General features: G+C 34.6%; 49 protein-coding genes and 3 pseudogenes. 10 read left to right on the top strand and 42 right to left on the bottom strand.

From position 1 onward, the window contains the following. Positions 1 to 108: 108 nt before the first annotated feature. Positions 109 to 1533 (bottom strand): sugar porter family MFS transporter, encoded by a 1425-nt coding sequence (locus tag ACOZIR_RS23865; protein ID WP_421535933.1) that lies wholly within the window; start codon positions 1531 to 1533, stop codon positions 109 to 111. A gap of 177 nt (positions 1534 to 1710) precedes the next feature. Beyond that, a complete protein-coding gene (locus tag ACOZIR_RS23860; protein ID WP_421535932.1) occupies positions 1711 to 2763 on the bottom strand; it encodes a Gfo/Idh/MocA family oxidoreductase in 1053 nt (350 codons plus the stop codon). Between the two features lie 929 nt (positions 2764 to 3692). Between ACOZIR_RS23860 and ACOZIR_RS23855 the strand changes: the two genes are divergently transcribed. The 3 genes from ACOZIR_RS23855 to ACOZIR_RS23845 all read left to right on the top strand — a co-directional run bounded on the left by ACOZIR_RS23855 (position 3693) and on the right by ACOZIR_RS23845 (position 8109). After that, entirely contained in the window at positions 3693 to 3833 is a 141-nt protein-coding gene (locus tag ACOZIR_RS23855) for a hypothetical protein (RefSeq protein ID WP_421535931.1), read from the top strand. 62 nt (positions 3834 to 3895) lie between these two features. Further along, on the top strand, positions 3896 to 4756 hold the full coding sequence (locus tag ACOZIR_RS23850; protein WP_421535930.1) for a hypothetical protein: 861 nt from the start codon (positions 3896 to 3898) through the stop codon (positions 4754 to 4756). Between the two features lie 401 nt (positions 4757 to 5157). Further along, on the top strand, positions 5158 to 8109 hold the full coding sequence (locus ACOZIR_RS23845; protein ID WP_421535929.1) for an SIR2 family protein: 2952 nt from the start codon (positions 5158 to 5160) through the stop codon (positions 8107 to 8109). Positions 8110 to 8271: 162 nt separating this feature from the next. Here the strand turns inward: ACOZIR_RS23845 and ACOZIR_RS23840 are convergent, their stop codons facing one another. The 3 genes from ACOZIR_RS23840 to ACOZIR_RS23830 form a co-directional block, all read right to left on the bottom strand. Further along, a complete protein-coding gene (locus ACOZIR_RS23840; RefSeq protein ID WP_421535928.1) occupies positions 8272 to 8877 on the bottom strand; it encodes a hypothetical protein in 606 nt (201 codons plus the stop codon). Positions 8878 to 9348: 471 nt separating this feature from the next. After that, a complete protein-coding gene (locus ACOZIR_RS23835) occupies positions 9349 to 9522 on the bottom strand; it encodes a hypothetical protein (RefSeq protein ID WP_421535927.1) in 174 nt (57 codons plus the stop codon). 404 nt (positions 9523 to 9926) lie between these two features. Beyond that, on the bottom strand, positions 9927 to 11012 hold the full coding sequence (locus tag ACOZIR_RS23830) for a YHYH domain-containing protein (protein ID WP_421535926.1): 1086 nt from the start codon (positions 11010 to 11012) through the stop codon (positions 9927 to 9929). A gap of 377 nt (positions 11013 to 11389) precedes the next feature. On the opposite strand from ACOZIR_RS23830, the gene ACOZIR_RS23825 reads away from it, so the two are divergent. After that, complete coding sequence (locus ACOZIR_RS23825) at positions 11390 to 12400, top strand: Abi family protein (RefSeq protein WP_421535925.1); 1011 nt, start codon at positions 11390 to 11392, stop codon at positions 12398 to 12400. A gap of 733 nt (positions 12401 to 13133) precedes the next feature. Here ACOZIR_RS23825 and ACOZIR_RS23820 read toward each other — a convergent pair. The 10 genes from ACOZIR_RS23820 to ACOZIR_RS23775 form a co-directional block, all read right to left on the bottom strand. Next, positions 13134 to 13892 carry a DeoR/GlpR family DNA-binding transcription regulator gene (locus tag ACOZIR_RS23820; RefSeq protein WP_421535924.1) on the bottom strand — a complete coding sequence of 253 codons (759 nt, stop codon included), beginning with the start codon at positions 13890 to 13892 and terminating at the stop codon, positions 13134 to 13136. Between the two features lie 440 nt (positions 13893 to 14332). Beyond that, positions 14333 to 15256 (bottom strand): sugar phosphate isomerase/epimerase family protein, encoded by a 924-nt coding sequence (locus ACOZIR_RS23815; RefSeq protein ID WP_421535923.1) that lies wholly within the window; start codon positions 15254 to 15256, stop codon positions 14333 to 14335. A gap of 91 nt (positions 15257 to 15347) precedes the next feature. Continuing rightward, the gene (locus tag ACOZIR_RS23810; RefSeq protein WP_421535922.1) at positions 15348 to 16370 is read right to left on the bottom strand and encodes a Gfo/Idh/MocA family protein; all 1023 of its coding nucleotides are present in this window, start codon (positions 16368 to 16370) and stop codon (positions 15348 to 15350) included. Between the two features lie 120 nt (positions 16371 to 16490). Then, entirely contained in the window at positions 16491 to 17915 is a 1425-nt protein-coding gene (locus ACOZIR_RS23805; protein WP_421535921.1) for a sugar porter family MFS transporter, read from the bottom strand. A 385-nt stretch (positions 17916 to 18300) separates the two neighbouring features. Then, on the bottom strand, positions 18301 to 18477 hold the full coding sequence (locus ACOZIR_RS23800; RefSeq protein ID WP_421535920.1) for an aspartyl-phosphate phosphatase Spo0E family protein: 177 nt from the start codon (positions 18475 to 18477) through the stop codon (positions 18301 to 18303). 231 nt (positions 18478 to 18708) lie between these two features. After that, the gene (locus ACOZIR_RS23795; protein ID WP_421535919.1) at positions 18709 to 19923 is read right to left on the bottom strand and encodes a Gfo/Idh/MocA family protein; all 1215 of its coding nucleotides are present in this window, start codon (positions 19921 to 19923) and stop codon (positions 18709 to 18711) included. Positions 19924 to 20006: 83 nt separating this feature from the next. Next, positions 20007 to 20948 carry a sugar phosphate isomerase/epimerase family protein gene (locus tag ACOZIR_RS23790; protein WP_421535918.1) on the bottom strand — a complete coding sequence of 314 codons (942 nt, stop codon included), beginning with the start codon at positions 20946 to 20948 and terminating at the stop codon, positions 20007 to 20009. A gap of 396 nt (positions 20949 to 21344) precedes the next feature. Next, positions 21345 to 22286, bottom strand: a complete 942-nt coding sequence (locus ACOZIR_RS23785; RefSeq protein ID WP_421535917.1) for an AraC family transcriptional regulator — start codon at positions 22284 to 22286, stop codon at positions 21345 to 21347. Between the two features lie 607 nt (positions 22287 to 22893). Then, positions 22894 to 24195, bottom strand: a complete 1302-nt coding sequence (locus tag ACOZIR_RS23780; RefSeq protein ID WP_421535916.1) for an MFS transporter — start codon at positions 24193 to 24195, stop codon at positions 22894 to 22896. A 224-nt stretch (positions 24196 to 24419) separates the two neighbouring features. Continuing rightward, positions 24420 to 25181, bottom strand: a complete 762-nt coding sequence (locus ACOZIR_RS23775) for an MBL fold metallo-hydrolase (RefSeq protein WP_421535915.1) — start codon at positions 25179 to 25181, stop codon at positions 24420 to 24422. A gap of 117 nt (positions 25182 to 25298) precedes the next feature. Here ACOZIR_RS23775 and ACOZIR_RS23770 point away from each other — a divergent pair, with 117 nt between their 5' ends. Further along, positions 25299 to 25712 (top strand): Lrp/AsnC family transcriptional regulator, encoded by a 414-nt coding sequence (locus ACOZIR_RS23770; RefSeq protein ID WP_421535914.1) that lies wholly within the window; start codon positions 25299 to 25301, stop codon positions 25710 to 25712. 116 nt (positions 25713 to 25828) lie between these two features. Then, positions 25829 to 25930 (top strand): annotated as a pseudogene (locus ACOZIR_RS23765) (IS6 family transposase); the annotation flags it as partial. Positions 25931 to 26129: 199 nt separating this feature from the next. On the opposite strand, the gene ACOZIR_RS23760 reads toward ACOZIR_RS23765, so the two are convergent. Further along, entirely contained in the window at positions 26130 to 28544 is a 2415-nt protein-coding gene (locus ACOZIR_RS23760; protein WP_421535913.1) for a beta-glucosidase family protein, read from the bottom strand. Between the two features lie 388 nt (positions 28545 to 28932). On the opposite strand from ACOZIR_RS23760, the gene ACOZIR_RS23755 reads away from it, so the two are divergent. Next, positions 28933 to 29280 (top strand): YxiJ family protein, encoded by a 348-nt coding sequence (locus tag ACOZIR_RS23755; RefSeq protein WP_421535912.1) that lies wholly within the window; start codon positions 28933 to 28935, stop codon positions 29278 to 29280. A 157-nt stretch (positions 29281 to 29437) separates the two neighbouring features. On the opposite strand, the gene ACOZIR_RS23750 is transcribed toward ACOZIR_RS23755, so the two are convergent. The 8 genes and pseudogenes from ACOZIR_RS23750 to ACOZIR_RS23715 form a co-directional block, all read right to left on the bottom strand. After that, positions 29438 to 29635, bottom strand: a complete 198-nt coding sequence (locus ACOZIR_RS23750; protein WP_421535911.1) for a 2-hydroxymuconate tautomerase — start codon at positions 29633 to 29635, stop codon at positions 29438 to 29440. Between the two features lie 59 nt (positions 29636 to 29694). Continuing rightward, positions 29695 to 30621 carry a DMT family transporter gene (locus tag ACOZIR_RS23745; RefSeq protein WP_421535910.1) on the bottom strand — a complete coding sequence of 309 codons (927 nt, stop codon included), beginning with the start codon at positions 30619 to 30621 and terminating at the stop codon, positions 29695 to 29697. A gap of 104 nt (positions 30622 to 30725) precedes the next feature. Next, on the bottom strand, positions 30726 to 32108 hold the full coding sequence (locus tag ACOZIR_RS23740) for an MFS transporter (RefSeq protein ID WP_421535909.1): 1383 nt from the start codon (positions 32106 to 32108) through the stop codon (positions 30726 to 30728). 381 nt (positions 32109 to 32489) lie between these two features. Then, entirely contained in the window at positions 32490 to 33251 is a 762-nt protein-coding gene (locus ACOZIR_RS23735; RefSeq protein ID WP_421535908.1) for a hypothetical protein, read from the bottom strand. A 313-nt stretch (positions 33252 to 33564) separates the two neighbouring features. After that, positions 33565 to 34410: a hypothetical protein gene (locus ACOZIR_RS23730; RefSeq protein WP_421535907.1), complete on the bottom strand. Its 846-nt coding sequence runs from the start codon at positions 34408 to 34410 to the stop codon at positions 33565 to 33567. A 169-nt stretch (positions 34411 to 34579) separates the two neighbouring features. After that, positions 34580 to 35170 carry a TetR/AcrR family transcriptional regulator gene (locus ACOZIR_RS23725; RefSeq protein WP_421535906.1) on the bottom strand — a complete coding sequence of 197 codons (591 nt, stop codon included), beginning with the start codon at positions 35168 to 35170 and terminating at the stop codon, positions 34580 to 34582. A gap of 121 nt (positions 35171 to 35291) precedes the next feature. After that, positions 35292 to 35483, bottom strand: a pseudogene (locus tag ACOZIR_RS23720) (TetR/AcrR family transcriptional regulator); the annotation flags it as partial. Positions 35484 to 35712: 229 nt separating this feature from the next. Continuing rightward, a complete protein-coding gene (locus ACOZIR_RS23715; protein WP_421535905.1) occupies positions 35713 to 36327 on the bottom strand; it encodes a superoxide dismutase in 615 nt (204 codons plus the stop codon). 354 nt (positions 36328 to 36681) lie between these two features. Between ACOZIR_RS23715 and ACOZIR_RS23710 the strand changes: the two genes are divergently transcribed. The 3 genes from ACOZIR_RS23710 to ACOZIR_RS23700 all read left to right on the top strand — a co-directional run bounded on the left by ACOZIR_RS23710 (position 36682) and on the right by ACOZIR_RS23700 (position 39886). After that, on the top strand, positions 36682 to 37341 hold the full coding sequence (locus tag ACOZIR_RS23710) for a helix-turn-helix transcriptional regulator (protein ID WP_421535904.1): 660 nt from the start codon (positions 36682 to 36684) through the stop codon (positions 37339 to 37341). 377 nt (positions 37342 to 37718) lie between these two features. Beyond that, on the top strand, positions 37719 to 38153 hold the full coding sequence (locus ACOZIR_RS23705; RefSeq protein ID WP_421535903.1) for a hypothetical protein: 435 nt from the start codon (positions 37719 to 37721) through the stop codon (positions 38151 to 38153). A 494-nt stretch (positions 38154 to 38647) separates the two neighbouring features. After that, on the top strand, positions 38648 to 39886 hold the full coding sequence (locus ACOZIR_RS23700; protein ID WP_421535902.1) for an ATP-binding protein: 1239 nt from the start codon (positions 38648 to 38650) through the stop codon (positions 39884 to 39886). 404 nt (positions 39887 to 40290) lie between these two features. Here the strand turns inward: ACOZIR_RS23700 and ACOZIR_RS23695 are convergent, their stop codons facing one another. The 18 genes and pseudogenes from ACOZIR_RS23695 to ACOZIR_RS23610 all read right to left on the bottom strand — a co-directional run bounded on the left by ACOZIR_RS23695 (position 40291) and on the right by ACOZIR_RS23610 (position 57661). Beyond that, entirely contained in the window at positions 40291 to 40563 is a 273-nt protein-coding gene (locus ACOZIR_RS23695; RefSeq protein ID WP_200508656.1) for an AbrB/MazE/SpoVT family DNA-binding domain-containing protein, read from the bottom strand. A gap of 424 nt (positions 40564 to 40987) precedes the next feature. Continuing rightward, complete coding sequence (locus tag ACOZIR_RS23690) at positions 40988 to 42742, bottom strand: reverse transcriptase domain-containing protein (RefSeq protein WP_421535901.1); 1755 nt, start codon at positions 42740 to 42742, stop codon at positions 40988 to 40990. Positions 42743 to 43255: 513 nt separating this feature from the next. After that, positions 43256 to 44392 (bottom strand): DUF6602 domain-containing protein, encoded by a 1137-nt coding sequence (locus tag ACOZIR_RS23685; protein WP_421535900.1) that lies wholly within the window; start codon positions 44390 to 44392, stop codon positions 43256 to 43258. Positions 44393 to 44532: 140 nt separating this feature from the next. Next, positions 44533 to 45093 carry a L,D-transpeptidase gene (locus ACOZIR_RS23680; RefSeq protein ID WP_421535899.1) on the bottom strand — a complete coding sequence of 187 codons (561 nt, stop codon included), beginning with the start codon at positions 45091 to 45093 and terminating at the stop codon, positions 44533 to 44535. A gap of 222 nt (positions 45094 to 45315) precedes the next feature. Continuing rightward, complete coding sequence (locus tag ACOZIR_RS23675; RefSeq protein ID WP_098622461.1) at positions 45316 to 45981, bottom strand: restriction endonuclease; 666 nt, start codon at positions 45979 to 45981, stop codon at positions 45316 to 45318. Continuing rightward, positions 45974 to 46927, bottom strand: a complete 954-nt coding sequence (locus tag ACOZIR_RS23670) for a toprim domain-containing protein (RefSeq protein WP_421535999.1) — start codon at positions 46925 to 46927, stop codon at positions 45974 to 45976. The genes ACOZIR_RS23675 and ACOZIR_RS23670 overlap by 8 nt, the downstream gene beginning before the upstream one ends. Positions 46928 to 47041: 114 nt before the next feature. Further along, on the bottom strand, positions 47042 to 48073 hold the full coding sequence (locus ACOZIR_RS23665; RefSeq protein WP_421535898.1) for a hypothetical protein: 1032 nt from the start codon (positions 48071 to 48073) through the stop codon (positions 47042 to 47044). A gap of 440 nt (positions 48074 to 48513) precedes the next feature. Then, a pseudogene (locus ACOZIR_RS23660) lies at positions 48514 to 49485 on the bottom strand (ArdC-like ssDNA-binding domain-containing protein); the annotation flags it as partial. Next, on the bottom strand, positions 49478 to 49753 hold the full coding sequence (locus ACOZIR_RS23655) for a hypothetical protein (protein ID WP_421535897.1): 276 nt from the start codon (positions 49751 to 49753) through the stop codon (positions 49478 to 49480). The pseudogene ACOZIR_RS23660 and the gene ACOZIR_RS23655, both read right to left, overlap by 8 nt. A gap of 50 nt (positions 49754 to 49803) precedes the next feature. Next, positions 49804 to 50283 (bottom strand): hypothetical protein, encoded by a 480-nt coding sequence (locus ACOZIR_RS23650; RefSeq protein ID WP_098786852.1) that lies wholly within the window; start codon positions 50281 to 50283, stop codon positions 49804 to 49806. Positions 50284 to 50286: 3 nt separating this feature from the next. Beyond that, positions 50287 to 51507, bottom strand: a complete 1221-nt coding sequence (gene mobP2, locus ACOZIR_RS23645) for a MobP2 family relaxase (RefSeq protein WP_421535896.1) — start codon at positions 51505 to 51507, stop codon at positions 50287 to 50289. Between the two features lie 48 nt (positions 51508 to 51555). Continuing rightward, entirely contained in the window at positions 51556 to 51813 is a 258-nt protein-coding gene (locus tag ACOZIR_RS23640) for a hypothetical protein (protein ID WP_098434028.1), read from the bottom strand. Positions 51814 to 52085: 272 nt separating this feature from the next. Then, positions 52086 to 52973, bottom strand: a complete 888-nt coding sequence (locus ACOZIR_RS23635) for a hypothetical protein (RefSeq protein ID WP_421535895.1) — start codon at positions 52971 to 52973, stop codon at positions 52086 to 52088. 10 nt (positions 52974 to 52983) lie between these two features. After that, positions 52984 to 53565 carry a MerR family transcriptional regulator gene (locus ACOZIR_RS23630; protein ID WP_421535894.1) on the bottom strand — a complete coding sequence of 194 codons (582 nt, stop codon included), beginning with the start codon at positions 53563 to 53565 and terminating at the stop codon, positions 52984 to 52986. 14 nt (positions 53566 to 53579) lie between these two features. Beyond that, positions 53580 to 54692: a bifunctional lytic transglycosylase/C40 family peptidase gene (locus ACOZIR_RS23625; RefSeq protein WP_253348061.1), complete on the bottom strand. Its 1113-nt coding sequence runs from the start codon at positions 54690 to 54692 to the stop codon at positions 53580 to 53582. A gap of 3 nt (positions 54693 to 54695) precedes the next feature. After that, positions 54696 to 56627, bottom strand: a complete 1932-nt coding sequence (locus ACOZIR_RS23620) for a VirB4 family type IV secretion system protein (RefSeq protein WP_421535998.1) — start codon at positions 56625 to 56627, stop codon at positions 54696 to 54698. A 20-nt stretch (positions 56628 to 56647) separates the two neighbouring features. After that, positions 56648 to 57355, bottom strand: a complete 708-nt coding sequence (locus tag ACOZIR_RS23615) for a hypothetical protein (RefSeq protein WP_421535893.1) — start codon at positions 57353 to 57355, stop codon at positions 56648 to 56650. A gap of 15 nt (positions 57356 to 57370) precedes the next feature. Beyond that, positions 57371 to 57661 carry a DUF5592 family protein gene (locus tag ACOZIR_RS23610; RefSeq protein WP_099331418.1) on the bottom strand — a complete coding sequence of 97 codons (291 nt, stop codon included), beginning with the start codon at positions 57659 to 57661 and terminating at the stop codon, positions 57371 to 57373. Positions 57662 to 57671 lie beyond the last annotated feature (10 nt).

Genomic DNA, 57671 nt, shown 5'->3' with positions numbered 1-57671 from the left:
CAACTCCCTGCTTTAATAAATAGACAGCTTTGCCTAAAGCAAAGCTGTCTGCCATTACCTGTCCTTCATTTATAATTTTTGTACGTATTAAAAAGTATCTTTAATAAATTATCTTGCCTGTTTGTTCTCTAATTCTTGATCATCATAGGAACGGAAATAGTATTCCAGTTCTTCAAGTGATTTTCCTTTCGTTTCTGGTAAATATCTATTCACGAATGCGATTGCTACTAATCCTAACACACCAAATACTAAAAAGGTGGTAGATAAGCCTATAGTGCTAAGCAACACAGGGAACGACAAACTGATTAAGAAATTAACAATCCACATCCAAAATACACTAAAACCCATACCAAGACCGCGCATTCTTAATGGGAATATTTCCGCCAGTGTTAACCATGTTACAGGTCCTATAGCTCCTTGCATGAAAGCTAAAAAAACAACCGTTAAAGAGAGAACAATGTAGGGAAGTGCCGTGGAACCATTGAGAATAAAAGAGAAAAAACCAATGAGAAAAAGAGACGTAGTAGTACCACATAAGCCCACAATCAACATTGGACGCCTTCTCACTCTACCAAGCAACCAGATTCCAACCAGCATTGCAACTACTGAAATAACACCATTGGCAATGTTTCCAATTAACGCTGCTTTGGTTCCCCATCCTGTATTCTTAAGTATTTCTGTTCCGTAGTACATAATTGCGTTCACACCGTTAATTTGATTAACGATAGCGATTCCAATTCCTAAAAATAAAATGCGGCGCACCCAAGGAATAGACAAATCTTTAAAACTAGACTTTTCTAATTTGGACTCTTCATCAACTGACGATTTAATTTCTTTCAGTTCTATATTTGCCTGATTTTCCTCCCGGATTTGTTTAAGCACTCTCAAGGCATCACCTATTCTGCCTTTTGATGCAAGCCAACGAGGACTCTCTGGAACGATTAACATTCCAAACCATAAAACAACAGCTGGTAATGATGCAATAACTAACATGAACCTCCAAACATGCCCTACATCTCCTAATACATTTCCCAAAATTGCATTGCATGTAAAAGCTAAAAACTGTCCCGTAACGATCATTAATTCATTTTGTGTAACAATCTGTCCTCTTATTTCAGCTGGTGACATTTCAGCTAGAAAAGTGGGAACAGTTACAGATGCACCACCTACAGCAATTCCTAAAATGAACCGGGAAATGACCATTAACGTTGTATTGGGAGCAAATGTGCATCCAAGGGTTGCTATAAAAAATAACAGTGCTAGATATAAGATATTTTTACGACGACCGTTATAATCTGACAAACGTCCGCCAAATAATGCACCAAAAGCTGCACCTAATAAAAGGGAACTAGCGACGAGTCCCTGTGTAAACGGATTTAAATCAAGTTGGTTTGCCTCTGACATATACGGTAATGCCCCATTTATAACGCCAGTATCATATCCAAAGAGCAGACCACCGAATGTGGAGATAAAGGCAATTTTTCTTACCATTCTTTTAGGGTCCTGTTTCTTCCCTTTTGTCTCTATGTACATCCATTTTCCTCCTACTCATATTAAACATAAAAGTAATGTTTACGAGCTTATAAAGTTAGTAGAAAACTAAACCGTTGATAACGTTTACATTATTAAGAAAAACCATTTTCTATTATTTAGAGGGGACTTCGGAAAACACATACCAGTACCCTAATAGGTGATAGCATGGCTATTAAGTCATAAAGATGATGGTACAACTTTGTAAGGAGATTGCACTGAAACCAGTTCTCCTGTTTCAAATGATTCTTTGCAAGCGTAACCTAAAGCAGTGGACAATACACCATCTTCTACTGTGACGTTAGGCTGTCTATTTTCTCTAATACAAGAGATAAACTCTTCAACTTCACTTAAGTATGCCTGCTCAAATCGTTCCAAGAATCCATCTGAACATTCTTTTATCGCTCCATTTTCATCAAATACAGTTACCATATTCTTTTCTGGGGTTGTTCCGATTCTTAAAGTCCCTTTTGTACCGATAATTTCTGTTTCAATATGATATCCGTGTGCACAGTTACGACCTGCAACGAAGATACCCATCGTGTCATTTTCAAATTTCACCAAGGCAGCACCTGTTTCTGCATCATTTAATTCTTTAATTTCAGGATAGCCGTAAGACCCGCCAATAGCCCATACTTGTTTGGCTTCTGAATTTAAGTACCATCTAGCTAAATCCAAATCATGGATAGCCATATCTAAGAATAGACCACCACTATAATTGTTCTTAGCAAATGTCATGAACCCATCAATTGCTTTTGTAGGATCAAGACCATAGCAACGAATCAAAACGGGATCTCCTATTTTTCCTTCTTCAATTTGATTTTTTGCGTATGCATATGATTTGTCATATCTTCGCATAAATCCAACCATAAAAACCTTATCCGTATGTTTGTTAACGACTTCTTGTACCTGTAACGCTTCTTCTAAATACAAACCAAGAGGCTTTTCACTAAAAACATGTAACTTAGCACTTAAGGCTTTTTCAATTTGTTCACAATGAAAACCTGATGGGGAAGCAATAAGAATTGCATCAAGTTCTTTGTTTTGAATCATATCCTCGTAATTAGTGTAGGCGTATTTAATTCCCCATTCCTTTTGTACCTGTTCAGCTTCTTCTCTGATAACGCTGCAAACGGCCAGTAATTCACAATTAGGGATTCGAAATGCTAAATTTTCTGCATGTTTTCTTCCCAATCTCCCTAATCCGACGATTCCAACTTTAACTTTTTTCATTATTAATCACTGCCTTTCGATAATTTAATTAGAATATTCTGAAACAAAAGAATAAAAATAAAAAAGAAAACGTTTTCCTTATGTTTTTTATTATAATTAGCTTCTTGTAACAAAGTCAACATTTTTCGAATTGAAATGTTAAATCCTTATTTAACAGTATAAAGGCACTTTAAATAGGTGATTAACCCTCACTGGATTGGTTCACCTTTAAACTCAGTTAGATTTTCATAAGAAATAAAATAACCGATTTAAGGAAAACCTTTTCCTTAAATCGGTTATGAACAATTCAAAAAGTTGGTTAATGTACCGTTTTGTTATGAAAGAGAAACCTATAAAAAATTTGTTAGACTAACGTTTTAACTTTAAAACGTGTGGTACACATATAGTACAACTAATACTATTATTGGTTGTTGGGAGAAGGTAAATACTTAATCCATGAAGGGACTGATTAGTTTTGAAAGAATTAACAGCGACTTCAACAAACGTATTACCTCAAATTGAAAGTAGATATTCTTATCTTACACAAGGCACTTTGGTTATGAACCGATATACGTAACGAAAGGGCCTCACAAGGGCAAAAGAACAAATTCCTAACAGTATGGGAAGAAGCCTGTATCTCCTTAGATACAGGCTTCTTCTTTTCGAGTTAACATAAGTTTGATTCTAGGAACCGTTTTTTTGATGGTTTTTCAATAGTTATCCCCTATTTCTCAGCCTGTAGCAAAAGAAGCGAAGCAAGAACCTAAAACGATACAGCCAAAAGTTAAAAAAACACCTGTTCGTGAGAAAAAATCTGCACCACAATAAAAACAGCTACCAACTCAGCTAAAAGGGTCACAAGGTGTCGTGAGTTTTGATGAGATTATCGTTCCTGGAGCATTCTTAAAGACACGTCCAACCCCTGTGAAAATAGAAGAAGTCATTGAATTGTGAAGCGTATAGGACACCTCGACAAGCCTTTAACAATTGATAAAAGCTCTAAGTTCTTAAAAGATGGCTATCACAGTTATATTGTGGCCAAAACCGTGAAAATGGACAAAGTTCTTGTTGTTTATGAACACCAAAAATAGGTTAAAGCCTTTGTGTAGGGTATAAATTCCAATTTAGCTTAATCATTTTAGGAGGAGGAAATGTGAAAAAAGATTCCAAAAGAACTAAGAGAAGGATTAAAAGAAGAGCTTTAAGTAATCAAGCTCAAAGGAAAAAAGTTACTTTTCCCACTTTCTTAACAGATGCATCAGTCATTGTCGTAATCTTAACTGGATTTACTTACCTATTGGGGTTCGTTTTCAAAATCCATTATTTGGGCTATTATGGAGTGAATGAGCTAAGGAAAGATACTATTGGAAGCTATTATATTGCAAATACTTTCTATGTTATGTTTATCATAATATTTACTGGTTGTCTTTTATATATATCCCTTAGCATTTTACTAATTCCCTTAAAAGAAGACAAATGGATATATAGTCGTGCGTTTCCAGGATATTTATTAGCTATGTGGATTCTTTTTGTTTTGGATACTTTATTTGATAAAGATATTAATGATCTTACCTATCAAAGTATTTATGGTGGAATTACCTTTCTTATTATTCTTGATTATTCATTCAGCAAAATGTTATGGTACAGAAATTTTGTAAACAGTATTAATCAACGCATTATTTCTTTTGTTACTCTAATCAAAAATCATAAAAACTTTAAGGCTTTTGCATTAGTATTTTTTCTAGGGGGAACATTCTATTTTTTTGAATTATATGGAGAATCATATGCGGCTCATCAAGAATATTACCTAATTATAAAAAATGAACCTAAAGATTTAGTTGTCATAGACCATACTAAAGATAAATTACTGGTAGCTCCAGTAGATACAAATAAGAAAATTATAACTCCTCATTACGAAATTATTGAATCAAAATCCACCAAGAATGAGCCTCTAGTTCTCGAATCGAGGAATTTTAAAGGCGGTTTAAAAGTTAAGGATTTAGAAACTTATTAAGTAAACAGTCAAATATAAATACAATATAAGTTTAATGTCCCTCTGCTTAAATTTTATACAAGGGGTTTTTGGAGGTTTATCAACCATAATTAATTTTAAATGAAGGCTTAGTGGAATATAAGTTCAACTGAAGTAACTTACAATTTCTAATGAAAATTTTTACTAAAAAGCAACCGGTAGTTATATTGGTTGCTTTTTATTTTTTGAACACAATAAAACCTCTACAAAATAAGAACGATAGTAAAATATTAAAGTTATACAATTTTAAAATAGACATACTTATCCTACAAACTTTTTCCTGAAATAGTTACTTTTTGATTTATTTATCTTATATTTGGAAGTGGGTAATATATAGATTATTGCTCTAATTCTATCTAATAGGCAGGGGACGATGTTGAATCATGGATAAAAAGATCTATCAGTATATTCAAGATATAACTAAGGCTGCAAAAAACGAAAATTTAGTATTTTTTATTGGAGCAGGAATTTCAAGGCTTTCTAATTATCCTCAATGGAGTGAATTAGTCAATAAATACTATGTTAATCTTTATGGGCAACAGAAGAAAAACGCTTATTCATCAGACGAATATTTACGAATTCCACAAATTTTTTATGATGTAGAAGGAGAAGAGGCGTACGATAGTATTCTTAAAGAAGTATTTTCAGTGAAGAGAGATACAAACTCAATACATGAAAAAATTTTAGCAATGAATCCAATTCATATTATTACTACTAACTATGATGACCTAATTGAAAAGGCTTGTTGGCAACGCGGGCAGTATTTAAATGTAATTAGTTCAGATGAAGACGTGGCAAAAGCGACCTCTTCTAGATATTTGCTTAAGGTACATGGTGACTTTAGTAAAGGATATAAAGGAAAACATGTAGTACTTAAGGAAAGTGATTATATGAACTACGAACAAAATTTTCCACTAATAAGTAATCTAATGAAGACATTAATGGCTACTCATACTATTGTTTTTATTGGTTATAGCCTAGGTGATTATAATATCAACTCACTTTTGAACTGGGTTAAACAATTGCAGAAAGATGGATATAACAAGCCGTTCTTTATTCGAGGAGATCATAAACCTATTGAAGAAAAAACTGCTGTTTATTATGAAAATAGAGGGCTTCGAATAATAGATACTGCTAAACTAGTGAAGAGTAGTGAATATGAATACATGAAACGGTATGAGACGTTTATGAATACCTTAATCGAATCAAAGGATAACGCTCTTTTATCTACAGATGAGGATGTCATTGAATATATATACCAAAAAATTAATCCCTTATTTTCTCTTCAACGTGTTCGCAAGCTCGATCTCAAGTATGTATTTGAATATGATTATCATTTTGAGGTAAATGGTAAGATTGCACGTAACCAAAATAAGGGCTTTGATTATATGGAAAGATTCTTTAACCTTAAAAAGAAGGACATAGACTATCTAAATAAGGATTTAAAGCAAAAGTTCAAAAAAATTTCTTCTTTCTTTGAACATAATGGTATCGTAGGTATGCTAGATGATGAAGGTACTGAAGTTATTCACAATTCCTTCAAAATTACAAATCTAGCTTATCACAGTAACTATGATGAAATGGAAAAGATAGTTCAAACGTCTTCTAACAATCTTGAGGAGAGCTATCAAAAGGCGTTTTATCTAGCTTACCTTGGAAGATGGGAAGAGGCATACAATATTTATTCAAATCTTCTTCTTAATTCCATAACCGAATCTAATTGGTGGATACATTATCTTTCACAAATTAATAGGTACAGGCTTTATCAGTCAATTACCCAAAAGGCACGACAACTTGAGGGTCAGGGGATTTTAGTATATGGAAAAATATACAGACCATTTTCTGAAGAGTTTTTAGAGCGTATTGAAAGAGAAATGAAAAACTTTAATATAAATGATGTCTTTGGCGGTATGCCTTATGAATTCCAAGCAAAATATCGAATTCTTGAGTTCCTAAGTGATAATAAGTTTTTGTACGACGACACAGTTAAGTTATTTGAACTGACTAACAAAGTTCGCTCTCAAATGAGTAAAGGATCTTATTCGTTTGGGCTGACGGCTGAGTATGATGTACTACTACGTCTTAATGAGAACCTTAGTTTTCTATACGATAACTCCTTATGGTCAGCTACTTTCTATGAGTTTAACCAATATATCAAAAATTCTCTAATGCTGCTTTTTGAAAAGGCGGATTATGACCAGACTAGAGATATTGATGAACTTGGAGTTTTTATGGGGTTAGAACAATCAAGCATTTATTTTGATTACTATGATTTTATTAACGTAGCAAAATCATTTAGTATTGACGATATAAAGTATATAGAACGAAGCTGTGATATAAGTCGTTTCGAATTTCGTGATCTAGGAAATATTGAAAAATATTTAATACGCATTGCAGATGAGCTAATCAAACATTTTTCTAACAATGGTATGAATGTTGTGTTCTACCATCAATTCATTCCTGAAGCAAAAAAAGCATTCTATTTTGCAAAGTACATAAAACTTTCTGAAGAAAGTTTTATAAAAATAATTAGAACAATACTATGTTACTTCCCTAAGTTAGATGCAAACATAGGAGATCGTTATTTATGGATTGATCGGCTGACGTGGAGTAGTGGACTTCCAAAGGCAGCAATTCTAGTTATTGAGGAATTCTTAAGTACTCAAGCTAATAAACACTTAGATAATAATTTTTCTGAAGAATCATCCAACAATTTGTATTCGAAGAATTTTGCTAATCTAATTCTTCATTTCGAAAATAATTTTGTCTCAAATTCTTTATCAAATTATGCATTGGACCTTACTGGGGGTACAGATAATCAAGTTAATTATATATATAGTCTGTCAAAAATTTTATCCTCGGAAGCTAAAACTCACCTTCTAAGTATAAAAAAAATAGAAGATATCAGTGACCTTATTAATGCAATAGAAGTGAATGCAGTAGAAAACTTATCCGATTATCAAGGCTTAATTAATGATTACATGGATAGACGAATGGCAGCAATTCATGAGAAACAAATCAAAGCGATCAATTCGAATTATGAGAATGATTATCAAGTAATCTTGGGAAGGTGTTTCTTTCTTGGCAAGTTAACCGATACTAGGATGCGAGACTACGTAGGATTTATTGATGAATACGACTTTTTTGTAAGTCCTGAGTCTTTTGATTATAAAAAATTTAAGCCTGTTTGGCTAAAAAGATATAATGAAGGGCTTTTACAAAGGATAGCTCAGAATCAGTATATGCAGCCTCGTATAATTGAAATTCTTAAGGAACGAATTAAAAATACTAATGATAAAAAATATCTCCACATATTTATGAAGTATTTCTTGTAACTAAAATACGTCTTAAAGAATAAAAACTTTAAGACGTATTTTAATTTCACTTATGATATCCATACATCTAAGTAAACATCGATAGGTACTATATTTACTTAACGGAAATGGATTTTTTTTATAATTGACCTTTAACTGTATTATTCTTAGGGTGTGCTAATTTTAAGATAGAAAGTTCCGAGGTTTTTGGGCATAACGATCTGGATTTTCAATATGATGAATAGCAAGTTTATATTCCTCTATGCTTCTTCTACACTCCTCAAATTTCTTACTAAGCCTATATACTTTAACAATATAAAAACACACAAAAATTACAAACCCTATCGAAACATACAAGTTATCTTTTAGTTTATCTTGGAAGAAGAGGCCAGATACAAATATAACTACAGGAACAGGAGAAAATGCTTTTAAGATATCCGTATTATTTTTTATAATATCTAGTGTAGTTTGACGCCTTTCTAATAGCACTTCTAAGGTTGCTTTTGGATTCTCATGATAAAGTTTAATATTATCTATATATGCCCCTCGCTGATGCCATTTAACTTTATTAGCATATTCTATTACTAAACCAATAAAGATTAAAAGTATCGCCCATTCCCAATAACTTTTATAATGCTTTACAAAAGTCATAATACCAATATTAAAGGACGTATCTAAAAACATAATAACAAATATTATGAGCAAAAGTTCTATGAGTTTTTGTTTTAAGAGGCGCTGAAAAACAAACCATTTAATGTGCCTATATTCTCTTTTTAGTTCTTCCTCCATTATTGCTCCTCCTACTAGATAGATGCTTAATCAACAGAAGTTAAAATAAAGTATTTTAAAAGCCGAATAAAATTCCAATCTCATTCATTAGTTATTTCTACATATTTTCAAAAGTAAATGATAAAACTTACTGATATGTATAAAAGGTTTCACTATTTATATTTACTGACGTCAAATTAAAATCTTGTCTACAGTAGATGAAAATTTAATAAAAAGAGCCTTCTTAAGGCTTGCTTTCTTTACTCGACTCTTCACCTACTGGAGACAAAAAGTAATTTTAGGGTAATCAAAGTACTAAGTCATGAAATGGAATGAGCACTGACACTGATAAATTAAAGAATTTCGTATTATCTCTCCAAATGGTGTATATACTTTGCCTAATTAATAAAAATTAAAACCAAAGCATTATAAGAGCATTCCATATCAAAGGAAACGGCTTTTCTGAGCAATAAAAAGTGACTGGTTATAAGGTTAATCCATTGTCTTTTCTCTCCAACAACCATCACAAATAATTGAATCGTGTGTTGCTAGGAATGGTTCATTGCACTCTACACAAATCGTGTATCCTTTGTATTTTGTTAAGTATTCTAGTTGTTTTCGGCGCCTATGCTCTTTTTCTTCTAATTCTTTTTTTGCTTGACCCATTTTTTCTCCCCCCATTCTCTCAATATAGCACTTTTACCTTCTTCTTATTTTGTTTTATGATAAATGATATTTAATTTGTTATAGCAATCTTTATAAATAATACCTTATTTATTTCGATATACTTCTTACAGTTTATCTTAGTATATAGGTGATTTACATCTTTTGTACTTTGCTACGCTAGCTCTGAGAAGATACTCCTCACCTATTCTATAAAAAGTTTAAATAACTACTAGTTGCTCTATTACTTTAAACAAGATTGCTCATCCCCTGTTATTGTTTTACCTATCTTTTTATTTTTATACAAATGACTAACATATATTATTAATTAACTAAAAATCCAAAAGCACAAGTAAATTTAAAATAGGTTTATTTATGCTTTACATTATCTTTTACGAGCTCAATAGTTACTTCTTGGATTTTCTGTAAAAAAGAAAACCTGCTACAATAAATAAAATAAATATTCCAATAAGAATACCCGTTTGATAACTCTTTTTCCTTTCATCTTGTCCTTTTTTATATGTAGCTTGGGTCACTTCTTCTAGGTTCTTAGTTTTATATTCCTCTGGAACAATAAACTTATCACCAGATTTCCCAGCAGCATAAGCAGCCTTTTTTAAAGAAGTTATTTCTTTTATTCCTTCTTTATATCCTTTTTTAAAAGGGCTAATATATATCTGGCTTATATGCGCAGGTAGATTGTCCCCTTCTAGAGAGAGAGCCTGTTGAAAGCCCTTTTGCTTATATTCCTTCTTCTTTGCTTCCTGAAAACCACTTTCAAAAGCTTTACTCGCATCACTATTATTTAGATAGCTGTTGTCAATTTCCATTGCTTGTTGGCTTTCTCCCTGATTATATCCTTCTTTATAAGCTTCATCTGTAAGCTTAAGGCTTACTAATGTTTTTTCATATGCCTTTGAGAATCCTTCATTCCAAGAATTTGATTTATCTTTATTAGAGGAAACACTTGTTTGTATGTTCCCGTTTTTAAAGTCATTATGAGCTTTACTAGTACCAGCTTCTTTACCCTCATTAAACTCTTCTTGTTGTTGCTTGCTGACTTCATCATTTTTTCTTTCTTTTCCTGTGCTAAAGCCTTCATCGTATCCCTTCTTATACCAGCTATATTCAGCATTAGATAAATCATTATACTTTTCTTCATGAAATTCTTCATACGAACGTTGGTTATATCCATCTTGATATCCAACTTCATATCCTTCTTTAGAGAGCTGATCATAAATTTGTTCTAAATCTTCTTGTGATGTTTCTGCCTCTATTTGTATTTCTGTCCCTACGTCATCACTAGTAATGTTAGAGTAGGAGCTGGATCCATTATGGTAATGGTATTCTCCATATTCATATCCCCACTTTTCACAATTTGTTCGACAATAATGCCCTCCATTACCATCGGTTCTTCCTGGATGAGCGCTTACAACATAAGAACTTTCTATGAAAAAAATTAAAGTTAATACTATCACAAAACATTTTCTCAACGGTTATTCCCCCAGGTTTCTTTTTATGGCTGAAAAGATGGTTCATCAAATCAGTGATTTATATCTTACTAATCTTATAATATGAATAGTCTTATTAATACATTAATTTTCTATTTTTTTACTTATAAAGGTGTTAAAAGTCTTAATATGGATATTGTTGGGTAATGAAATGAAGGATAATAGTAACGAAATGTATCACTTCTAAATGGGGATATTTGAGGTAAAGGATAAAGGGAATCAAAAGAAGAAACAATGTAGATTTGAAGTTTTGCATCTGAGAGAAAAAACTAATAGGTAATAAGGATTATTCATTGGAAAAATATGATATAATTTTTTTACCTTTTAACAGGTTAATATAATAGGAAATGGAGAAAGGCATGAGTAATAATGTGCAAACTACTGCGAATGAAAAAGTAAATACAATCGATGGTTTAATGAAACACTTAAACAATCACCATAAGATTAAGACACAAAGTGACCAAAAAACAAAGCTGCGAAACATAGGCTACTATCACGGATATAAAGCATATCGATTCGTTAAGAAAAACATACCTTCCAATCGAATTACTTTTACTTCTTTTGATGAAGTTATTGCTATAAACACTTTTGATATGCAATTAAAATCATTATTATATCCGCAAATGATGTTTATCGAAACTGCGCTTAAGAACTATATGCTGGAAGTCATCGTTGAAAATGCTGGTACCGATTCTTTTGATGAAATATACGATAAATGGCTGACCTATTATAAAACTTTTCCAATCCGTAGTGATAATTATAAAAAGGCTCTTAATAAAAGACTTGGGCTAAGAAATAAATTTTATGGAGCTCTTTCAAGGGATTTTCTCACTGGAAAACCAGTTGTTGAGCATTTTTATCATAAGGATGAATATGTACCAATTTGGGCCATTTTCGAAGTAGTTTCCTTTGGAGAGTTCGGTACATTTGTTGGCTGTTCCCATATCAATATGAAAAAGGATATTTCAAACTTATTAAAAATCCATACAGGATTTGATAGGGATGGAAGAATGACTGAAACAATCATCTTTGCTCTTACAGATCTACGGAATGCTCTTGCTCATAATGAAGCCATTTTCGATGCACGCTTTAAAAGACGTCACATTCATAAATCATTGTCAGATTTACTAGAAAATGAAACGGGTGTCAAAAATATTGACTTCAAAACAGTAGTGGACTATTTAATTTTGATGATTTATTTACAGAAAAACATGAGTGTTCCTGGAAAAGAAATATCTGAAACTGTAAGAAAATTTGAAAATATTAGAGAGGATTTTAGAAGCAATATATCTCAAAGCATATACACCAAAATTCTCAAGCCAGATACACGAGGGAAATTGAATCAACTAAAAATATTTATTAATAAATAAGGTTGCATAATGTAACTAGGAATTATATACTATATATATTGAATAGCAGTTAATGTCTTCGGACTAAACTTAGAGGAATTGGATGCGTCCATTTCCTCTTTTTACTATCTTTTTTCATAAAATTCTTCTAAAGCAGGAACCTTTAACATTTTATCCACTTTATTTATCAATAAAAATTTGCAGAGAGATATCAACTTCTAATATTAATTGGGGTTAGTGACCCTCATTATAATCTTGGTTGCCCACTCACATGCATCCAAATCTTCTATTTAATATCTTTATACTAATTTTATTTTATCTTTCTCTTATTCTATTGAAAACGTTCGTAAAAGTACAAGAATTACATAAAACGTCCGTAAATGTTTTTCAAACTTAAACGAACGATGAAAATGATAGATTTTCTATCCAAAAGAAAAGTCCGTAAACGTATACTTTTGCGGACGCGATGTTAAAATCTATTACAAAGTGTTAAAGGAATTGAGCCTTTTATACATATTTCTCTTCCGAAAATAGTGATTATTTAAATGAAGAGTAAATAAAGAAAAGCCTTCTTTTAAATAAAGAGGGCTTTTAAGTTTAATTTTGTGGAAATAAAAATGCTTGTCTAAACTTTAGTGCAGAATAGTTCTTTCCATCCTTCATAACATTAGGTTTTGGCTTTAATTAAAAAAGATTAATCACTTTTCAATTAAATTATTAGCTTAGAGTAGAGCACAGGTGAGATAATAACTGTTTACTCGTTAATAACGACGAGTTGAATACTATTTTCTCTAGCAAAATCTTGATAACTTTCATCTAGGAAATTATCCGTTATTAGGTAGTCAATCTCTTTCAGTCCGCAGTAAGTTACCATAGCATACTTGTCAAGTTTAGTATGATCTACCAATAAAAAAACGTCTGCATTTCCTTTTACTATTGTTTCTTTAATTCCACTTTCAATGGGCGATGAATTTGTAACCCCATTTGATATTGAAACACCTGTTGAAGCCATAAATACCTTATCAAAATTATATTTCTTAAAAGAATCTGCATGACTATAACTAGAAAATGATTTATTATCACGTTCGAGTAAACCACCAGTTGAAATCACAGTTAAATTTTCGAAACGTAAGGCTTGAATTATAATATCCAGATTATTAGTAATGATAGTTACTTGTTTGGTTTTTAGAAATGTAATTATTTCTAATGTGGTTGTACCTGAATCTATAAATATCACATCTCCATTTTCTACATAATCAGCTGCAGTTTTAGCAATTAAACGTTTTTGAATCGGATTCCTTGCCTTTCTCTCGTTAAATGATTCAAGTTTTGCATGGCTTATAGCTACTCCACCATATACTTTTTGAATCATCCCTTCACTTATTAGCTTTCGAATATCACGTCTAATCGTGGTCTTAGAGACACCAAAAACAGTACCTAGATCATCTAACGAGACAGATTGGTGTTTTAAAACATATTCCTGAATTTGTTGAATTCGTTTTGTTTTTAACATTCCCATTCCCATCCTTAACTTGTAAATCTCTAACCTTCTCTGGAGTGAATCTCTAGTTAAATTTGCTGAAGTTCTCTAATTTTTTATTAATTAACACTGTATTTTTGTCGATTCAGGAAAATGAGTTGTGAAGATAATACTCAATTTTCCCCGAGAATAATAGATTAAAAAGTAATTTAACCCTTAAATGAAATAAAGCACAGTTGGATGTTGTTTGTTTCACTTCCGTAAGAAATTTAAGATTATATAATTTTGTGTTAGATGGATGCACTGTCATCGGACGTGAACCTATTTAAATTTTAATTAATCTCTCTATAAATCAGTTATATTTAGAATTAATCAAATTACTTTTAAAAGTTATTGATACTCCACCCAAACAGCACCATTTTCTCTCCGTACATTATTTTTTCATATCACTTTTTCTTTAAATTCGTTTTCGGTTAATAACCAACACTTTTTAAATAGTCGACGCTTTGTTTAACATCACGTAAACTTGTGTCAGAGTTTCTAGGATCTCGCTCTTGCTCAATTGTGATGTACCCATGGTAATCAATTTCTTTTAATAATTTATGAATCGAATGATAGTCAATGATACCTTGTCCAATTGGGCACATAACTCCTTTAGCGCACGCATCGAAAAAGCGAATCCGTTCTTCCATTACTTGTTTATATATATCGAGATTAATATCTTTAAAGTGAATGTAATCTAGTCGATCAGCACATTTTTGAAGCCATTTTATTGGATCCATTTTTGAATAGTATAAATGCCCTGTATCTAAGCAAAGGCCAGCTATTTCATAAGGTATATCTTCTAAAAGTTTTTCAATTTCATCTTCAAATTCAATGTATCCTCCTGCATGCGGATGAATAACAGAGCGAACTCCATATTTATCCCATGCCCTTACTGCTAGTGCACGAATATGAGCCATCATATTATCCCAGTCTCTTTCAGACAATCTTACTGCTTTTTCTGGATGCCCCGCATCATAATCTCTCTCATCATGTCCCCAATCAATAATGACTAAATAGGGAGTTGTGGATTTTTGTCCTTTTTCTTGAGAAGTTGAAGGCAGATTTGTTATTAATGAACAAATATCATCTACCTGATGCAGTAAATTTTCTAAGTGTGATTTTGATACTAGATCATCAAAAATCGTTCCTGCTATTATCGTTAAATCATTTTTAGAAAGCTCTACTTGTACTCTTTCAATGTTCATAGGGATATATCCATAAGGCCCTAACTCAATCCCTTTATAACCGGCTTGTGAAGCTTCATTCAAAACTCTTTGCCAAGGTGGTAGATAAGGATTGTTGGGATCATCAACGCCCCAACAACAAGGCGCTCCTGAAATTTTAATACTCATCTATAACACTCCTATTTCCCCTAAAATAGATATTCCTAAATGAAATAAAAAAATTACACTCTAAAGTATTTGCTTTTCTTTCAATCCTTGTTTAATTAGAAACCTTCAGGTCCTCTGACGAAACGTTTATAAAAGCTTCCTTTTCAACAGATTTAAAGCATGCATCAATAACTTTCATATTATTAATTGTATTTTCCAGAAAATAGGATTGTGTTTCTCCCCCTAATATACAGTTAGAGAAATATTCAACTTGAAGTTTATACTGATCTCCAAGAACTTCTTCTTCTCTATAATTTCCGTCCTTTGTATATATTAGGATAGGAGCTTTACCATTAAATACTTGAGGTGCGAAGGCCCTTGGTAGTTGAATGCTTCCCTCTGTTCCAATAATTTCATAATAATCTGTACGTGTTCGATCCATAGCAGCATCAAATATCGCTGTCATTCCATTATTAAGCTCCATCAACCCTGTTACAGCAATATCTACTTGTCTGTCATGGTCTTTTTGCATAGAGGTAAAAACTCTTTTAGGCTCCGAATTTAAAATATTTCGAATGGCATGGATACAGTAGCAACCCATATCATATAAGCTACCTCCCCCTAATTCGCCATTCATACGAATGTTTCCGTTCTGATTTTTAAGGTAGGATGAAAGAGTTGCCTTCATTGTTTTTACGTCTCCAATTTCACCAGAAGCTATAATCTCTTTTACTCTTTGATGTTGAGGGTGAAACTGATACATAAACCCTTCCATAAGCATCACGCCATTTCCCCTACATATCTCAATCATTTCTTTAGTTTCTTTAAAGGTTAATGCTACTGGCTTCTCGCATAATACATGCTTCCCTTTTTTTGCAGCCTTCTTTACCCAATGTGAATGAAGTGCGTTTGGCAACGGAATATACACAGCATCAATGTCTGGATCTTCCAATAATTTGTCATAGGACTCATAAATTTTCGCAATCCCAAATTTTGAAGCAATTTCCTTAACCTTTATATTCGAACTAGCAATGGCAGTAACTTCTGCATTTATCGCTCTCATATAAGCAGGCAGTAATTCATCTTGCGCAACTTGTGCAGTACTTAAGACTCCCCAACGTACGTAAGTTTTCAATTATTCCAACCCCCTTAGCTATTATTTTTTACCTAATTATAAAAAAAGCAAAACTCCACGGTAAGGTGAAGTTTTCTCAAGATTAATTGGTATATATGTAACGTTATTTGATCTCTTTCATCAGCTTTCTTTTTTAAAGTTAGCCTCTATTTGTTCTAATGAGAGCCCTCTCGTCTCTGGCAAGAATTTCGCTACATATATTATTCCCACAATACCAAATACAGCGAATAGAAAAAATGTTCCTGAAAGTCCAACTGTATCCATAAGAATAGGAAAGAATAATCCTACTAAAAAATTGCAAAGCCATAAACATAATACAGCTAACCCCATACCAATACCACGTAAACGAACAGGGAATATTTCAGCTAGTATGAGCCATGACATCGGGCCAATAGCTCCTTGGAAAAAGGCTAAGTATACAACTGTCATAGACAATACTACATATGGCAACATTGGAGATCCAGTAAGCATGAGAGCAGAGATACCAATCGTAATAAGTGCAATCGTTACCCCTGTTAAACCTGTAAGTAACATGGGCCTTCTATTCACTTTATTGAGTAGCGACATCCCAACAATAACTGCTACAACAGCAATTAATCCATTTGCTACATTTGCAATTAATGCTGTTTTTGTACCGAAACCAGAATTCTCAAGAATTTTTGTTCCATAGTACATAATAGAATTGATACCTACTAATTGGGATATAGACCCAATAGAAATACCAAGTACCACAATACGACGAATCCAAGGTGTACCTAAATCTTTAAAACTCATTTTTTCTATTTTTTGCTCTTCTGAAATATTCGCTTTTATATCCTTCAATTCTTGTTGAGCGATACTTTCACTACGAATTTTTTGAAGTATTTTGAATGCATCAGCCATTTTTCCTTTAGACGCTAACCATCGAGGACTTTCAGGTAAAATAAGTACTCCAATCCAAAGCGCCAAGGCTGGCAATGTCGCAATTACCAACATATAACGCCAAGCGTGTCCGGCATCCCCAAAGACATTTCCAATAACTGCATTAAATATATAGGCAAGAAACTGACCAGTAACAATCATTAATTCATTTTGCGTAACCAATACACCGCGCCTGTCTGCAGGTGCTATTTCAGCAAGATATGAGGGAATGACTACAGAAGCTCCACCCACAGCAAGCCCCAATAGAAAACGAAAAGCAACCATTATAGTTGTATTTGGTGCTATGACACAACCAGCTGCAGAAAAGAAAAATAATATCGCAAGATACAAAATAACCTTTCTACGTCCTTTATTATCAGATAAGCGTCCTCCAAATATGGAACCAAACGCAGCACCTAATACGAGAGAACTTGCTACTAAACCCTCCGTGAAAGGGTTTAAGTTTAATTGGTCAGGACGAGCCATAAATGGAAGCGCCCCATTAATAACCCCTGTATCATATCCGAATAATAGTCCCCCAAACGTTGATACAATGGTGACCAATTTTAAAAACTTTTTTGAGTCCTTTTCCTTGACCTGTTCCGTTTGAGCTGAGTAATCATTAGGCAACTTGAGATTTTCCAAGTTAAATTCCCCCTTTATTGATCGTATTTGTTTTAACATAAGATTTATCCATCACGATTTTTACCAAGTGTTACTACAAAGGAACCCCCCCTTTTAATAAAGATAGGTAACCTAAGTCCTCGCATCTGCATAAAAATCATTAATTAAGGCTTATCGTAAATAAAAACCTCTGCGTCGAGTTATCGCCCTCTTTAAAAGCGCTTACATCCCTTGCCCTTTAGGTATGCTTTCCACTATCCTAGTAAAAGTAGTAACATTTTGGATTAAATTTCAATATAGAAGATAGTATATAAATTTATTTCTGTTTGTCTTTAGAAAGGTTTATCCTAATTAACGGTCGCAAAGTTTAATCATGTTTTTCTCCCTTATAATTGAGTAGACACATTTAGAAAGAACGAATATCCTTTGTTATATTTTTAATATTCTGAATTTTATATTCCAACTGTTGACTGATTTTTATTATATCTGGGTCAGAGAAACTCTTATCCTTTGTTAACTCGTACATGTCCATGCGATAGTTTGCTATACTTTTACTTAAATTTAGTGCCTCCCTTAAAATCATCAGGACTCTTTCCTTTCTCCTATTTTAAATTTTCCAATTCACTATTCCCTCTAAAGCATTAAAATTAATGAAAGTGGTGACCTTTATTTTTTCAATAATTTAATAATCAAAATCCACATGATTCTTTAACATATCCTTTTATTTAAAAGCCGTGACATTAGCTTTTACAACCAACCCCACGGCTTTTATTTGATATTTCAGTACTTTTATCGTTATCAATTCTACCTAACTTTAAAAAGTTTCTCCTACCAATGCAGCTTCTTTGTTACTCTCAAAATCTACCCATACAGATCCTTGATTTGCTGAACGCACACAATTTTCAATCCAACGAACGCCTTCTAGTCCAGCATTAATATCTGGATAAACAAGTGTATCTAACGTTTCTTGATCACCACGCATTTTTGCATCAATCGCAATCGCAAACTTCAGATAAATATTTGACCATGACTCCGAAAGTCCTTCCTGGTGTAAAGCACCTAAACGCTCATCCGCATTACAGCTTTCATCTAAGTAAGGCATTGATCGAATCAACGTTTGGATTGGTTGCCCTTGCACTTCATATCGTAATTCATTTGGCTTGCTGTCCCACCATTCTAAGCTTGCTTTTGAACCTACGATGCGAATTCGATGACCGTCCATACAACCCGCGTCAATAGAGGATGTCCATAGTCTACCTACTGCCCCATTTTCGTAATGCATTAACACATAAGCATTGTCCTCTAGGGGAGCACGACTGCCGATAAAGCTCTGACGATCACATAACAATTGTTTGATTTTCATTTGTGGCATGATTAACTGTGACATATAATACGTGTGCGTAGATAGATCACCTAAGACATAGCTTGGTCCAGCAACTTTAGGATCTACGCGCCACTTTTGTGCAGCATTTACTTTGTCTCCATCATCAGTGGCATTAAATCCATGCGTGTACTGTAATTCAACTACTCGTACATCACCGATTTCGCCTTTTTCAATCATTGCTCTCATTTGAAGCAGTAACTGATTACCAGAGAAACCATATGTTACCCCAACGATTTTCCCTTTATCTTCAGCTAGTGCTTTAATCTCTAGTACCTCATCACTTGTAAAGAACAAAGGCTTTTCGCAAATTACATGTAGACCTGCATGTAACGCCGCCTTACAAATTTCATAATGAGTACCATTAGGCGTAGCAATTGATACAACCTCAAGTCCGTCTTTTCGCTTCGCTTCTTCTGCAAACATCGTTTCATAATTTGGATAACAACGGTCCTCAGAGAGCCCAATATTGACACCAAAGTCTTTTCCTCTAGCAGGATCAATGTCGAATGCTCCAGCTACCAATTGGAAAGCTGTATTATCTCTAAGGGCACCAATTCGATGCTTATAACCAACTTGCCCTAATCTTCCTCCGCCAACCATACCCCATCTTAACGGTCTTGCAATTTTTTTCTCTCCATTTAACATAGTAGACTTCCTCTCTTTTGCTTATTTTTTTAATATTCCGTAAAATCAAGTTCTAAGATATCTGAAGTAATTCATTATTTAAATTAAAAGCTAAGCGTTTGTTTTAATGCATCAATGGAAGTTCGAACCCCAGCTTCCACTGACATTGTTAAATCTTCCATTTCTAAAGAAACCTCTTCATCATAGCCCATCATCTTAACAACAGAGAAAAACTCTTTCCACCACTGTAAATCTTGACCACACCCTACTGCTACGTAATTCCAGGCTCTATTCGCTACATCCGTCACTTCTTTTGTTTCCATTACCCCGTTAACTCCTGACAGATGTCGCTCAAGGCGCACGTCTTTTCCATGAACATGGTGGATAGCTGCCCCTAATTTTCTAGCTGATAAAATCGGATCTGCACCCATCCAAATCAAGTGGCTTGGATCTAAATTTAGTCCTACGATAGGCCCTACCGCATTACGCAATTTAAATAATGTTTCAGGATTATAAACTAATTGTGAACTGAAGTTTTCAAGAGCAATTTTTTCAATACCACAGGATTCAGCTTTCTTAACTAGTTCTTTCCAGTAGGGTATAGCTACTTCATTCCATTGATAGTCTAAAATATCTTTTAAAACCGGAGGCCAGCTTACCGTATAAGTAATCCAGTTTGGAATTTTATCTCCAGGACTTCCAGCTGGTAATCCACTCATCATGATTACTTTCTTTACACCTAATAATTTAGCTAATTCAAACGTTTTATTTGTCACTTCTTGATGCTCTTTTCCCAACTCACCTGGATCCAATGGATTCCCAGAACAATTTAATGCACAAAGTTTAATATTACGTTTTTCCAATTGATTTAAGAATTCAGCTCTTTTGTAATCGCTTTCTAAAAGTTCATCTAGTCTCAAGTGAGGAGCTGGTGACCACCCTCCTGTGGTCATTTCAATCGTATCAATTCCCATCTCTGCTATTACGTCTAACATTTCTTCAAAAGGTAAATGTCCTAAACTGTCTGTTACGTAAGATAATTTCATGGTTGTTTCCTCCTAAAAAATCTGTCTACAATCACTTATTAAGATTATAATTATAGGACACATACACACAACGATTTTCATTACTTTACAGTCCTTGTTTATAACTTAGCAATATCGTTTGAGGTTAACATTTTGTTTTTAAACTTATCCCTTTTATAAGATAATCTTAATATGTTGAAAAATAAGCATTTGAAAACGCTTTTATTTAATTAATTATTCAATAAACTTTAATTTCTATATTGATTAGTATAAGATATAAAATCTTAATCGTCTTTGTTTTAAGAAGACTACTTTTTGTCTTTTAAGGACAACTTTATCAAAACATTACTAATTTTATTCAATAAAAATAACCCTTCTCTACTTTTTCATAAATGACATTAAGTAGAGAAGAGTTGGCTAATCTTTATATATAACTGTTTTTAACTTTGTATATAGAGCACGAAAACGTCCTGGAGAGATATGCATCGATGCGGTAAAAACACGTGTAAAGTAATGAACGTCTGGAAATCCTGTTTCTTGAGCAATATCCCTAATAGATAAATCGGTGGTTTTGAGCAATGTAGCAGCTCTCTGAATCCGTACATTTTGTACATATTCTGAGTAGCTGACCCCTAATTCATCTTTAAATAGACGAGACAGATGTCGACTAGATAGATGTAAATGGGTGGCTGTATCCGTAAGTTTAATAGAATTCGATAGATTATCTTTAATATATAATTTCGCAAGGGTAAGGACTAAAGAAGACTTTTTCTGAACAGTCTTCTGACTATGGCAATTCGAGGTCACAACAAAGTTTTGTATTAAAGAAAGAATAAGGGAATGAGCTAAATTTGATAATATCTCCTCAAAAAGAACGCTTTCAATTTTCGTTGCTTGAATCAAAAGAGATTTCCACATTAACGGTGCAGCTTCATCTTCTTTTACATCTATCACTACTTCTGAGAATTGTTTTGCCTCTTCAATTAGTGTTACCCACTTTTCACTTGAATCTGATTCAATTAGTTCAAACCCCACATATAAGAGAAAAAGCCCGGTGTCGCTTTTTATTTGATGCAAAACATCGGGGCTTGAAAGGAACATTGTATTTTCTTTTATGTGATATGTACTTCCCTTGTCTATATAAGTTCCTTGTCCTTCAAGTACGTAACACACCTCAAAGAAGGAATGTTTATGAGGGAAATTATTGTAATGTTGTGGCATAACTCCCCAATAGTGAATATAAAAAGATACTCCATTGCCTTCCGTGCGTTGAATATATTCATTTAAAGTGATTTTCCCCGAGACAAACTTATCCAACAAAACGCTCCTCCTTTTTATAAAACCAGAAAATTTATTCATTAATTATTAATACAAACTATAATTTAAATGAAAAAATTTGTCTATCAAGACTCTAAATGAAAGGAAGGAACGATGAGATAATACATTGAAAAAGAATTACATAAAAAAGCTAATCAGAAACTTTTTTTATAATTCCAGAGAAAGCCCCTTTTAAGACTTCCTTCTCATTTTGATTTCGACATATAAAAGAAGCACCAATAAGAATTCTTTCACCTTGCTCTTTGAATTTTTCAATTTTATATAGGTTATAGCATATGAATAAAAGCTGCATGAAGCAGAAACAAGGCCTCATTGAGAACCCTACTTCCATAAGGGTTCTTTTTTGGGCTGTGTTCTGGAAAGAGACATTATGTTAACTAAAGTTGTATACAATATACAGTTAAAAACAGAAAAAACACTGTGTCTAATCAGTTTTTTCTATCTCGAGTACAACGTTCAAAGTATTAGATACTATTCAAATTTTTCCTTATGAAATACAAACAGACAAATCTTTTAATGATTTGCCTGTTTGAAGAATGACAGTCCCAGTTACTACTTTTCCCTCTAAATTAAGAGATAACCGAAAAACTATAACTGTTTTCTTGCATATAAAATCTTATATTAGCTTTTAGCTTTGAGTCTTACGAGACCAAATAACTACAGGAATAAGCACTAGTGACAGAATGGCTCCAGAAAGTGATAATACTGCATAACTAGAATGGGCGACTACCATTCCTGATAACCCCCCACCAGCTGCTCCTGACAGTGCAAATAAGACATCGACTGATCCCTGTGTTTTTGCACGCACAGATGGATGTGTTGAATCTATAATGAGAGCCGTTCCACTTATTAAACCAAAGTTCCATCCCAAACCTAGTAGTACTAACGCCAGGATAAGTAGTGGCATTGAACCTACCGGTGCAAAGGCTGCCACCAATCCAGAAGCTAGAAGCGTAGCACCAGAAGCAACAGCCATAGTAGTACGGCCAAGCTTATCTACCAGTATACCTGTCAATGGTGAAGGAAGGTACATAGCTGCTATATGGAAACCTATAACTAATCCTACTTCCCCCAAACCATGACCATGATGTCCCATATGAATAGGCGTCATGGTCATAATGGCTGCCATGACAAATTGAGTCAAAATCATAATTACAGCTCCTACCACAACACCCTTTTTGTTTATGGTAGCATTCTTTAAATTTGCCCCTGTCTGTGCAGTATCATCTTTTTTCTTAGCATTCGCAATAGCTGTAGACACAATCAAAGGGTCTGGACGAAGAAAAATTAAGATAAATAATCCCGAAATAATAAAAGCAACTGCTGACAAGATAAAGGGTCCAGCCAAAGTTGGAACACCAATTGAATCCGCAAATTTTCCCATTTTATTGACCAAGTTAGGGGCAACTACAGCTCCTAATGTAGTGGAAACCATAGCCATGCTTGCAGCAGTTGCTCGTTGTTTATCTGTTGCAAGGTCTGTCCCTGCATATCGCGCTTGTAGATTAGAAGCTGTCCCAGCGCCATAAATAAGAAGGGAAAGGAATAAAAGTGCGATGCTGTTGGTTAAAGCTGCAATAATAACACCGATAGCACCTAAGCCACCTGCAAGGAAACCACCTGCAAGTCCTGCTCTACGGCCAAAACGCTGTGAAGACCGGCCTATAAGTAGGGCTGCTCCTGCTGAACCTAAAGTAAACAGGGCAGTTGGAATCCCTGCTGCATTTTCAGTTCCTAGCATGTCTTGTGCAAGAAGCGCTCCTACCGTTATGCCGGCTCCAAGTCCTGCTCCCCCAAACATTTGTGACAAAATCAAAATTCTTAATGTTTTTTTATAAAGATGTGTTTGTCTTTCTGGTGAATCAATATATTCTTGCAACCATATAGGATGCTCTGTTGATGTATTTGTATCTTTTGCTGTCATTGTCATGAACTCAACCTCCTAATAAAATATATTTGTAGCTTTTCATGTGTGATTTTGTCAGCCTTGAAATATTCAATTTACGTTATTCTGTATATTTAGGTTTTTCGATATATTTGCAGTTAATGATATTTATCAATAGAAGAAGCTTATGATTATTTACGACATAATCATAAGCCTCTTGTCATTTCTCTTCTTACTAATTACACTCTTCTATTCGGCTGTCTTTTAACTTAAAATGTGTAGGATTCACCATCATCCGGAACAAGTACACGAGAATCCATCTCTTTTTCCTTCATGGAATCTTTTAACTCTTCTCTTGATAACCCCCAATGATTCACAGCTTCCATGTGAACTACGATAATTTTTGCATCAGGGGCAGCTTTATACACTTCATAAATGTCCTCTTTCCCCATAATAAGGGAACCAAATTCTGGTACTTGGTTATCTCCGCCATTAACTACAATAATATCTGGGGTATGGGTATCTAATTCTTCCTGTACACCTTCATACCAGACGGTATCACCAGCTACATACAAAGTTTTTTCACTTGAATGTTTAAAGACAACGCCACATACTTCCCCCATAAGCTTTAATAGTTCTTCTCCTCTTCCATGCTCCCCTTTGGTTTTCGCTAATTGGATACCTTTAAAAACCGTATCTTCTTGTAATACTTCTACATCTTGAAAACCAATGTTTCTCACTTCTTTAGCTTCTTCTTCGTTTTGTACATACATTTTAATATCTTTTGGCAATATTTTTTGGGCTGCCTCATCAAAGTGGTCTAAGTGGAGATGAGTAAGAATGACAGCATCTACATTAATAATTTGTTCTACTGATATTGGTAAGTTCACTATAGGGTTACGTTGATCTTGTCTTATTGTATTTGGGAAAGCTGGGTAGGTACCTTTCTCAGCTAACATAGGATCTATTAAAAACTTTTTGTCTGCATATTCAACAATGATTGTTGCATTTCGAATTTGTTTAATTTGCATATTTATCTCTCCTTTTATTTAATGTACGTCTAGTTTATAATATGAACCATTGACAAATACATAGATAAAATCAAGTCTTTTGGCGGTTAAACTTGAGAAATGAAAGGATTTAAATATATGTTAGATAATACGGATATCAGTATCTTAAATGAACTATCGAAAAATAGTCGAATCACGATGAAAGAGTTGGGAGAGAAAGTCCATTTAACTGGTCAAGCAGCTGCATCTAGAGTGGCAAAGTTAGAAGACAGTGGAGTGATTGAAGGATATACGATTCAAGTGAATCAAAAGGAACTAGGATGTTTTATGCATGCTTGGATTAATATCTATACAAAAAGCACATCACATCAACCTTTTCTCTCGTTTATAGAAACACAAGAGAACTATCTATTAAATAATTATAAAATTAGTGGAGATGGTTGCTACTTACTTGAATGTAAATTTCCATCGAATGAAGTATTGGATCAATTCTTAGTAGAGCTGAACAAGCATGTAAATTATAAGTTATCTATTGTAATTAATAAGCTTTAATGAACAAAAGAAGATGGTTGCTACCGTCTTAAGAAAACCAACGATTCAATGAGGGTATTTGTATTTTGCAGACAATTCAAATATCTTTGTTTTTCATCTAACTAACTAAATAAATAGACAAACAAGCAGCTAGGCGCTTTTTCAAGGAAGCCTTGGCTGCTTGTTATATTTATAAGACTCGTGTTATAAGTGTTGATAAAAATATGGCCTATTCTATTTTGTTTGTGTTCATTACTCAATCATATCAATTGAGTCCAGTATAGAATAAGCCTTCAAAGTTTAATTCTGAGGGTTCAACTACCAGTAAAAGTGACGTAGTTTTAATACTTCTCTCAGCGTTAACCTGCGTCATCCTAAAATTCATATGATATAGAAGCTAGTTTTTCATTTGCTAGTATGGTGAAAAGCCTTGAATGTTTAGTTGAATTTAGATAAACGATCAAATTTTATTTGTGGCTCTAATACATCGCTTACCCTCTCTACTATCATATCTTTATCAACTTTGAATGTAGCAGTTCCTTTAATATTTGCGGAAGAAGCTCCTACTTTTACTTTGTAAGTGCCTTTTTCAACAACCCATGCGGATAAATTTTCATCAAATGATGCAAGGTCTTTTGCATCAAGTTCGAATTTCACATTTTCTTTTTTGCCTGGGTTTAATTCCTTGGTTTTCGTGAATGCCTTTAACTCTAGTTCAGGTTTTTCAAGCTTTCCATCAGGAGCTGATACATACACCTGCACTACTTCTTTACCTGCTACATTTCCTGTATTTTTTATTGTTGCATGAACAACAAGCTTACCTTTAAAATGTCTGTTATTTGTTACTCTAATATTGCTATAGTAAAAATCTGTATAAGATAGACCATAACCAAACTCATAGGACGGTTTCACTTTGAAAGTCGTATTATAGCGATAGCCAACATAAATGTCTTCATTATATACATAATTTTCGCCCGTTCCAGGGAACCTATCTGCGTAAGTTAAATCTTTATAGTCCTTTGGAAAGGTGTGCGGTAGCTTCCCAGATGGGTTCACTTTGCCAGTTATCACATCTGCAACAGCATTCCCTATCTCTTGACCTGGCTGCCAGGATAGAAGAATTCCATCTACTTTATCCTTCCAGCTTTCGATTTCTAATGGTCCTTCTGTATTTAAAATCACAATAACCTTTTTGCCTTTGGCATGATAGGCAGTAGACACTTTATTGATCATGTCTTGTTGTGTTTCAGATAAGTAAAAATCCTCTTTTGCACGATCTTGGGCAGGAATTCCAAAGGCTGGCGATAAAACAATGACGCCTACATCCGTGTTCTTAGCTGCGTCGATAGCCTCTTCGGTAATATCCATTTCCGGTAATTTTGGTCCAAGTGTACCGAAATCTCCAGGTGTACCTTTATACTGGTCCTGTGATCTTAAGTTCGCAACATATTCTCTGTATTTATTAATTAAGCCTTCATTTAATTCGAACCCTGCATTTCTCAAACCATTTGGAATTCCTATAATTCTTCCTGGTTCGGTATAAACTGTAGAACTTCCTCGGCCACCGGTTAATGTCTCAATTTGCGGAGTACCAAATATAGATGCGCTGGTGTGTTTGGTGATTGGTAATGTATTTGATTTATTTTTTAGTAATACCATTGCGTTCGCAGCTGCTTTTCGTACTACTTTTGCATTTTTATTAAGATCAGGATTATTTGAAGGTTGCTCACCCTTAAAACTTGGCGTTTTTACAATTATCTGAAGAAGCTCCTTTACGTTACCATCAAGAACTTTTTCATTTAGTGTACCACTTTGCACAGCATCAATAATTTGTTGTGAAGTAGTTGCGGTCCCAGGCATTAATAAATTCGTGCCAGCGTTCATTTGCTTGGTTCGATTTCTCTCTCCGGTTTCCCAATCTGTCATTGTGAATCCTTTAAATCCAAACTCTTCTCTTAATACATTTCTCAAAAGCTCTTTGTTTTCAGTTGCGTAGGTTCCGTTTATTTTGTTATACGAATTCATGACAGCCCATGGCTTAGCTTCTTTAACTGTCATTTCAAAACCTTTTAAATAAATTTCTCTTAATGCTCTTTGGCTCACAATCGAATTCACATTAAGATTTGTACGTTGATTAAAGGCTGCAAAATGTTTAATAGTTGCTCCGACGCCATTACCTTGAACCCCTTTAACAAATGCAGTAGCCATTCTACCAGTAACGACAGGATCTTCTGAGAAATATTCATAATTTCTCCTATTTAAGAGATAGCTTTGATTATTCATGCCAGGCGCTAAAAATAAATCAATTCCATACGCTTTTAGTTCCCTAGCTTCTGCTTCTCCCACCTCTTTAACAAGCTCTGTATCCCATGTTGAGGCAAGAACGCTAGGAGAAGGGAATTTCGTAGCGTAGTACTTATGATTATCATTCGGCCGGGTTGAGTCAAGTTTTACTCCCACTGCCCCATCAGAAAAAACAATAGAAGGAATTCCTAAACGTGGAATTGCTTGAGTTTGCCCTGCGGCGCCTGGAACCTTAGTCGCTTGTGTTCCAATTATTTCCCCGTTTCCTGACGTTAATTCCTCCTTATTTCCACCCACAATTAGGGAAGCCTTCTCCTTCAATGTCATCGCTGCAATCACAGCATTGATGGACGCTGCATCTACAAGCTTTGGAGTCGCTGTTTTCTGCCCACTTTTATGATTACTTTGTTTTGAGGACTCTGTCACTCTTTGTGATGAATTATCAGCTGCGAGAACAAAATCAGCATTAATTCCTGATAAAACAATTCCTGATGCAAGTGGTAGAACCAACAACTTTTTTCTTCTTTTCTTTTTGTTTTCCTTTAACATGTCATTACCCCTTTATCCAACGTTAAAGCGTTTACAAAAAATAACCAACTACTCTTCTCATAAACACTTCTATTAGTTGAATAGTAGCAAGATTCATTTAGCAAATACATAGATAAAATCAAGTCATTTGGACGTTTTACTTGATTTTTGAAAGTATTTGAATACGCGTAGAATCATTAAAGATATGTATATATTAAAGAAACTGTTTAAGGACCGTTGAATGAAGATAAAAAAAGAAATATTTCGGCTTCTGATAATATGGACTATGTTAACTAAAAGTATATAGAGTATGCACATAGCTTTTATGGTGAACCTTGTGTACACAGTGGTAAAATAAAGCTCTACATAAAACGAAAAGGCGGAGTTTAATATAAGGAAACTAACTATATTGGATGAATTAAAGAAGCTTAACAATGACCTGTATCATCCATTTCCCCACGAAGACATTCGTAAAATACAAGATAAATTTAGTGGGAAATTACATGAAGACGATATGTTAACCGCAGACTTTAATAGCTATTGGATGAATATTGCTGGCAGTTTAAGTTATATGGTGAAAGGTAAAACGAAGAAAATTCCTCAAAATCAGATCGATGAATTAAAGTTGACTTTATTTGAAGTTTTTCCGCAATATTCTTTTTTAGAAAAAGAAATCTCTACCTATCCAAATTTGTACGAAGAATATAAGATTTATGAGAAAACAAGAGAGCTCATATTAAGTTATTTATTTAATTGAAGCCAGTAAAGAAAAAGGGACGACTTTCTAAATAGTCGCCTTTTTTTGTGCCGATAAGGAACATCATGTTAACTTCGTTTGTATATCATATATAGCTGAAAAAAGAAAAAAGCAATCAAATAGTTTTTATCTAATTTGATTGCTTTTTTGAATTGCTTTACTTATCATTAAATAGTTTTCCACCCACACTGTAACGGTTAGCACTTATTTCTTTAATCATTACGTGTATGGCTTCTGCAGGTACTTTGGTACTTTCTGAGACAACCTTTGTTATTCCTTTTACCATTTCTTTATATGCTTCTTCTTTATCTACTTGAAGAAGCTCAGGTACAATATTAATTTTAATAACAGGCATTGTTAATCATCCTCCATAAAATCTATTCTAACGATATTGTTCAATTTATATTTAGCTGGTTAAAGACTCTCTTTTTCATTCCTCTTGCTCTTTGCACCAACGAAGTTGGCTCCAACCACACCTATGATAATCATAATTCCTCCAATTAGGTGATAGAAGTGAAAGGCTTCTTGTAAGAATAAGACGCCAGCAATAATGGTAATTAGCGTAGCAACGTTACTGAAAACACTCATTTGAGCTGCTTCTATTTTTGACAAAGCAAAATTTGAAAGATATGAGGTTCCAAGTGACGATAATATTCCTAAATACAAAATAGCCAATACAAAATTCAAGTGTGAAAACGGTTGGAAAAATTCACTTGTAGTTCCCTGTATGACATGACTTCCAAGTGCCATAATATTAAACGCAACAAATCCAAATAAGGTCATGATATAGGTTATTGTTAATAAGGAATAGCGTTGTGTAAGCTTTCTTGCAAGGACGTTATAAAAAGCATTAGTAATAGCAGAAATAATAATAAATACACTTCCCACTAAATTCGCTGCTTCAGCTCCCGATCCACTCATCACGAGCAAGTAAATAACACCAAGCACTGACAAAGATATAGAAACAAGTTGCGCACGCTTTGCTTTTTCCTTCAAAATTAAGATGGCAAGCACTAATGTAAAAATAGGTACCGTGGCTTGTATAATTCCAGCTTGTGAAGAAGACGTCCTAGCCAACCCAAACACTTGGAAAGCAAAAAATAAAATAGGGTATAATAGTGCTAAAGGCAAGATTTGGACAATATCTTTCCAGCTTATCTTTAATTTATTTTTAGAAAAGAGTATAAAAATGGTTGCTACAACAAACGCAATTGTAAAGCGATGAGCTAGTGTATCTAACGGTGTAGCTACTTCCAAAGTCATTTTAACAAACATGAATGATAGCCCAATAATGAATGCATAGGCTATTGCTGCAATATAGGCCTTACCTTTTTCAGTCATATCTATTCCACCTTCCTTTTTCTATTTTATAGGTGAATTATAATTAAACTTACAGGTATTGAAGTGAAAGTAGCCACTTTGATGTCTACCTCCACTTCAACATGCTAACCTTTAGTAATCATCTCATCCGTAGTTGTTTTAGTGATACGCCCAAATTTCAAGTAATAAATAGCTGTCATAACAATGACTAAAATCGCAAGCACTAGAAAAATATTGCTATATACAAAAGCGACACTATTTTGTGGTATTGGATTTAATCGAACAGTTGATGAGCCGAAGTCTAGTACTTTACCAATTGCAGCTGTCGATGTTGCTGCAGAAATAAAATTGAGCATTGAGAAAAAGCCCATTCCAATTCCTGTATGCTCCTTAGGAAGCGTTTGTGAAATCGTGTTTGACATAGCAATCTGCATGAACGATTGACCAAGGACACCAAAAATCAGAAAAATCCCAATAAATACTGAAGATAGGCCAACAACTGAAGATAAAAATATGAAACCAACAAAAAGAAGTGTTGACGCTGTATACAACAGAACTGAGTTTCCTTTTTCATCAGCTATTTTTCCACCTTTACGTCCTAAAAATGCGGTGAATAGAGCTGAAGGCAGCATAATGATTCCTGTTAAAGCTGGTGACATATGGTTTACGACTGCGAGTAGCTGCGGCGCAACGTATGGAATACCGAAACATATGGCAGTTATTACGAATGTAACAACAAGGCCAAGCGAATACTGTTTATTTCGAAAAATATCCGGCTTTACGAAAGGATCCTTAGCGTAATGAATTCGTAATACGAATAAAATCAATAAAACAACCCCAGTCACTAAAAACCAGATATCTCCTTGTGTTAATGAAAGCAATAGAGTAGCTACCGTTCCTGCTAAAAGTGCTCCACCGATAAGGTCGATTTTTCTTGCATTTCCTTTTTCATCATCCAAATATTTACGATAAAAAGGCAAGGTAAACAGTGATAAAAAAGGAATTGCGAAAAGAACCTGCCAATTCAATACGCTCGTCACCAGTCCCGCAACAATTGGACCCAGTGCTGTACCAAGTGCTAACCCGATTGCGGAAGTACCTAATGCGCGACCGCGTTTCTCTGGTGAAAAGTAACGAACCGGTATAATCATTGCTAACGCAGGAATAACTGCTGCACCAGCCGCCTGTATAATACGCCCTACTATAACCATCCAATACGTGGTAGCTACTAGTCCTACGATAGAACCTGCAACAAAAAGTAAGATACCAAACGTCAGTAAATTCTTTAAGCTGTATTTGTCTGTCAGTTTTCCGAAAGTAACTGTACCCATAGCGTAGACAATCATATAGCCGGTAACAATCCAGCCCGTCTGCGATGGTGAAAGCTGAAATTGTTTACTGATAACCGGAAGTGCAACATTAAACATAGTTGCATTCATGACAGAGATGATAAGTGTAAAAGCAAGAACACGCATTAATAATTCTCCATTATTTTTTTGAGTGTTCATTAGATTCCCTTCTTTCTGAAGTCTAACTAGTTAAGTTAGATATACTGTGTAAATTTGATAGAACTAAATAATTCATTTGTTCTCCTCCATTTTCAAGAATGGTTAGTATCTTGAAAATGGAGGAGAAACAAATGATTCAATGTTAAGTTAAATAGATTAGAAAACTTATAATCTATCTAACTTAACTACATTTAAGAAGCTTCTTCTTAAATGGTTTGAAATCATTCGTCTCCATTTTTTAAGTATGGACAAGTGATCCACAATGATACGATATATCTAGACCATATATTAAAGTGTTTTCGGCAATAGAGAACCTTAATTTAAAATATGCATTGGACTTTTTCTCTTTGCTCTTTCACTTTATAACCTTTTGCTAAATAATTATTTTACTTTCGTACGTAGTGTTGGTGTACTACCTGAGAAATCAACCCAAGGGTTAGTGTTAAGCAATTCTGAGTGCTCAACATGAGAACCCTCAAATCGAACTTCAAAGCTCTCTGGACCATGGGCGAAAGCTACAATCAAACCTTTTTTAGGACTCATGTAACCAGCATGCATCCCAAGGCCAGGGTAGCTTAGGCGGACAGCTTGGTCATCTAATCCAACTGTATCTACAGTCAAGCGTGAAACCACACCATCAGGTAATGTGAACATCCAAGTAAATGGTCCACCTGAAACTACAGTCATTACTTCATCAATGCCAGTTCCATCGTCTGAAGAGTTCACATGTAGTCGACCATATTTATTTAATACAGCTGATTGTACTTCTTCATTCATTGCTTGCATGTCATAAATTTTTGGGTATGATGGTGAACCCACTTCTGTAGTAAATTCGCCTCCGTCAGCGAATACCGGAGTACGGCCTGCTAGTTGAATTTGCTCTAGCAAATCAGAACGTGTCAGATTAAAAATAGAAATTAACTCAGCCTGCTCTTTCTCATTGATTGCACGAGTTTGTGAAGCTTTGAGAATTGTTTTTGCCTCTTCCGGAATAGGTAGAGTGCTAGCACGTACTCCTACAGTACGCAGGACAGCATTGACATCCTCAATTCCTTTAACATCGCTTCGGCCATCACTAAACTGAAGCTTCACGATATCTTTATTTGTTGTAGTTGAGAATTCTTTTTGATTTGTGTTTTTCATTTTAATTTCCTCCAAATATGTTAATCATAAAATTTAATTCAAACTAATTTTATTCTTCCTAGTTATGCTAGCCTATATTACAAAACTTATAACCTGTCTAGCATAACTAAATTTAACAAGCCTCTTCTTAAATGGTTTGAAATCATTCGTCTCCATTTTTTAAGTGTGGACAAGTGATCGACAATGATATGGTGTATTTAGAGCGTAGGTCAAAGTATTTTCGCCAATAGAGAACCTTAATTTAAACTAAATTTGTAATATCCATTGGATTTTTTCTCTTTGCTCCGTTATATCATCACCTTTTGTTAAACGATTATTTCACCTTCTCATGTAACTTCGGCGTGTCACCTGAGAAATCGACCCAAGGATTGGTGTTGAGCAACTCTGCGTGTTTAACATCAGAACCCTCAAATCGAACTTTAAAGTTCTTTGGTCCATGAGCGAAAGCTACAATCAGACCTTGCTTTGGATCCATGTAACCAGCATGCATACCCAGGCCAGGGTAGCTTAGGCGGACAGCTTGGTCATCTAATTCAACCTTATCTACAGTCAGGCGTGCAACCACACCATCAGGTAATACGAACATCCATGTGAACGGTCCGCCCGTAACTACGGTCATTACTTCATCGATGCCCGTGCCATTGTCCGAAGAGTTTACATGTAGTCGACCATATTTGTTCAGTACAGATGATTGTACTTCTGGCGCCATTGCCTTCATGTCATAAATCTTTGGATATGAGGGTAAACCCACTTCCGTAGTGAAATCGCCCCCGCCTTTGACTTCCGGCGTGCGTCCTGCTAGTCGGATTTGCTCCAGCAAATCAGCACGGTTCAAGTTAAAAATAGAAATCAGCTTACTCTGTTCTTCTTCGTTGATTGCACGGGTCTGTGAAGCTTTGAGAATTGGCTTTGCTTCTTCCGGGATAGGCAAAGTACTGACGCGCACGCCGATGCTATGCAGGACGTCATTGACTTTCTTAACACCAAGAACATCACTTCTGCCGTCGCTGAATTGAAGCTTTACGATGTTCTTATCCTTGTTCTTGTCCTGCGTAGATGGGGTGTCTTTAGGAAAGAACAGGACGACGGCTGCGAGAATACACAAGACTATGGCTGCGAAACCGATAAAAAGATTTACCTTTAGCTTTTTAGTTTTCATTTTAAACTCCTCCAAATATGGTAATAATAAAACTTAATGTAAACTAACTTCGTCGTCCCCATTGAATGCTTTTTCTCTTTACTCTGCCAACCACCCCCTTTCATTAAACTTTATTCTGTTTCAATTATGACAGTCAGTACTTACTGTCATAATAGGAGGAGGGAAAGAACTAGGGAGTTAAAGCCCTAGTAAATGTCTGAACGCTTTCCGTTATAAAGGATTCTAACGACACGGATGGAAAATTTACACCTTTATCAAGGTTGTTTATAAATGCGCCATAGTGCGTTGTTATAAATAAGAATGCCTGCATTTCTGGATTCACTCGAATCAGCTTTCCTTTCTCAAACATTACCTTAAAGTAATCCGTCAAAATTTCAACTAATTGTCGAGGATGCTTCTTTGTTATTTCCCGAAACTCAGGTAAGTTATCTTCTTCCTTAAGACTGATGATAATCATTTTCCGGTTACGATTCATAATTTTATGGTATGTTTGGCTGATAAGGAGTAAGTCTGTCTGCAAATCCCAAACAAGCTTCTCGTCAAAAAGTTTTGTCATCTCTTCGGTATAATGAAAACGGTCAACTGCTGCTTCGAGAAGGTTTTGTTTGCTTCCGAAGTGTCGAAACAGAGTTTTTTCACTCAATCCAGCCGCAGCAGCAATTTCTAGAGTGGTTACACCCTTGTACCCTTTTTCCGCGATTAGATCAATTGCTGCCACCATTAATTTATCTTTGCTACTCAAATTTTTACTGCTGTTCATTCAATCTCCTCATTTCTTTAGACCGTCAGCCCTGACTGACATTTGAGGAGATGATATCTCAGCTCGCATACGTTGTCAAGTTGGACTACTTCTACATTTTATAGTAGCTTTCTAAATTTGAATGAAAACGGTCAACTGCTGTTTTGAGAAGGTTTTGTTTGCTTCCGAAGTGTCGAAACAAAGTTTCTTTACTCAGTCCAGCCACAATAGCAATTTCCTCAGTGGTTACACCTTTGTACCCTTTTTTTGCGATTAAATCAATTGCTGCCACCATTAATTTATCTTTGCTGCTCATATTCTTACTGCTGTTCATTCAATCTCCTCATTTCTTTTGACTGTCAGTACTGACTGACATTTAGGGGAATTGATATCCCAGCTTGCATACCTTGTCAAGTTGGAATGCTTCTACATTTTATAGTAGCTTTTTAAAATTCAAGGCATGTTTATAAGCTCAAAGGTTGTGAGTAGTATTCTTCTTCATTTTCTCAAGAGTAAACATTTAAATCCAATAGTTGGAGCGTATTGAAACAAACTTAAAGACTTTATACATTCGATTGTTTGTAGTTTTTATTAACTTCGTCCCAATTAATAACGTTAAAGAAAGCTGCAATATAATCTGGACGTTTGTTTTGGTAATTAAGATAGTAAGCATGTTCCCAAACATCAAGCCCAAGAATTGGTTTTTTACCTTCCATAAGAGGACTATCTTGGTTAGGTGTACTCGTAATTTTTAATTCTCCATTATCTACTACAAGCCAAGCCCATCCCGATCCAAAACGAGTTGTTGCTGCTTTAGTAAATTCTTCTTTAAAGTTTTCATAGCTTCCAAATGTTTGGTTCATTGCATTTGCAACCTCACCAATAGGTTCTCTACCTGCATTTGGAGCAATGATTTTCCAGAAAAAGCTATGATTTGCATGTCCACCACCATTATTACGTACAGCAGTACGAATACCTTCAGGGATAGCATCAAGATTACTAATCAAATCTTCAACTGTCTTACTAGAAAGATTATCATGTCCCTCCAAAGCTGCATTTAAATTGTTCACATATGTGCCATGATGGAGATTGTAATGAATCATCATCGTGTCTCCACCAATATATGGCTGAAGTGCGTTAAGTTTATAAGGTAATGTCGGAAGTTGATAAGTAGACATTAAAACTCCTCCTTTCAATTCTTATATTTTGAATACAAATCTGATTGTAAATCATTTTTTATACTTTTTCAACTAAAAAGTTTAAAAAGTTTGTGGGTATTATTCCCATAAAATATAACTTAACTATTTTTATTATGAAGTAACTAACGTTTCCTTCTATATCTCCTGTTCTTATAATAGAACTTTTTAAAAGGAACATTGTGTGATAAGATACGAATTTCTATGGTAAAATAACTTAAAGTACTTTTTAAACTATTCTATCTAAAAAGTAGGAATAGTCGATTTTTATTTTATAAATTCAATTATCTAATCATACATTGTTTTTTACGTTTATAATTAAGGAAGGTGAAAAAAATGACAGTTAAAACTTCTACTAAAGATAGAATCCTTACTTTATTGAAAAAAGAGGCCCAGTTAACGGTAAGTGAATTATCGAGTTCACTTGGGATAACTGAGATGGCTGTTAGAAAACATTTAACCACAATAGAACGGGATGGCCTTTTAACAATAACTGAAGTAAGGCAGCCTATGGGGCGACCACTTCAAGTTTATTCTTTATCTTCGAAAGCTCAAGAAGCTTTTCCTAACAATTATGAAAATTTAACTGTAGATTTTCTTTTTGATTTAAAAGAACTACATGGAGAAGATACGATTGATTATCTTTTAGAGAAACGAAGTGAAAGATTAAAAAATAGCTATTTGCCAAATATGGCGAATAAAGACCCTGAACAAAAAGTTGAAGCTTTAAGAAATATTCAAGATGAAAAAGGCTACATGGCAGACTTTACAAAAATAGATGATAATACCTATGAACTTATTGAATATAATTGTCCTATTTCAGCAGTTGCTAATAATTTTAAGAAGGCATGTTCTTGTGAGACAAATCTTTTTAAAGAAGTTCTAGGAACTGATGATGTAAGAAGAATTACATGTAAAGCTGACAATGACCATCACTGTAGATTTCTGATTAAGTTCAAGGATACTTTAAGTAAGGAAGATGCTAACCAAAATTAATGGTTAGCATTTTTTTATGAGAAATTTATAAGGATTCTTTTGCTTACTTGGTTCCGGAAAGAGACGCTATGTGAACTAAGGTTGTATAGGATATACAGTCTAAAAACAGAAAAAAACTCCTTGAATTAATCATTCAAGGGGCTTTTAATGTCGATAGCTCCGTTGCTATATAGAATGTATAAAGTACAGCCTTTTTATTATATTTAGTTTGAAACCATTTACTGTTAATGGATTAGCCATTGTTATCTCCCCCCTAGAATTGTAAATCGGTTACACTCTAACTTATTGCAGTTTATAAAAAGGTAGGTGTAGGGTTATATTAATGGTGAAATTATATAGATTACGGGTTATTTAAACCTTTTTAAGTGAGGATACATATGCTAAATAATTTATTCTTTATGAATATGAAGTTGGTGTCATTATGCTTAATCATTGGTTTGGTCTTTTCCTTTAACAATTCATTTGTTCAAGCAAAAGAGAGAAATCTAAAAGATATTGATATGAAAGATGAAGAAACCTCCAATGTGGAAGATTTAGAACTAGAAAGAAAGAGGGATGAAGTACGGGAACAACTTATTAAATCTAATTTTTTTAGCAAAGTTAATCGAAAATTGATTGAAAATAAGTATAAAAGGTATAGCTTTAGAGGTGAATATGACATAAATTATCATATAATGGAGTTGGAAGTTGAAGAAAAATCCGATGAAAGTAAAGTTGAGACCATCGAAAATATTGAAGAAATTGTTAGTCAACTAGCGAGGGAAAATAATTTAATTTCGTCTCATGCAAAAGTAATATTCCATCAAAAATAATTTGAAGATTATAATCTAAAGCCATAAGGCTTTTTTCAGTTGTTCTATGGAATAGAGTTGCTCTAAACTTTAAAAGCTAGGGGTACCTAGAATTTCGATTATGTTAACTAACCTTGTATATTCTATATAACATAAAAATGGAAAAAACTACTGCACCTGTACAGTAGTTTTCCTAGTCGTTGAAATATAGATGTTATGTTGATAATGCTCTATTGCATCTTGAGTAGTTGGCTCAAGTTGCTATTTATTATTCGTTTTATAACCTTAAATAAAAAAAGAAACAGATCTAAAAAGACTGTTTCTTGTAAAATTCCAATCCATTATAGTACTTTACCCCTTTGATCGAAAGTGAAACATGAAATGTAATTATTTTTTATAAAACTTATTTTGCTTCTGTTAACTCACATTATGGTAACTAAAAATACACAGTTACCATTTATCCATTTTCATGGTATTATGCTCTTTATGTAACTACAACTCAAGGGGAACTTCTTATGAAGAAAAAAGCTCAAATCACGTTGATTATGATTGCAATTAGTTTTGGATTAATTGAGAACCTGTTCTTAGATGAATCTTTTAAAATGGAAAATATAGATCTGGTTATAGCTGTAGCCATGGCTTGGTTTATAGGCAGACAATACGATAAAATGAAATTTTATATGAAAAGGACAAGGGAAAGTGAAGATAATTATAAACAATTAATTGAGACGTTACCCGAGTCTATCCTGATTCATAATCAAAATAGGATCCTTTATGTAAACAAAGCTGGAGAAAATATGCTTGGTGCCCAAAGGAAGAGTGAAATTTTAGGCAGGTCTATTCATGCTTTTATTTATTCCAAGGATTATCAAGAATTAGCAACCAGACGATTAAAGCAACTTCTTGAAAAAAGCATACTGTCTAGCAATGTGGAGCAAAAACTCTTACGATTGGACGGGAAGATTATTTTTGTTGAAGTCTCCAGTCGCGTAATTATATTTGAGGGAAAAGAAGCCATAATATCAACTGTTAAAGATGTGACGGATAAAAGGCAGGAGGCGGAGATTCTCTTGCAAAAATCAGAAAAGCTGGCCCTTATAGGACAAATGGCTGCGGGAATTGCTCATGAAATTCGGAATCCTCTTACCTCTATTAAAGGGTTTATTCAATTATTCAAATCGAAATACAAAGGCGAGGAAGAGCATTTCAATCTTGTATTATCAGAGTTAGAAAGAATTAATTTAATTGTTGGTGAATTTTTAGTATTAGCCAAACCAACTGCTGGTGAATTTAAAGAAAGAGAGATCACAAGTCTGTTAAAAGACGTGGTAATGCTTATTAATGCACAAGCCATTATGAATAATATTCAAATCTTCTTAGAATGCGAATCAGACATTCCTCATGTTATATGCGAAGAAAATCAATTAAAGCAAGTTTTTATCAATATTTTAAAGAACGCGATTGAGGCGATGCCTAATGGTGGAATCATTGATGTGAAGATAAAGAGAAAAGAAAAAAACAGAGTTTCTATTTATTTTATTGACCAAGGCTTAGGAATTCAAGAAGATCGACTTCTAACACTTGGTGAACCTTTTTATACGACAAAAGAGAAAGGAACAGGATTAGGGTTAATGGTAAGCTATAAGATTGTGGAAAGTCATGATGGAGAATTAAAAATTTCAAGTAAGGTTAATAGAGGAACCACGGTTGAAGTTATTCTACCTATAGTTCCTAAGAGACATGCAGATAAGTAACGTAGATTGCCATATATGTACGGTCAAGGACCAGATGATAGCACACAGTTTATAGTCTTTTCCTCTCTATAACACTCGTTATGTAAAAAAGACTCCTCAATTGAACTGCACCCCAATTGTTAGACAAAGAAACTCTAATGATTGGGGTGTTTTTTTGTCAAAACACGCATTTAAAACAAAGTTAAAAACTGTAGATTTGTATATAAATAAGTATTACTCATAAAGGATATAAAGAAGAAAACAACAATCTCATTAATAAAATCATTGTTATTTCATCTCTTTTGGAGTATTTATCTTAGAAGATACTTTACAGTATTCTTGCTCAAAATGATCGGACAGACATTCTAATTAAAAGACAAGGTATGAAAGTCGAAAAGAGTCTGCCCTCATTCTTCATATTTGAGTTATAACTTTACTTCTAACTCTCTAAGCAGTTGCTTTACTCCCTCACGGCTTAGAATTACTTTTCCTTTTGCCAAGATTAGATTATCTTCGGAAACTTCACCTGTCACTTTACAGGCTAAATTAGGCGAATATTTTTTCAACACAATGTTCTCATTATCTACAAAAATTTCAACAGGTTCGTTCTTTTTAATATTTAATGTTCTTCTTAGTTCGATGGGTAAGACTACTCTTCCCAGGTTGTCTAGTTTCCTAACGATGCCAGTAGCTTTCAATTTAAAACCTCCATAAAATAGTACTTACATACCCATTAAGTGTACAATATGCTTTTTAATGTTTTCATTAGTAATATATTACATTTTGGTTGGAGGAAGATATTTCAGTATCATAAGGTTAGGAAGAAAGGTTGCATGGAAGAATTATAATGGAAATTGTTAAATCACTCAGTATTTTTAGTTTAACCTGATGTAGTGATTAGAAATATAACTTATTCAAGTTATTTATAACCTATATAAAACTAACTTTAGTATATGAGTAAATCGTAAAACATTTTATAAAAATCGTTAGTTTCACCATTTATACTTATTGGCGACAAATAGAACCCTTTTCTAAATAAAAAAGCCACTCTTTTAGAGTGGCTTGAATTACACAGATATAAGAGAAACCCTTTTTTGAGGATTCCTCTTATTTTAAATGCACTCATTTAGTGTGCGATGCTTGATACAATTGGCGTGTTTTATTTTCAAATATATTAATAACATCAGAAATTGGAATTACCTCATTTGGTACTACACCATTTTCTGTGAAACCTCTTACAGCTACTGCAATAACTTCGTTATCGGAGTTTATTACTGGTCCACCACTGTTCCCAGCAAAAATTGAAGCACTTATTTCATAACGCTCTTGATTTCTTCTATTATCTGTATTATTCCTTTTCCCCATGACCGTTCCTGGTAAGACTCTTAAATCTTGCCCATTTCTGAATTCGGGATACCCAATTAATTTAATGTCTTGTTCACACGCTATATTCTTATTGTAGTCAAATCCAAACTTAGTTATATCAAGATCTCTTATAGTTAATATTGCAATATCTCTAAATGAATCATAATAATCAATTTTTGCAAAGTATCTTCTCATACTGTATTTAGATTTATGGATTTCTATATAATATTCTTTTTTAAATTGAGCACCGTATTCTAAAACCTCGATGTTTTCTTTAAGAACGTGAGCATTTGTTACTAAACCTATATTCCTTAACAAAAATCCTGTTCCTTGGTCATTATAGGCGAGAGCTTCCTCATCTTCTCCTTCAAAAGAGTAGGTATTGGACAAAGATTCGATAACAAATGTATTTTCTTCTCTTAACCTAATATCATTAATCGGTATCCTAATAAATGCTAAGTTTTGTTCCTTTATTAGTTTATTAAATCTTTTTGCCAATTTTAAAAAGACCATGTCATCTTTACTTTTTACATGTCCTACATGTGAAATCATACCTCTTAACACATCAAACATATTTGGCTCTTTATTTAGAGTTTGTCGAAAATTATATTTTTCTCTAAATATTGTTTCAGCTTTACTAACATCGTCTATATTCTTTTCTATACAATTAAGAATAGATCTAATTTTACGAATATATTGCCTATTAACATTTGTTTTTTGATTAACAGTTATTCCAGTAACAGATTGACTCTCACTGAGATTACGTAACCTACTTTTTTTATCATTTATAGAAAAACCATTTTTCTTAATTAGATTTTCTACTTGAGAACTAATTATTGTCATAGGCCCATCCATAAAAGCTATTTCCTGTGGGAAAGAATCTTTGTTAGTTGAAAAAGTAATATCATCAGCATATCTGGAGTAAGTACATTTCCTTTGCTTTGCAAGTCTAAAAAGGTCTTCATCCAGCTTTCGAGAAATTATATTTGAGATGATTGGGGAAGTAGCTGCTCCTTGGGGTAGTACTCCTTTGTCGTTGCAGCAAATATTTGCTAATGTAGAAGCAACGCTATTATTAAATTTATAATAGCTCATTAACATAGCCCTTACTCGCCCAAATGTTATAGATCCAAAAAAATTATCCAAATCCAAGTTCAAAACAAATTTTTTACCGGTATGTTGACTTGCATTCGTTATAATACTTCTATTTGGAACAAAACCATGAGAGCTTGGGTGATGTTTTTTATAATTTATTGATAAAATATATGCCAATTTCTTTTGGATAATAGATAAATTGTTTTCTGGTGCGTTAATAACTCTTTCGCCACCACTTTTTTTCTTTAATTTAAATGTTCGATAGTTCTTACCTTTGTTTTTGATTAAGATTTTCCACAAAAATTCTTGCGGTATCTCAAGTAAATTAGCTACATCTTCAAAATCAACCATAGATTTAAACTTATATACTATATTCTCATCACTGGATATTAATTTATGACTGACTTGAAGGGGCATGACTAATCATCCTTATTTTAATATTAGGAAAGCAGGGACAATTCTACCATTTTAACTTAGCATAGTAGCGTATATTAAAACGGAAAATTATAAAAGGTAAACACGCGCAGGAAAATAAACCATACGTTTTGATAAGACGTAGCGATTAACACCACGAAAGACAGTTGCACCCTACTTTCCTCCAATTATTATACTATTGTAATAGGTTAAAAGTCATCATTGAATCCATAATAAAAATAGACAAAATTAAAGAGACCCCAAATGTGGTCTCTTTTTGTTTCAATAAACCTTGGTTATGTTAAGTAGACAAATGGGTTATTTTTCTGCAAAAGATGTAAATGATAACGCATCTATAATAAAAGTACTTTACAATTAAATTAAACACATTTAATTGTTCTTGTTTCTCTTCATCTTTCTTCCACTAAAATCCATGTTCCTAGGTAGCCACCCACAATAACAGGTATGTATTAAAAAAATTTCGAATAATGGCGATTATACCATCTAAAAAGACATTTAGTTTGTGTTTTTATTATTTAGAACATCATATTGATATTGTGAATACATATCATTTTTAATTTCAGTATAAAAGTCCAAGTCTTGTTTGTTAACTTCTTCTTTATTATTGATTTTATTAAATATATCTACTGCTTTTTTAAGATGGAATATTAAATAATCTTTTCCAAAAAAATTCATAGCGTCTTGTCTCAATCCAGTAAATTTTTCGGCATAATCGATTAGATCCTCTAAAGTTCTACTAAAATACAACATTATATCCTCAGAGGTAGCTCTACCATCTTGGATCTTCTTTAGTATATCCGAGCTTTCCATTATTGAATAAACATTCTTTAAATCCACTATTCCTCCACCCAATTCACAATAACTATCTAATGGAACATGCTTTTTAGGTATAGAGTATTCTATGTTTAATAACTCCCCGGCATTTGCATATTTCAATAAGTTTGGTACAGATACACTTGACTGATTGAGGTATTGCATTAGTAAGAGATAAAATAACATTAAATTATTTTCAGCTGTATTTTTAACTATTGCAGGAGTTGTGTGTTCATTTGGTAAAAGAGTAATGTCCTTTAGCCCTTTCTTTGATACATTTACAATTAATCCTTTATCCAATACACACAATGCACTAATCTGTTTATCTTTTCCCACTTTACTATTTTCTTCAACTAGATTATCTAATAATGTTTCTAGAGTTGTTGATGATGTAAAAGCAAATACAAATCCAGCTGTGGGTGAATTTACTCCATCTAAGCTATCTTTAACTAATGATTTAACACTTGAGATATTATTTACACACTTATTTATTTCGGGTTTATTTAATGATGATTTAACTTCAATAACCGAAAAAACACTTTCTATGGGTACCATTTTTGTAGACTGCATATTTAGTAAAACAGGACTATTAAATGAATCATAGATGATAATGTCTTGTTGTCTACTTTGTTCTCCGGTTCCATCAATTATTACTCCATTATTCATCTCATACTTGATAGGAATATACTTTCTTAAGTAATTCAGTAAAATTTCTTCCCTGCTGCTTCCTCTCTCCCCCATATGGTTAATGTTTTCTGTTACTTCTTCAAAATCTATTTGCATCTTCTTAGCTGCCGCATGAATAGACTGTTTAAGCATGTTTTATTCCTCCAAATCTTTTTTTACCATATGACTTTACCTTGGTTCTATAATTGTAGTATATTTCCTTGATTACTTATTGAAAAAATTAAAAAAAGCAGCATTCCATGATAAAAAAAACATGGAATGCTGCTCAGTTATTAGTTATTTTTCATTTTATAGCCTTTGAATTTATAGCCATAAACTTTAGTTAGATCAACAAAGCTCTTATAGGAATAAGTAATGGCAACCGGTGTGCCTACTTGGACTTTATCATAAAGCTTTTCGATGTCTCCATTATGCATTCTCACGCAACCTTGACTCACGTATTTTCCAATGCTGCTTTCATTGTTATTGCCGTGAATGCCGTATGTATCACCATACGTACCGTTTGCATTTAACCCTAACCAACGTTTTCCTAACGGATTGCGAGGATCGCCCCCAGGAATATGTCCTGTATAGTAAGGACGGTTTTTAATTTTGTTCACGACTTTAAAAAATCCAACAGGTGTTTTATCCCACGTTTTACCCGTTGCTACTGGATCAACAATTTCAATATAGCCATTGTGAAAATAGGCAAGCTTGTTGTAGTACTTGTTAATAATAATCAAATCTTGATTCGCTGGCTTACTTGCTGCTTCTGTTTTCCCCTGATTTACTCCACATAATGCGACCATCAATAATGTAAGAACGGTCATTGATTTCATAAAAATGTTCTTCATAAAAACTCTCCTCTTTTTTATATTTTTATAAGAAACAAAAAAGCACCTTCCAATTAGAAAGATGCTTTCTCGTCACAATCATTTATAAATAAAAACCTAGTTAATCGATGATTTTGACATGCAGAGAAACGCTCTCTGACGAAATTAACTTTTGTTTTGCGTATAACTGCTCATTCGATGCGAATTTCAGCACCTATTTAGAGCAAGAAAAAACAGACCTTACTATACTGAAGGTCTGCTCTTACTTACTTCCTTATTAATTTTCTCTGTATGACGACAAGAAGGGAAAGAGGAACAGCCAAAAAAACGAGTACCATTCCCATCTCGTACAACTAGATCCTGCCCACATTTCGGACACTTACGAGGTTCTGGTGTGATATTTTCAAAGATTTCTCGTGCCTTGAAAACAGGATTGACTTCATTGATAAACTTTTGAAGATCCGCACGATCCACTAAAGTCACATCACATGCAGCTGCAAGCTCTTTTGCTTGTTTCGTAAAATAACTATTGGTCACAACCCATGCTTGATTCGCTTTATAATAAGCTTTTGCCCCATAAACTTCTTGTACAGCCGAAAGACTCACTCGATTTTTAACTCCATATCGTTTGGCTTGAATGACAATCTTATCCTTACCTTTCATCACCAAGTCAGCCCCAAAATCACCAGACTTTTGCGTGACTTGAGGTTTATAACCTAATTGCTGAAAAAGTGCTTTCAGGTAGATTTCGAACTGATAACCATCCATTTTATCAATATAGGGCATGCCTGATTGGGCTAGCTCTTTCATATACTTCCGTTCACGAAAGACACGGTAAGCAAATTGAGAAAGCTTAAATAAAATGATGATAAGAAAAAGATAAAATACACTTTGAAACACTTTATCCATTCATTGAAAGCTCCTGTTCTGTTTGTTTATTCCGGAGACGTGATGCCACAGGTTGAATGCTTTTTCCATTCTTCTTTAACTCCTCGTTCCAATCTTTCGCTCCCTTTGGAATATCTACTCTTATTAAATCAGCATTAACGATTTGGTGCATTTTGTCAATAAATTCTTTTCCTCCTTGGTCATTATCGACAGCTAACACCATTTCTTTAATGCTTAAGCCTTCTCTTCGAGCTTCAATATAAGACTGAGCAACAGTTTTAGGTTTTAAGCCATTCATACTAATAAGACGTGTATTCTGCAATTGATTTTCCTGTACACTCCAATAAGAAAGAAGATCAATTGGGCTTTCAAAAAAATGAATCTTGTTTGGGCGACCAACATCAACTGAAAAGCCGGTATGAGGGTTATCGTTCGGTAAGACTTGTTTAAAAGAACCTCGTTTATTTTTTATCGAAGCTGTTCCTTGTCGATCTGCCCCAATCACTTTTCCTTTACCTCCATGTTCACGCCATTTAAACACCACATTGTTCCGTTTGTCCTGAGCGATTAAGTCTTTTTGAAGGAGCCAGTTAACTAATCGAGGATCTATTTTACGTTCTTTTATGAGATAGTCTTTTACTTTGCTTTGATCCTTCACTTCTAACTCTTTTGGATAGCGAAAAGGCTCTTTTGATGGTGAAACCGACGGTTGCTCATGCGACTGAGAAAGCTCTTTATAATCGCCTTTGTTGATATCTAATACAGCTTGTGGAAACGACATCCCATAATACATTCGAGCGAAACTGATCGCTCCATATCCTGTTTCATTCCGGCTGTTCCAAGCGTACATATTTCCTTTAATAAGTAAGCTATCATGTTCCGTATGACGATAGTACTTTCCTTCTTTTACAAAGGTTTCGCCTTTGGCTTCCAGATACGACAACAAATCAACATCTCGTACTTTCATGATTTCCCCCTCATTGACGTGTTTTCGTTCTCCCACCTAATCCCTCCTTCTCTTTCACCCTATGAAAAAAGAGGGCTTTTCAGCCCTCTCATTTCTTTTCACCTTTTGCTTGTTTTATCGTTCCATTTCTTGTGTCTGGTCCCGTTTCTTTGAAGAAAATGCTCCACTGTTCCGTGCAAAAAACTTGGTGAATCCATTTTGCGATTTCTCTTCTTTTTTCTGCTTATCATGATCCTTTTTCTCTGTGTCTAACGCCTTTTCAAGCTTCGTTAACTTCTCACGTTGAGAATCAGTCAAATTAAGTTCTTTTAATTCCTGCAGCACCTCTTTTTTCAATTTGTACACCTTATCAAAGGAATGCTTTTGTTCAAATTCCTTCATTTTGGCCAAACGCTGTTCTTTCTCTTGAGGTGTTTCTTGTTTGAGCTGCTTTTCGACAGGAGCCTTTTCTGATTCAGCTTCCTTTTTCACTTCTTTAGAAGACTCTTTTTCATCTGATATGCCTAATTGGTCCAGCAAGCTTTGTTTAAATAGCTGCTTATACTGTGTTTCTTCACTAGGCTGCTGCATAACTTCTAGCACTTCTTGTTTGTAATCTTCTTGATATCGGTCCTTCTCTTGTGCCTGTTTTCGTGCTTGAAACTGATGAGAAAGTTCATTTTCCATTCCTTTCAATTGGTCAGGGGTGAACTGTTTTTCCTTTAAAGCACTTGATTTCAACATCACATAATCGTTTTCTGCATTTACACGGGCTAACATACTATCAATATCTTGAGGCTTTTCTTTTTCATGGGCTTGTAAAAATGTAAGATAGCTTGTTTTAAGCTGCGTGTCTCGATCTTTCTCTAAAACAGGATTCACATCATGACTTCTCAAAAAATCAACTGTTGCTTCACTTTTATAGGCCTGTTTTTGCCCTTTTTCATCCGTAGAAACAAGTAAAACCTGCGGTTTTTCCTCTCCTAGAGCTGATTTTGTTAAGTAAACAGCACCAGAGGGGATGTCTTGCAGCTGTTTCTCACTGATGTTCGCCCAATCTGCCTCAATTTTTTCATTTTGTGGGTGCTTCATATACTTCTTTAATTCTCGTTTATCGGAAACAAGCGTTTTAAATTGGTCATTTGAAAGAGATGTTACTTTTTGCATGATTGATTCCTCCATTTAATTTATATTTGGACATAAAAAAAGAGAGCATGTATGCTCTCTCACCTTTCTAGATCCTGTTCTTCTCTTTTTCGTTTACCTGTACTTGAACGTTTTTGGAGTTGCATTTGACTGCCCACTTCCATACGGTCTTGAAAAGTAAGAGATTGTTTCTGAACTTGACCATGGGTGACCCCCTTTTCATTTCTACTCATCGTTAAGTCAACCTGATGCTCAAGTTTCACGACTTCTTCCTTTGTCATCCAACCATTTTTAATCGCCTGTGTTTTGATTGAATAGTAGGTTTCTTCAGCCGTAACACGCTCTAGAATGCTGTCTACATCTTGTACGGATTCTTCTCGTTGCTTTTGTATATAATTTCCATACCCTTCTTTTATCTTGTTATGCACGTTCTCAGAAGAAAGAGGATCTGCTTGCTGCCGTTTTTCATCGCTTTTTTCTGGTGACTGATTTTTTTCTCGTTCTTTTACCAACGTTTCTTCCATTGTTTCAATAAAGCCAACAGACGTTTCATGTACTTCTTTTAAAAGCTTCGTTTTATCTTCAAAACTCTTTCCTTCCGTCCAATGTGACAAGTAATCCAACGAATAAGAACTGGTGTCAATTCCAAAATAAGAGGAAACCGTATAGGCTGTCATTTCTGCCTGAAACTCTTTTTCCGCAGCTGTATAGTTTAGATGTGTGTCTTTGGTGTGAAGTTTCGCATGGGCTAATTCGTGTATCAACGTTTTTACATTTTGACGTTCAGAGTTACGGGGATTTAACGCAACTTCCTTCGTTAAGATGTAACTGATTCCCTTTGCAGCGCCAAGCTCCTCTTTTGGTTGAATAATAGAAATACCATTCTTTTCAGCAATGGCTTCCATTCCTTTATAAAGTGCCTTGTAGTCCTCCACGTTGCCTTCTAACCAACGATTCGGAAAGATCTTAGGTAAATCACTTGCTTTTGCATTCGTTTGGGAAATTTCAAAAACATGGCCGACTGAAAAATACAGTCGGCCTTGAGTAACTTCTTTTTTCCCCTCTTGAATGAGCTTTTTTTCTTGAGGAGTAGCTTTATTAATAGACTTTAACTTCCCATTTTCATCTTTAAATTTAGGAACCGTTTTATTTGGAACTAGAATTTTAATACCCTTTTCACCTTTATTGACCGAGAACCCTTTATCCTTCCAAAACTTAAATGATCCAACTGCTTGAGCACCAAAGAACTGTTCCTGAATAAGAGCTGTGTTAGACATCGAGTATTGATAAAAATTACCCATAAAAGATAAATAGTCTTTTAGTTCTTCGGCAGAATGAAAATGCTGCTCCACCTTCTTTTCCATGCCTTTCGTTAACTCTTCCACCTCTTTACGCTTATCTTCGGCTGATTTCTTTGTGTAGGCTTTACTCATCTTCTCCCTCCTCTTCTTGATAGGAGATCCCCTTAAGCTCCTCTAATTCTTGTTCATACCAAGGTTCCTCTAAATCCACAAAAAGCTTCTGTGTTTTAATATTCATAGGCACCAACATATTCTCTTGATGCACCACATATTGATGAAACTCCTTCGCTTCTTCTGGACTTAAATTCACCTCTACTTCTAGATCTCGATACTGAACAATAGCATGATCCTCTCCAACAGCTTTAATCGAAGCTAACACTAAATCTTTGTTAAAAAGCATAATGATTAATTCCTCCTTTTAGTAGTTAAATCTCTTTTTATATGAAACAATCAATGAGATTGTTGTTTCCCTCTCGATTCTTCCCAATCAATCCGTTTTTGACGCTGATTCGCGATTCGTTTCTCAACTGTTTCTCTCGCTACTCTTGTACTATCCATCTCCTGCATACTAGTGGTCATCAATCCTTTAAATCCATGATGGAAGAAAAGACCGTTCATATATTCAATTAAAATTTGTGTATTTTTATCTGCTGCGTTCGCTCCTAGTTTTGTTTTTGTCATCTCACCTTTTAATGCATGAATCTCTTCTCGTAAAGTTTGAAACTCATTTTTTAAGGACTCATGGAGATGATGACTCACTACTTCTGTAATATACTTTAATGACCATTCATTGTTTTTAGCTGCTTCATGTTCTTTACAAATTTGTGCAATGGCATCACCCGTGTAGCGTAATCCATGCTCCTCTTTAAATGATTCAATATACGCTTTTGACTCATCTTCAATAGCTAACTTCATTCGTTGCTTCTCCATCGATTAATATCCCCTTTCATAGTCGTTTTTCTGGTTACGATCACGTTCTGTTTCACGTTGCATTCGTTCATAATGCTGTTGGTTTTTCCAACTTTCATATTCACTTTTAAACGCTCTTTCTATTTTGCGAAGTGAAAAATGTACAGGTACATGCTGCTTATATCTCACTGTTTGATTTCCAGATTGCTTTCTATCCAACAGACGTTTTACGTCTTGCTGCTTTCGATCATAAGCTTTCATTTCTTGCAAAAATGCATTTCCCATTCGCTTATATAAATCATCTATTTTCGTTTGCTTATATTTTTCATAGCGTCCTTTATCCCTTGTTCCCTCTCCATATGCTTTCTTTAATTCTTTTACTTCTTTATCTAAGTTCTTTATTAATTGCTGATACTCTTTTTGATGATATTTTTTGATGTATTTTTCACTCAATGTATCAATATAAGGTTTGAATGGTTTAATGGTATTGTAGCTATACTGCCATTGCCTTTTATCTTGTGGAAGATGATTATAGACCATTAAAAACAAGGGTTTTAATTCTCGATTGCGCCATGCAAAAGAAGAATCCTGTTTCTTTTGGCCAACCATTTCTTTACGGATTAAGTGATTAATTCTATTCTGATTTTCTCCTCGATCCATAATTTGATTAACAACGGTTGACTTCATGACATCCAATGTTTTTGGCTTTCTTTTTCCCCGACTACGTGTAGGATCTGGTTCAACTGTTGCAATATGAATATGGATATTGTCCGTGTTGTGGTGTATAGCTGCTGACCAAATAGCTGAACCATCTAACTTTTCCCTTTCAAGCATTTTGTTCATAGATTGTCTTGTTATTTGCATTAATTTTTTTTCATCCACTGTATGAGTACGTGAGTCATATAAACCCTGTTCTTCAAGCCAAGGATTATGAAATGTAATGACATCTTGCCACATAATACTGTTATTTCTTTGCGCTTCCTCAAAACCTTTTTTTAATTCCTCTTTCTGCTCTCCGGTCAATCGATCAGAATGTTGGGTAAATAAAGAGGAAGTCTTATTAGGATTATCCATATAATCCTGATAAAGAGAAAATAATTTCTCATGCGCTCCAAGTTCTTTTTTTGCTTCTTCACGATCAACATAATCAACATACTCTTGAAAGGCTTTATGAGAAGCTGTAATGAATTTTGTTTTTAATACAACGCCTGGTACAACTGTTGAACCATTTGTTTTTTCTAGCACATCTGTTTACCTCCGTTAACCCAATTGAATGTTTCTAAGGGATCTGTATTATTCTTCTGGATCTCCAATCATTTCAAGCAAAATATGATTCATGTTTTCCATAGAAACAGCACACTTTTCCATCATCTTAATATTCTTTTCAATCAAGTTTTCAAGCTCATTTTCACGGTCTGTTTGTTTACGGAAAAAAGCCAGCGTTTCAAGCTGACTTTTTAAAAATTCTTGCCTTGATACCTTGTGTTCTTTTGCTAATTCATCAATTTCTTTAACTGCTGCTGATTTAATATTTCGTATGATTATATCCACTATATTCATTCCTTCCCTGAAATTTGGGGTGTTCCTCAAATAATAGAGAGAAGAGCATAAGGGGTTTTTGCTATCACAGAGCGTGATAGGCTAGGCAGAGCCTAGCAAAACCGTGATATCACAAGAAGTTCTCCAAGAACCCCCTCAGCGTCCCCTCAAATCAACTACCCGACCCTTCAACGTCCCCTCAGACGTTTCAACTAATTTGCCACTAACCCCCTCAACGACCCCTCAAATTCGTAAATGTCCCCTCAGCGTCCCCCTGTGTTTTTTCACTTCATGGCTAAATCTTGTTGCTTTTCATTCAATTTTTGGAGCTTTTCTTGTAAACTTTTTTGTTCATCTTTATAGAGCTGAATGCTTGCATCACTCGATTGAATGGCATCCTGTTTCATCGCAATTTTTGATTCTGTATCGGCTTTTTCCTCCTGTAATTGGTACTTCATATCACGTTGTAACTCGTTCATTTCTTGTTGAGTTTGACGTTTGTGTTTGGCTTCTACTGTGATCGCTTTTTCATAGTTTTTCATTTTCTTTTTGACGAACTGTTTCTCTAAATCATTGACCAAAAGTGCATAATCTTGTTTACTTTTTGTTTCTTTTCCTTCTTCACTTTTCGTTTTTCGTTGGTCAGAATAGAGCGTTGCAATTAACGCATGAGCATCTATTTCCTCTGTTGAATCTGTTTCTGAATCACTCGTTACGTCATCCACATTTACCGTTTCTTTTTCTTCATTTTCTTGATACAGATCAAAGGCAAGTGCTTCCCAATTTGAAGACAAATCGCTGATTCTTATGACATAATAGCCATCGTCTTCATACAATAAATGAACAGGCAATTTGATGTTTGGATTCGCTTTTTCTTGTGCCGCAAAGCTTACTTCTTCTTCATCTGTTTGATCCATTTTAATTACCATATCCAGTGAATCAGTAGCCGGATGATACACACGATTTTCAATTGTGACGGTTCCCGTAATGTTGGAAGAAACCGCCTCATAGGTTTTGGTATGATACAAAGGATCTTCTGTTTTTAAGTAGAATTTTGATGTCAGTAAGGATAAAAAGCCGATAAAGAAAAAGATTAACACGGCTGTATACTTCCATGATTGATTGCGATTTAAATTAAACCGATAGTCTTCCAATTGCTTTTTAAATGCCACTTCTACCACCTCATTTCATCATTTCTGTTTTCAATTCTTCGATACTATAGACCACCCATTTGTTCTCTTCTTTTCGTAAAGAAACTTTGATAATGTCATGCGTTTGATCGTCTACATTCTCATCTTTTATGACAAGATGATTCGTAAACTCAGCAATCACTTCGACCTCTTCTTGCCCTCCATCATATTGTTGAACATAAAGCTGTACATCCTTTGGAGTCGAGGTATAACTATCTCCATATATGAACTTTTCAGAAGGATAAAATTGCTCGTAAAGCTCTTTGTCCATGATCGATTTTGCGATCTTTTTCCGTTCCTCAAATCCCTCTTTTTCACGATGATAAGACACATCGATGAATTGATGAACCGTGTTCAAGTAATCTCGTTTTTGTTGTTCTTGGGCAGAAGGGCGAACCTCACTTAGTTGTTTTTTTAACTCTTTATTTTCTTCTTGCAAGCTCTCATTCGTGACTTGAATTTGTTTCGAAGCTGTTGTGTTGGAGATATTGTGGTTCAGGTAAATGTTGAAAATGGTTACGCCTGCCACCACAACGGCAAGCGCTCCAAATAGTAGTGCTGCTTTATTTTTCATCGCCTTTTCTCCTTTTAGAATCGTTTTACTCTTCCATTAAATCGTTCACCAAAATACGTTCCTTTTGCCATACTTGCGATGGCTACACCAGTTTTTCCTTGGCAGCCTAAAAACTGATTATTGCCAACGTAGATGCCCACGTGGCCGTCTATTTTATAGGTATCGAAAAACACCACATCCCCAGGCTTCATGTCTTTCGGATTGATTGCTTGCCCTTGGGTTTTGAGTGTATCGGTTGTTACCCCTGACATTGGACCGACATTCATTCCTACCTGTTCGAATGCCCATCTGACGAAACTTGAACAGTCAAAACGTCCTGCGTTAATATCAGATTGAGAGCGCCCACCACCAAAGACATAGCGTGTTTTGCCAATCAACGTTTTACCTGCATCAATTACTTTCACACCCGATTTCCCACCACTTCCGCCACTCGCAGGAGCAGCCGGTTTTCCGTCAGCTGTGATCGTTCCTGTATAATATTTCAGCACTGCATCTTTATAGGCTATATCGCCGTAGCACGCTTGATAGGGAACAGCCTCTGGTCGAAGACAGTGATAGTTTCCTGTATGCTTGACTTTTTGATATTGAATTTGCGAAAACTTAATAGCTAATTCCTTGGTATAGTGTCCTCCATTTTTGTTCACGAAGATAATAAATCCTGGCCCAAAGTTATAACTTTGTAGACATAATTCTAGATCGTAATGGGCTTTTTCAAGCACGCTCTTAAAATGTTTGACCCCTTGATCGATAGACGCTTCAGGATTCTGAATACATCCAACTCTTCCACACTTAGACTCTGAACTTTGCATGGGATCGTTGCCTCTTCCTCCACTTTCTTGCATCATCAATGCCATCATAATCGGCACATACGAAGCATCTAACCCATGCTTTTGTGCGTATTTTTCAAGCAAAGGCTGATACTTCATGACTTCTGGTGACACATTAGCCGTTCCTACGCCAATGCCTCCGCCTTCAATCTCTGTTACCTCACTTTGTTGACTATCTTTTTCAAATTCACCTGTAATGGCTACAATCGTACTCATGATTAAGAGGCCCGATAATCCTAACAGGATCAACGTGCCTCCAATCAAATATTTTTTGGGAATGAGCTGTAAAACGATATGCAAGGCTTATGCACCTCCACCGTACAGCACTTTTTCTTCCTCATCGATTTCAATATGAAAGAGAATGTTTTTTACAGACTTAATACAAAGGAGCACATCCCCAATTGGTAGCTTCGGAATTTCAGCCAATTCGCTGTCAGTAATCCCTGTTTTAAACACTCGTTGAATGGTATCTAAGTTGTTATCATCTTGCTGCATGATGAATTTATATTGCGTTAAATCAAAAAGCTTTTTGATTTTTTCAATCGCTGTTTGTTCAGAACCATCTGGCACAAAGTCACTGATTAAATGACTGGCATAGATCAAACCTGCAAAGTATTTCCGTGCTTCTCGACTAAACTTCGTTAAGAAATCCAATGCGTGTTCATTACCTTTTTTCGTGTTAACAATGTGATGCGCCTCATCGATCACGATTAAGTAACGAATGGCATCTTCAAAGGCTAACGTTCCTTCTGTATAGGCATCTAGTTGAGGTTCGCCATTCTGCAACATACCATCCCATAATAAACTCATAACGTTGAAAAGCTGTGCCTGTGCAATTTCATCTTTTAATTTTGATAAATGACGGATGGAGAAAAATACGACTTGTTCATCGTTGAAATCTTCAATCGTTGAAATGCCATCAAACAAATGAGCGTACGTTTCAACCAAGTTTTCAATGTTCAGCTCAATGAGTTCAAGACGACGTTTTCGGTACTCTCCTAGATTCGGATAATGCTCTCTTGTTTTCTCATCTGCATATAACTCTTTTCGAATAAGCTGTAGAAACTCACTAAAGGTTGGGTAAGCTTCTGGTGAAAGCCCTGTGATGTAATTGATTGCGCCCTTTTCATCGTTCCATAACTGCTTTTGGATATAGAGTTTACGAAGTAGCTTTTCATACTCTTTTAATTCATCATCTTTTGCTTCTGGTGCGATAAAGCGATAGAAAACAGTTAATTTAGATAGATGCTGTGTAAAGCTATTAAGCTCATGTTCATGTGTTTTAAATACCTGTAAGGGATTAATTTGCCCTTCTGATCCATCTAGGGCAATCTGTTTACCTCCTAACTCTCTGACGAGACTTTCAAATTCTCCAACGATATCAAAGCCTCGAATCTTATAGCCTTTAATCGCATTATCCGTGGTGACTTTCTTTAAAAACGTGGACTTACCTGCGCCCATTAATCCCATCAACACCGCATTATAACTTTTTCGTTGTTGGTCTTTATGAAACAAATCAAAGATGACGCTACCACCTGTACGAGTGGTTCCTTGATACGTGCCGTACGGATCATCTAAGTGAGTAAAATGAAAAGGAAATCCTCCGGCTAGTGCTAATGCGGGGATTTCCTTTCCTTTTCGCTTATTAGGGTATTTCTTTTGTATATCAAAATGCGTCACTAACGATTCCCACTCATACTCTTGTTCATTTAAGAAAATGGATCCTCTGAAGTTATGCGTTTCAAGATGATGAATGACTTCTTTTAATCGCTTTTCTAAGTCAGGAATCGTTTTTTCCGCAATATAAATGCGAAGGTGTATCCGTTTGATCACTTCACCATTTGTGACTTGACGGTATAGCTCTTTCATATCTAAATACTGTTCTTGGGCATCCATACGATCAATGTTTTCTTTGGCATTTACATGCCGTGCATTTTGTTCCGACATATTTTTATTGATGGCTTCTACGACTTGTTTTCGCTCATCGCTTACCACATCTAAGGTAGTAATCGCATTTGGCATATTCATAATCGGTTCCAGCCAAAAATCATTGACGTTCGTTGGGTACTCATAAATATGAATACAAGTCGAATACCCATCTCCGTTTCGAACAAGGTTTTCTTTAAAACTCACGCCTCCTTGTGGTTGAATCTGCGCCACAAAATGAGGATTGTATCCTTTTTTCTGCTTGATTTCTTGAGGTGTTTTCTCTTTTTTACCAAAAGGTAAAGTCATCATCGGTTTATCATCCTTTCTTATTGTTTATTACCAAGCTTGGCGTTTTGATTGTAGAGTTTGTAAAGAAGGTTAATCTGTTTTTCATCCGAAACAGGTAACAGGGGAATAGCCAGTTGAATATCTCGCATAAATTGATCTTTTCGTTCCTTTACAGCAAGTTCAGTCGGTCCATATAAGAAAAGAAAGTATTCTCGATTGGTTCGCCCCCATTCTAAATATTGAAGTTCTTTTAATTTTTTTCGTAAGAATCGAAGCGATAACGCATTGTTTGCTTCTCGAATCTTCTTTTCAAGGTACTGTTGTTGCTTTTGTGTTGAAACAGGCAAGTTTAATGAGATAATTTTAAATGGATCTTTATCGCCCTGGTATGTTTTCGCCAATGTATAGATATTGCGTCCTGCCTCTTGGTCATGCATGGCATTGATATCTGTACTCTGAAGCTGCCAGATCCCAAAAAATCCTCCCTCATCCTTTAGTTGAAATAATCCACTATCCGTTTGATCAATAATAGGAATGATGTCAGCCACACTTTTCTTTACCTCCGGTAGCTTCTCTTTTTCCTTTTTGGCCTTTGAAGGTTGTAACAGAGAAAAAGGATTCTTTTTCTTTGTACGAGCAATCTGTTCATCCAGTTCCTTTTCATCAAAGAGAAGGGATGTACTTGTCTTTTTTTCTTTTAAAATAGGTTTCTCTTTTTCTAGGATTCTTTCATCAAATAATGCCATCAATCATACCCTCCTTTATTCTTGATCTCGATCTATCGCACAATACGTGCTCTTCTTTCGTACCAATGTAAGCAATAATGCCTCATACATCCGTTTTTTAGGGTTCGTACTTGGTCTAACAATCATTAATAGCCCAAATACGCCCATGAAGATGTAAAAGGGAATTTGAAGTGTTGGATGAATAAAAAAACGTAACATCATCGTGACCATCAGTAAGCCAATAATAAACAGCAAATCAAAGAGATAAAGAGATTTATTAATCTTTAATTCCGTTGAGATTTCTTTTGGAATGTTATAGTTTCCCATAATCCTTCTC

Origin of the sequence: Priestia sp. D3YE.R1, assembly GCF_049199565.1 — a bacterium.
Classification (GTDB): domain Bacteria; phylum Bacillota; class Bacilli; order Bacillales; family Bacillaceae_H; genus Priestia; species Priestia aryabhattai.
This window is presented reverse-complemented; position numbering and strand designations above follow the sequence as displayed.

Bases quoted from the DNA above. Each gene is read 5' to 3' on its own strand.
- ACOZIR_RS23655 (WP_421535897.1), bottom strand. From the start codon at position 49,753: ATGCTTTTTAACAAAGATTTAGTGTTAGCTTCGATTAAAGCTGTTGGA.
- ACOZIR_RS23675 (WP_098622461.1), bottom strand. From the start codon at position 45,981: ATGGATAAAGTGTTTCAAAGTGTATTTTATCTTTTTCTTATCATCATT.
- ACOZIR_RS23865 (WP_421535933.1), bottom strand. From the start codon at position 1,533: ATGTACATAGAGACAAAAGGGAAGAAACAGGACCCTAAAAGAATGGTA.
- ACOZIR_RS23835 (WP_421535927.1), bottom strand. From the start codon at position 9,522: ATGGGTCAAGCAAAAAAAGAATTAGAAGAAAAAGAGCATAGGCGCCGA.
- ACOZIR_RS23650 (WP_098786852.1), bottom strand. From the start codon at position 50,283: ATGGAGAAGCAACGAATGAAGTTAGCTATTGAAGATGAGTCAAAAGCG.
- ACOZIR_RS23825 (WP_421535925.1), top strand. From the start codon at position 11,390: ATGAGTAATAATGTGCAAACTACTGCGAATGAAAAAGTAAATACAATC.
- ACOZIR_RS23685 (WP_421535900.1), bottom strand. From the start codon at position 44,392: ATGCTTAAACAGTCTATTCATGCGGCAGCTAAGAAGATGCAAATAGAT.
- ACOZIR_RS23790 (WP_421535918.1), bottom strand. From the start codon at position 20,948: ATGAAATTATCTTACGTAACAGACAGTTTAGGACATTTACCTTTTGAA.
- ACOZIR_RS23670 (WP_421535999.1), bottom strand. From the start codon at position 46,927: ATGAAAGTACGAGATGTTGATTTGTTGTCGTATCTGGAAGCCAAAGGC.
- ACOZIR_RS23745 (WP_421535910.1), bottom strand. From the start codon at position 30,621: ATGACTGAAAAAGGTAAGGCCTATATTGCAGCAATAGCCTATGCATTC.
- ACOZIR_RS23750 (WP_421535911.1), bottom strand. From the start codon at position 29,635: ATGCCTGTTATTAAAATTAATATTGTACCTGAGCTTCTTCAAGTAGAT.
- ACOZIR_RS23680 (WP_421535899.1), bottom strand. From the start codon at position 45,093: ATGAAGAACATTTTTATGAAATCAATGACCGTTCTTACATTATTGATG.
- ACOZIR_RS23795 (WP_421535919.1), bottom strand. From the start codon at position 19,923: ATGTTAAATGGAGAGAAAAAAATTGCAAGACCGTTAAGATGGGGTATG.
- ACOZIR_RS23710 (WP_421535904.1), top strand. From the start codon at position 36,682: ATGACAGTTAAAACTTCTACTAAAGATAGAATCCTTACTTTATTGAAA.
- ACOZIR_RS23730 (WP_421535907.1), bottom strand. From the start codon at position 34,410: ATGAAAACTAAAAAGCTAAAGGTAAATCTTTTTATCGGTTTCGCAGCC.
- ACOZIR_RS23610 (WP_099331418.1), bottom strand. From the start codon at position 57,661: ATGGGAAACTATAACATTCCAAAAGAAATCTCAACGGAATTAAAGATT.
- ACOZIR_RS23615 (WP_421535893.1), bottom strand. From the start codon at position 57,355: ATGGCATTATTTGATGAAAGAATCCTAGAAAAAGAGAAACCTATTTTA.
- ACOZIR_RS23785 (WP_421535917.1), bottom strand. From the start codon at position 22,286: ATGAATAAATTTTCTGGTTTTATAAAAAGGAGGAGCGTTTTGTTGGAT.
- ACOZIR_RS23715 (WP_421535905.1), bottom strand. From the start codon at position 36,327: ATGTCTACTTATCAACTTCCGACATTACCTTATAAACTTAACGCACTT.
- ACOZIR_RS23760 (WP_421535913.1), bottom strand. From the start codon at position 28,544: ATGTTAAAGGAAAACAAAAAGAAAAGAAGAAAAAAGTTGTTGGTTCTA.
- ACOZIR_RS23725 (WP_421535906.1), bottom strand. From the start codon at position 35,170: ATGAACAGCAGTAAAAATTTGAGTAGCAAAGATAAATTAATGGTGGCA.
- ACOZIR_RS23800 (WP_421535920.1), bottom strand. From the start codon at position 18,477: ATGATTTTAAGGGAGGCACTAAATTTAAGTAAAAGTATAGCAAACTAT.
- ACOZIR_RS23845 (WP_421535929.1), top strand. From the start codon at position 5,158: ATGGATAAAAAGATCTATCAGTATATTCAAGATATAACTAAGGCTGCA.
- ACOZIR_RS23690 (WP_421535901.1), bottom strand. From the start codon at position 42,742: ATGCCCCTTCAAGTCAGTCATAAATTAATATCCAGTGATGAGAATATA.
- ACOZIR_RS23840 (WP_421535928.1), bottom strand. From the start codon at position 8,877: ATGGAGGAAGAACTAAAAAGAGAATATAGGCACATTAAATGGTTTGTT.
- ACOZIR_RS23665 (WP_421535898.1), bottom strand. From the start codon at position 48,073: ATGCAAAAAGTAACATCTCTTTCAAATGACCAATTTAAAACGCTTGTT.
- ACOZIR_RS23775 (WP_421535915.1), bottom strand. From the start codon at position 25,181: ATGCAAATTAAACAAATTCGAAATGCAACAATCATTGTTGAATATGCA.
- ACOZIR_RS23770 (WP_421535914.1), top strand. From the start codon at position 25,299: ATGTTAGATAATACGGATATCAGTATCTTAAATGAACTATCGAAAAAT.
- ACOZIR_RS23740 (WP_421535909.1), bottom strand. From the start codon at position 32,108: ATGAACACTCAAAAAAATAATGGAGAATTATTAATGCGTGTTCTTGCT.
- ACOZIR_RS23815 (WP_421535923.1), bottom strand. From the start codon at position 15,256: ATGAGTATTAAAATTTCAGGAGCGCCTTGTTGTTGGGGCGTTGATGAT.
- ACOZIR_RS23780 (WP_421535916.1), bottom strand. From the start codon at position 24,195: ATGACAATGACAGCAAAAGATACAAATACATCAACAGAGCATCCTATA.
- ACOZIR_RS23860 (WP_421535932.1), bottom strand. From the start codon at position 2,763: ATGAAAAAAGTTAAAGTTGGAATCGTCGGATTAGGGAGATTGGGAAGA.
- ACOZIR_RS23620 (WP_421535998.1), bottom strand. From the start codon at position 56,627: ATGACTTTACCTTTTGGTAAAAAAGAGAAAACACCTCAAGAAATCAAG.
- ACOZIR_RS23735 (WP_421535908.1), bottom strand. From the start codon at position 33,251: ATGAAAAACACAAATCAAAAAGAATTCTCAACTACAACAAATAAAGAT.
- ACOZIR_RS23700 (WP_421535902.1), top strand. From the start codon at position 38,648: ATGAAGAAAAAAGCTCAAATCACGTTGATTATGATTGCAATTAGTTTT.
- ACOZIR_RS23630 (WP_421535894.1), bottom strand. From the start codon at position 53,565: ATGAAAAATAAAGCAGCACTACTATTTGGAGCGCTTGCCGTTGTGGTG.
- ACOZIR_RS23820 (WP_421535924.1), bottom strand. From the start codon at position 13,892: ATGTTAAAAACAAAACGAATTCAACAAATTCAGGAATATGTTTTAAAA.
- ACOZIR_RS23705 (WP_421535903.1), top strand. From the start codon at position 37,719: ATGCTAAATAATTTATTCTTTATGAATATGAAGTTGGTGTCATTATGC.